The following is a 57,671-nucleotide window of genomic DNA, read 5'->3' on the forward strand; positions in this document are numbered from 1 at the left end:
TGCCAGCCGGGTCACGGCTGGCAAAAGCAAGGCGAACATCCGGGCCGGTACTGACACTGGCGTTCAACGCCGGGATAGCGCCAGTCTTGCCGCAAAGCCGATAAATACCAGCCCGGTCAGGCGATCCATAATTTTCATTACTGCCGGCCGGCGCAGGTGTCCGGCAAAAAACTGCGTCGAAGCAATTAATACCGCCGCCCAGCTCAGGCCAATAACGTCATGCGTCGCCGCCATGGCAATACTCCAGAGCGCCACGGAAGCATCCGCCGGAATAAACTGCGGCAGGAAAGAGACGTAAAATACGCCAACCTTCGGGTTGAGCAAATTGCCGAGGAACCCTTTCATAAAGAAAGCGCCGTAGCCTTGGCTGTTGCTCTTATCTGTTTCCGGCGTCACCAGCGAACTGCGCGGATGCCGTAGCAGGCCGAGTCCCAGCCAGAGCAAATATATCGCACCGGCAATTTTGAGCAGATTATACGCCAGCTCCGAAGCCAGCAGCAGCGCGCCAAGTCCAAAGCCAACCGCAGCGCCCCATACCAGGCAACCGAGATTAATTCCCAGCGCGGTCATAGCAGCTTTACGCCAGCCATTGGCAGCTGAAGTTCGCAGTATTAACGCGGTATCAAAACCAGGAGTGAGAGTAAGAATGGTGATGGCAATCAGGAAAGAGATCAGAGAAGCGGTCACGGACACCTCCGGAAAGCACAGAATCATGCCAGATTCTTATTCAGTTGTTAAGCAATAATAGGCAAAAGAGCAGAATTAACCGCACGCTCATTCAATGACATGGTGAATCGCTTTATTATTAAATACAGTGATCGCCTGAACGATCACGCATATAATAGGCTTTTCTTAGATAACGCTCTTTAACCTGGCCTCAGCGCCCCTGGTTCAGGTATTGGCCTTCATTATTACTCTCCCTCATCGATTGACATCAGACCTGAGTTTGAATGACCAGGCATTTGTACTATATTACCGCCGACCTCCTCCATCGTAATATCTAAATCAATGACTTTGGTCCCCCGGGATGTAAAGCGTTTTTTTTCTTCTAAGCGTGTAATTCTGAATCGCGTCCCCCTCTCGAAAAGCACCTCATTTTCTGCGAGGATGCCAAGTTCTCGCTTGATTTCGAATACCCGATTTTCGTCATCAATGCCCGTGAGCTCCTTAAGCCTGGCTGGATTGTCAGTCTTAATAATCTCACTCAAATTATTTCTGATATTTTCAACATTCCATATCTCCCCAATGATCTCACTAACGTCCGTTAGCTGATAAGGAATGTGGTGAGCGCGATTTATGGCATGTATTTCATAACGGACAACCGACTGTGGGTGATCTTTAACATTTAAAGCCCAACCTGGAATATAATCTAAAATTGAAGTTGATAAATAACCTTGAAAAGTCACTTCCGAACCGATAACAAACTTCATATTTTTTTTATCATAAACTACATTATTTTTTAAAAATTGAACCTCATGATAATACCCTATCCTGTGAACATGTCCTTTATAAGGCGGAATGTTTCTCAGCGCACCATCTATATCCCTCACTAATTTATTTAAATAAATGCTATTGAGGTTTTTTTTCAGCCTGAGGTAACTATTAACCTTACCAGACTCATAATGAGTATACTTATGAAGCGCAGCTTGTTCATTTGCCGAGAGGGTTATACATTCCAGCTGGCGTTTTGTTCTACTTGCTGTCAATGGACAGAAACTCAGCGCTTTGAATTTTTCCTCCATGTGAGTACCTTCTGACCTCTCACTACCTATGCCATCATCTTTTTTCATCACAGTTTTATTTCCCACATCAGGGCTTTCTAATAATCTCACTGGGTTGCTACCAATTTCCTCCATCTTGACATAGTAATCTGAAAATGCCCGCCCGTTTACGATGCGTTGCTTTTCTTCTATTTTGTTAATTACAAACGTCGTCCCCCGTTCGAATAGCGCTTCACTTTCATCTCCGAATTTTTTTTCAACGAATTCATCCGGTAGAGGGTGAGCACGATTTTTACCCCGTATTTCGTACAGCACCATAGATTGCGCTTGATCTTTTATGTACTCATAAAAATCCAGGTTATTACCATCCTGTTTTATAAATGAATTAATTGAGGTTGACAAATAACTCTGGAAAGTCACTTCTGCACCTGCAACAAATTTTCGACCATCCTGTGGATGTATCGAATTATCTTTCAAAAATTCGACCTCAATTCGATTGTTAAACCTGTAAAATGGCCCTTTTGCCGCCGGAATTTGTTTCAACGCAGAATCTATATTCTGTATTGTTTTTGTTAGATCCGCAGAGTATAGCCTTACTTTTTTCCTAAGATATCCATTGATGTTTTTATAACCATTTACTGCCCGTGTGTATTGTAACAATGCTTCAGATTCATCAAAGGATAGTGGGATACAGGGTGAGCGAGCAACCCTCTTAGCCAAAGGACAGACGACAGATGCAACCGGCCTTGCACGAATATTATCAGGCTTCTTATTGATTTTACCTGTATTTTTTCGCTTCCATCTCTTCTTTAAGCTACTAAGACCGGCGGTTGCTGGATCATAAAGCGGAATGATAAAGCTGGCGGCTTCTTTTCCAGTTGTTTTCGCTGCCACCATCAGATATGGCTTAGCCGCCTGATATATCTGTTGTCTGATCATACTCTTCTTAAGCCCTTGCTTGATGCCTTCTTTATATACAAGCTGTGAAGCGCGAATACCAGCCGTGCCTAATTTTGCAACGGGTATCCCAATAGAAAGCAACGTTATAGTTAAATCTAAAACGTCAAAAAACCAATCTTCCATTGAAGTGATATAGCGGGAGTCATCAATTGAACGCTTAATAACGTCATAGAACGGAATTAAACTTGCCAGACATTCAGCAACCGTTTTATCTTTCTTTTCTTGTTTTAGAACCTCGATAGTTTCCTTAAGTGACGTCCGATTCAAAACATACAATAAATGTTCAACATTGATTTTGTTATTGATGTATGTTTTTGCGGACCCTTTAATTCTCCCTGCATTTTCCTTTGTTATTTTAGAAACTGAAGGCAATATCGGCGAATTAACCGGAGAAACAACATAATAACTGCCATCCTGAGTTTCAATAACAAGATAATCTGCAGTTTCCATATCACTTTTCATCGCATCAGATAGTGATTTTATCGAGTTACCTAATAACTCAAAAACCAAAACGGCTTCTCTTGTTATTGGATATTTTTTTAATACACGACTGGTTGTTTTAGCAAGACACCTGTCTTTTTTTTGAATGGCATCGGTAATAATATCAATAATTGAGTCGCGGCTGCTGCTTAGCATCGCATCGCGCCATGCCTCAAAAGTTTTCACTAATAATCTATCAGTATCTACAGGCGTGATGGCTTTAATTTTTTTTAATCCAACGCTCAGGTTAATACCTTTGGATAATTCATCAGACTGCTTTAATGAATTCAACACTACCAGATTTTTCGCATCTTTTATTAAGCTATTTTTTAAATAACCTTCATTGAAAGAATCATAGAACTCTTTATCACTGCTGAATGAATTGCTCGATTTAAAATTCTGACTATTTAGCGCTATCTCAATGTCATCGTTATTTTCCTTATAAATTCGCCTTAGATAAGGTAATGACACTGGATTATGATCCTGACAGAGAATAGAAAAGATAAAATCTTCTGTTAAACCATGTGACTGCCATGGAAATAACGATGCACCATGAAAATGAATATAGTCACTCCCTGAAGGGACATCCTTTTTAAATTTTAAAATATAAAAGTACATGACCTCCAGCTCTCTTAATCTGAATATTAACAGAGGATAGCTTTTTTTGAATGCAGGATTTTTTTTCAATACTTCTTCTGATATCCGGTATAGATCATCATCTGCAAAAGCATAGTCAGATACCTGTGACGCACGGAAAATATGGCGCATTGCTGCAACTCTGGATGCGACAACATAACTAACAATACTCTCTTTATCAATAACAGGCACTTTGGCTTGCTTTAAATCTGTATATAACGCATTAAACTCATTCTTTCTTTGTAATATGACACTCTTTTGTATATTCAGATCACTTTTAACACTAGTTTGCTGTTCATTTTCAATATTTTTTATTATACTTTTAAAACCATTCATAACGTCAGCATAAGACTTCACATTTCTTTTACCAAAGTATTCACACTCTTTCTTTCTGGATTTCTCAATCACTTTTTCAATAAATAGTGCATTTTCACGTTTATTTCCAGGACATGAGTAGATATTATAATAAGCCAACTGAAAACTTTTCTTTAAGCCAATTTTCGGCAATGTCTTTGGCGTATTTTTTTCTATTTTTGAAAATGCTTCCTTACTTTTATCAACAATTTCAACACCTAATTCTTTTTTTAATTTATCATCATCAGATACTAAAGGCGCGAGAGTGCTCCCCGTTATGTTTCCAATCGCACTTAACGTGGTTTTTTCGCTGTGATTAAACATATAACTGGCAACGCGGAAATTCTCTAACTTTTCAATGCATCGCCTTGTCTTATAAGAGTGCCACTCTGCGGGATAAATGATTGTAATAGTAGGTTCCAGCGTAAAAATAGCTCGTTCTAATGTACAGGATTGCGGTACATCTTTACCCGACTCATAGTACTCAACCAACGTAGTTGACTTTATTCTCAACACTGATTCAATCTGATCTTTAATAAATCCATTTAAATTTCCTTTGTATTTTCTATATTCCTCAATTTCGCTTTGCTTTATTTTTTCAAAAAGAGATATCGATGAGGAAATGGTTGCTTTTGTGCGCCTCTGAAACTGTTTGAAATCATCTAATATGAATTTATCATCTAATAGTTTAGTAGAAATTAACAAATGTAAAGAGATGGCCTTATACTTAAACTCAGAAGATGTATCATTGAGAAAGTCTTCAATACTAACCTCGTATGACTCCTTATTCATAGGTTGATCATAGTGCATTGTTATTCTTTTATAAAGGATAAGCGGTTTGTCTTTGTTGATTTTAACTTGATGTTTGACTTCTAAATAGTGGATGAAGTTATTAATGGATAGATGGACTGGTAACTTGTTTCTTCTTAAATACGCTATTTCTCTTAGGGTAAATAAAGATGCCGGTTTTTCATTTTTCTTTACCGAACGTCCAGTGCGCATTGATCTGTATTCTGCGGCATCCAAATATTCTGACGGCACCAAATCCAGTTTGGCTTTTAATTCCAGCGACTCCTGCGCGTTTAATTGAACTTCAGAAACACCTTTACTTTCTGATAATGACCGATTATACCACCAGCTAAATATTGCAGCTAAAATAGTAACACCCTCTATTGCAAGTGGAACTTTATACTTATTTAAAATAGCTAATTTATTATTTTTTCCTACCAAAGAATGGCGTGTTGTTGAATCTTCATTTTGACTTTTCATAACCTTCAGTGCAGAAACTATTGACCGACTATCTTGCAATCTTTCAGGTGAAGCAGCTTCAGTTACTGTCGTCGATGGCATAAGCATACGGTCAGTTGCCAGACTGCCATTATCATCGCTAAGTGTATTTAAACAGACCCCATTATCGTCTGTAATTTTTAACAATTTTTGCGCATCACGCCGCCACTCAGAAATATTTTTCATTTCAATATCAGTTGAACTTAAAGCGGGAGACTGATTTTTTTTCAGATAGTAATACAAAGCAGCGCCTGCTGCTAACGTACTGCCAATCCCTATGATACAGACTGGATTTTTATACCATGATACATCTTCTTCTTTAACATTATCGTCGAGAACATCCAGAATAAACTCATCCTGATTCATTCCATTTTCGTCGAACTCTGACTCCTCATCAAATATTGAGTCGTCATTTATCTCATAGTCCGTCTCCCTCTCGTCTTCATCATCGGTTTCGATATCTTCAGGAGTGTCGCTCTCGCGTGTAGCCACAATTGTTTTTAAAGGTTGATTAACGGGTTTTAACACGCTGTAAATAGCGCTTTGTGGAATAACAATCCGGCGGGCGAGTGGGTTTGGCTGCGGTGCGGCATCTGCACATGGCAGGATACCGAGGTTAACCGTAGGCAAAGCGCGCCAGGTGTCACTCACTAGCTTTCCTATTTTGTCAGTGATACCACTACTCCATCCCGCATTTTCCTGGGTAGAAACAGGAGCTTTTTCCGGAACCGGATTCACTAAATCAAACGATGAAGTGAGCGACAGGATTGCCTGCACGCCCCATGTTTCGACTTTCTCTGAAAGTTCATTTCGGAGTCTTTGCACCTGGGGATGTTGATTGGTCGCCAGGTCATTTAGCAGGTGCTGGCCGAGGTCAAACCATGAGTCTCCCCGATTAAAATGCGCGCTCAATTCACTGCCCTGATGAATAAAAACGCGCAAGTCCGGCAGCATAGGAATAAGATCGATAAAATTTATCAGATAATACCAATTTGCTATCCCGACTAATTTTTTCAGCTCGATGCACAGGGTACGCAATTGCGCTTTCTGAACCATAACATCCGGTTCATTAAAGATCTGATAAAGTCTCAGCCCCAGACTGCCATTCAAACATTTTTTCAAAAAATATAGCGTGCTTTCGTTACAAACACGCCCATGAGCCAGAATTGCCGCAATGCTATCCTCAAAACTATCAGATTGGTCAAGGGTAGCGGCTAATTTTTTAGCTACGATCAGCGTTTGGCTATACAATTCATCTTTAGTAAGCGAAGCGGTAAATTCAGCAAAAAGTATTGAGCCAAATTTTGAGCTTAGCGTTGACCAACTATCGTTAACTGAACGATGCTGACAGGTGTTAATAATTGTTGATGTCAGGATCCCAGCAGCCGGCCCAAGGTAATGGCTTGCAACAGCTTGAGCTGCCGGCCCGGAGAAATGATGGGATGCATTTCTGAACAACACTTTTGAAATAGCAAATGCATTATCATAAACAGCTCCTCCGAGAGTTTTCCCCTGGATATAATCACCAAACAATATTTTTAATAAGTCGAGAGTTTGTTCTTCAAAATAAAATCGCTCACGAATATATTGGCCATTATTCTGCATCCACCCATTAATTCCGCATATTTTCATCGCTACGGAAAGCAAATGAGAAATTTGGTTTATAAATGTTCCTGCAACCGGAAATTTTATAGCAACCTGCAATATACTTTCCCAATCGTCTCCCACTTTTTCTCTGATATAGCCACGCACTTCAGGTATTGATATCACGTTACTTAGCCACAAGGATTGCGCAGCGAGGGTACTGTTTTCAGGATAAGGCGGTAATCCGGTGACAGCTCTGGCGATGTCTTTACAAAATGCCAGCAGAGGGTCAATTGATGTCCCCTGAAAAAGTGATGAGCCCAGCAAGGTACTCAGAATAGCATCCGCAGCATGCGTTTCATTAGCAGCGACAATTAACTGTTTCGTCAGAGCACACCCCTGGCTCAGGGTAGCAAGGAAATCACGAAGTTTAGCAAGATTTGCTGCCGCTTCTCCTCCATTGAGATTTAAATCACCAAGTAATGGCGTAATCTGCTTCAGTAAATTTGTCGACTCATCAAGTACGGCTTCCATGCCGTACTCACCGCTCAACGTTTCCCATTGTTCAGCCACATAACTGAACAGCGACAACAGATTATCGATATAACATTGGGTATCAGGTAAAAGATAATTCGAGCCGCATTGAGATAGATAACGCAGCAAAGCCGCCAGTTCTCGAACCTTTTCAATCGGCCGCAGGCCTTCACATTCATATAATTGCTTTATTTCATGATAAGTCTCATGCAATAACCTGTGGTATTGCGATAATTTGTCGATGCCGGAACGATTTTTCCCCGTGAATTCGGTTAATAATACCGGCATTACCCGATCTTCTATTAAACGCAAACTAATATTTATTATCAGCGTTCGAATTATAGCGAGAAGTTGAACATTGCGATGTTGGGTCTGGTTTAATTCTGAGAAAAGTCGTTGTTGTGAGTGTGAACGATACTGGTCAGTAAAAATATTCGGTTGGGAATGCGTTGTTATCTTAATTCTAAGGCGTTCAGCTTTCTCTAATACGCCGGGTCTTATATCACCTGCATCAAATGCGAGAATTTCACCGGTTCTGTCTATAGACGAATTTTCTGTCAATAGACTGTAAAAATAGTCATTACCCTGTTTATCATTAAGTCGTGGAAGATAGACTAAACATCCGTTATCAGTAAAAATACTTTCAAGATAAGCTGATTTATCAATATCTTTTTCATCTTCTTTTTTCGCCAGAGCAAGGATCCACACTCCCATTTCATTCGCAATTTCACTTAATATCCGGGCATGAGATGCGTCAGTATCAATGGCCAGACATAACCCATATTGACCATATTTTTCTATTGCATGTGATAATTCATTCCGTACATAGCTTTTAAATAAATAGGTTACATCGCTGTACCCGGAAGGCTCGCTAAAAGTCATGATGTGCTTGTTTTTAGTGAGGGAATTAATTTCATCAGTGATAAGATCTTTACGGTGTATTGCGTTTTTTTCCAGAGGTGATGAAAAATGGCAGGAATTAATTAATGGCATATATTTACTCATAAAATTCAACATTGTTTTCAAACAATAAAGTCATCTATCGCCACTATATTTATCATTCAATTAATTTACTTTATAATAAAAAAACCTTTAGTTTATTTTATGGGTTAAAAATAATTAAGATACTGCGAATAGGATAAAGAATACCTGCTCAATTTTACTCGGCGGTAATTGCGGTTGTCGTTTAAGAGGACCGGACCGACGGTCCTATTCAGCAGGCAGCCTTTAAAGCACCGTTGCAGCCCTCTCGTTTACATCATCAAAGGCTGGCTTAGCGACTGTTCAGGATGATACAGGCCCGGGCATTTTTACGCCTTTCTGTATCAGAGTATCAGGGCCTCAACAATACAAGACGCCATGCCTGAATAGAATCTCAGGGCTTTCATAACAGTTGGCGTCCTGCCCTTAACAGCGGACTTATGGCATCCCCTCAGCCGGTTTTTTAGCTTTATCCCAGTACTCAAAACGATAGGCTGCCGTAATATCGCGGTTAATTTTGCCATTCGCGAACACTTCCGTTTCATGACTATAGCTGAGCGTGCAGTTACCGGTTTCATCCCACAGCTGGCAGCTATCGGTTGAGCTGGAGGAGCTAATATCGTTGGTGGTTGCCGCCGTCAGACGCTGCTCACGCCCCTGCGTATCATAAAAGAACGACATTTTGCTGCTGTCGCTGTTAATGGCCAGCAGCTGGTTGCCAGCGTTCCACTTATAGTGGGTGGTACCATTGCTGTTGGCATCAGTGCCACTGGCGACGCTTTTTATCAGTCTGCGACGACGATCGTAGCTGTAGCGGGTTTCCGTGGATCCCGGCTTGTTCAACAGTAAAAATTTGTCCGTGGCGCTAATGATATTACCGTCTTTGCCAAGCATGTAGCTGACGGTGCCCTGCTTATGGTTAATTTCGGTCTGTTTACCATCGCGTTCAACCACTACCGACAGTTCATACATTTCTTCCCAGCCGCTTTTCACCCTGAGGATGCTTTGCCCCATATTGATGGTGACCCCGCCTTCCTGCCTGACGTAGTTAAGGTCGGCCCGGCTCAGCGCGCCGCAGCTATCAAACTCACCCAGCAGACGACGCTGATGATTGACATTTTTACCGAACTCACCCATCGAAAACTGCTTTATTGCCCCTTTAGCGGTGCCGCCGAGCATAATCAGGCTGTTGTTATCGTTAATTTTCTGACGCTGCGGCGCGCAGGCAGCGCTGGCCACCGCCGGCGCGATAAGACCGCTGGCTATCAGCAGAGCAAGGAGAGAGATAGCGGGTCGGGACATGGCGACACCTCGGTAAACGGTCAATTTTTTCAATATATCCCTGCATGGTTATCGACGGCATAAAAGTATAAATGGAAAGGCCGACTGGCAAAGATGAATGTAGCAACGCTTATCAAAGTATAATACAGCTATATCAAACAGATAAGAATATTATCCGTCTGTAATTATTTAAGCTGTTGGTCCATAAAAACACCCATGGGATCGCCGCCATACGACCCGAAGAGCAGGCAGATTTGATACTGGCACTTCAGACAAAGGCGAATAGCTGACTATTGATAGGAAAAATAGCCGCTTTCTCTCTGTCAAACTCACCGGCCATCGGCCTGTCATCATGGTTGAGATGCCGCAAGGATAAGTATGTTAAGATGACGAAAACATCAAATTTATCAATCCGATATAAGGATAAATAATGGTAAGCTTTCAGCCTATGTCGGGCAGCGACTTCTCTGGCTATTTAAGCTATTTCCTCGCTGATTATGCTGAAGAAATTGCCGCTAACTACGGACTGGCCCCGGAGGCCGCTCTGGCGCAGGCAAAGCATGAAATTACGGTCAGCCTGCCACAGGGAGAGAATACCCCAGGCCAGCAGCTGATGAGCATAATATGGCAGGATAAAGAGGCACAGCAGCAGGTTGGCTACCTGTGGTACTCGCCTGATTTTTCGGCAAAAAGCGCCTTTATTTACGACTTTTATCTGTTTACCGCCCACCGCAACAAGGGACTGGGGCGCAAAGCCTTGCAGCAGCTGGAGCAACTGCTCGCGGCTCAGGGCTACAGCCAGATAAAACTGCGCGTGGCGGCCGGTAACGATCGCGCCAAACGCGTCTATGAAGCCAACGGCTTTAAAGTGACAGGATTTAATATGAACAAGCTGCTATGACCGGCGGCATGCTGTGACTTGTCGCTGCGCTCAGCGGCATCACCGGCGCAGCAGAATATCACCGACCCCGCTGCGCCGGTGATATCCCGCGTTTTCAGGTAATAATCACTGAATTGCTACGCTTGAACTGGTTGTAATCTGCCACGCTGGCATCGGCAAGCAGATTGGTAACCAGGGTTATATCGCCGGAGTCAGGCTTAGTGAATAAAAATATCCATCCCAGCGAGACGAAGAACCAAACGGTCATCGCATTCATCAGCCAGGAGAGCTTAAACGCGCCGGAGTCTCCCCAGCCGAAACTGGAAGCGATTAACATCATCAGGCCAATCAGTAAGGCTATAATTACCGATTTAATCTGCCACTGATTAAACTGCTGCTGGTTGAAATAAAAACGCTCAGCGTCGCTGGCGATAAAGGCAATGCACTTATAGATCGCCGAATCTATCGAATCTCCCCGCTCTGCTGACAGGTGCATCAGATAATAGCAAAGGGTCCGATGACGCTCTTTGACGCCGTTGGTAATCAGCGACAGCGCGGCCCCGCGCAGTCGGTTGTTGATAACCTCCATATCTTTGGAGTCGGCGTGGCCGGAGAGCTCCAGCAGGCTTTTCGCCTCTCTGAGCTGCATAGACTTATTCAGCTTAATCCTGAAATACACCTCGACCACATCTTTAAATTTAAAGATCAGAAAGAGAAATCCGACGAACAGAATAAAGTCGGGCTTAACGGAAGACAGCTTGTCCCAGAGTTTAAAAAAGTCATCGGCATTCATATTTATCCGCATTCTCCCGGCGTTAAGAGGTTCAACTTAAGCCAAATATACGCCGTTACCCAAAAAAAACAGAGCGCAGCGGAAAGCGGTCAGGCAGACTGCATAAAAAAAGCCCCAACAAGACGTTGGGGCTTGGTACTGGCAAACATCACGTCAGATTCGGCGTGCTGTGCGGCTAAAAGGGCTAGGTTGCTACTGCCAGGGTACGCGACGCCATGACGTTTTTCATCGCTTCGATCATGTCCCCGTCAACGCACTGCCGACTGAATTCATCGGTTTCGCTGTTGGAGCACATGGTAACGCCCGCTTTACGATAACGCATCGACGAAGCCACCTGCTGGCTTGCGGAACTGTGCAGCTCGAATATTCCCGCATCAAGAAACTTACTAATGTTACTCAACCGGACGCCTGCACCCGCCATAATGATAGGACCACGGCTAAGCGCAGTTAGTTCCTTAAGCAAGCCAAGTCCACTTTCTGCGTTCTGCTGTTGCCCGGATGTCAGAATACGCGCAACGCCCAGATCGGTCAGCTGCTGCAGCGCCAGACGTGGGTTATGACAAAGATCGAACGCCCGGTGAAAAGTGACCGCCATGCCTTCACACAGCTTCATCACGCTGCGCATTCGGGCCATATCAATGTGACCATCAGGATCAAGGATGCCGACAACCAGTCCGCTGAAACCCTGCTCCTTAACTAATGCAATATCGTCGCAGATTACCGCAAACTCCTCGGCAGAATAACAAAAATCCCCGCCGCGCGGGCGGATAATAGGATGAACCGGCAAGGTCAGTCGCTGACGAGCCTGACGCAACATACCGGCCGATGGCGTTAGCCCCCCTTCTGACGGCGCAGCGCAAAGCTCCACCCGGTCAGCCCCTGCTTTCTCTGCCTGCAACGCGCAATCCACGCCGTAGCAGCAAACCTCCAGTTTCGCCATGCCACCTCCATATTCAGGTCAATGTCAGTTGTCTATTCTTGCTATCAAGATTAGGCTTCTGGTTACAGATTTTAGCGGGATTATCAATCATGGCATTCAATTTCGATCAGCGTATAGACCGACGTCACAGCGATAGTCTGAAGTGGGCAAAATATGGCGAGCGGGACATTCTACCGCTGTGGGTTGCTGACACCGATTTTCGTTCCCCCGAATGCATTGTTACTGCGCTGCAGCAGCGCATTGCCCACGGCGTTTTTGGCTATGGTAAGGAGCCGACTGCGCTGACGGAAACGGTTGTCGAGCGCATGGCCAGCCGCTATCAGTGGCAGATACAGCCGGAATGGGTGGTAATTTTACCCGGCATTGTCAGCGCCCTGAACCTGAGCGTACGCGCCTGGACCGGGCCCGATGAAAGCACCATCGCACCCACCCCTATCTATCCGCCATTTCGCAGCGCCGCCTCGTTAGCCTCGCGCGGGCAAATTAATGCGCAGATGCGACCGGACAAGGACGGGCGCTGGCTCATGGATCTGGAGGCACTGGAGCCGCAGCTGAGTGGCAATGAAAAACTGCTAATGCTGTGCAATCCACATAACCCCGGCGGCACTGTCTATCGGCGCGAGGAGCTGGAGGCGCAGCTGGCTTTTGCCCAACGTCATAATCTGCTGGTCTGCTCGGACGAAATCCACTGCGATCTGATACTGGAACCCGGCGCGCGTCATATTCCCTTCGCCAGCCTCAGTGATGATGCCGCCGCGCGCAGTATTACCCTGATCTCGCCATCGAAGACCTTTAATATTGCCGGGCTGGGCGCCTCGGTGGCAATCGTGCCAGACCCGGCGCTACGCCAGCGCTTTATCAAAACCCGGAGCGGCATCGTGCCCCAGGTGGATGTACTGGCCATCGTCGCCGCAACGGCAGCCTGGCGCGACGGCCAAAGCTGGCTGGACGCACAGCTTGACTATCTGTGCACCAGCCGCGATCGGCTGGTCAGCGAGGTGAATCACATGCCGGGGCTGCAAATGAACGCGCCGGAGGGCACCTATCTGGGCTGGATTGACTGTCATGGTTTACAGGTCGCCAGCCCGGCGCTGTTTTTTGAAAAGCACGGACTGGGATTTTCCCCCGGACGGGATTTTGGCGACGACGGCTTCGTGCGCTTTAACTTTGGCTGCCCTCATGACCTGCTGGCCGAGGCCATACGCCGGATGCAAGCCGCCATCGCCAGCCTGTAAGCCGGGGTTTTACGCTTCGCTGGCGATGATTTCCTTCAGCGACCAGGGGTGAAACTTAATTGTCACTTCGCCATCGGTGACCGCCAGCGTCGGGTTCGGCAATCGCTCCCCCTCGCCTTTTGGCGCGCTGGTTTTAAAAGAGATGCCGGGCTGTATTAATCCGCGATCGGAAAACAGCGCCATGGCGCGCTGGCCGAGGTTGTCCGGCTCGCCGCGCAGCACGTATTCCACGTGCTCCCAACCATCATGCCGGTAACGCTTTTCTCCCGGCCAGGGCAGCTCGACGATAAAGAAATCCTGCCCCAGGATAGTCAACGGCTGCGCCAGTTCAAACAGCGCGATTGGCCGACCGTTGATTATCTTCTCCGACAGCAGGCTCGCGCACTGTAAAAATCCGCTTTTCCAGCGTTCTGCGGTACTGTCCTGCTGACAGCGTAAGGCAATGTGATCGGCCTCAAGCACGTCAGGCTCCAGTGACAGGCGCCCGGCGAGGCCTGCCAGCGCGCCGTTAAAATGCGGGAGATCGTCAACCAGATCCTGCAACTGTTCAATTTCCTGCCACTTTTTCACCATATCCCCGCTGAATTCTCTGCTTTTATTGTGAGCGTTTTCCGCAATAAAATTGTTGCCTGTATTTTCGTTACGTAAAAAAGTAACAAGCCAGGGCGACAATGTTACCCTTTTTGAAAGATTATCAGTACCGCCATTCAAAGGGCCGCTATAAGTTGATATTGTTATATATTGCTGGCGCTGAGCCCCAGCTGCTGTTCTGAGAGCGGCAGCCTGTTCAGACTGGCATCTACGGATATGCTGATAATTACGTTACCCGCCAGCGCGGATAACAGGTCCAGCGCAGGCAGTGTTTTTCCATTTTACACTGCGTTATTTAGCCGCACAGACCGCGAGTGAATAACGACACTCAACGGAAAAATCAGTATACTCCGGTATTATTTTTTACCGCTGTCAGTTGCTTATAACGGCGGCGGATTAATGTAGCGATTTGCGATTTAACGCAGATCTGATGTGAAATGTTAAGGTAACCCGGTGAATATTCAGGCTCTTCTTGCAGAAAAAGTCAGTCAGGCGATGGTAGCGGCGGGCGCGCCCGCCGATTGCGAACCTCAGGTGCGTCAGTCGGCTAAGCCGCAGTTTGGTGATTATCAGGCCAACGGCGTCATGGCCGTTGCCAAAAAACTGGGTATGACGCCGCGACAACTGGCCGAACAGCTGTTGGAAAAGCTCGACCTGAGCGGCATTGCGGAGAAAGTCGAAATTGCCGGTCCCGGCTTTATTAATATTTTCCTCGCGCGCGACTGGCTGCAAACGCAAATTGATAGCGCGCTGGCCTCTTCGCGCCTCGGCATCCCGCAGCAAGAATCACAAACCATCGTCATTGATTACTCTGCGCCAAACGTGGCGAAAGAGATGCACGTCGGACACGTTCGTTCTACGATTATCGGCGACGCGGCCGCCCGCACGCTAACCTTTCTCGGCCACCATGTTATCCGGGCTAATCACGTTGGCGACTGGGGTACCCAGTTCGGCATGCTGATTGCTTTTCTGGAAAGGAAACAGAACGAGAACCATGAAGAGATCGCCCTGGCCGATCTTGAAAACTTCTACCGCGAAGCTAAACGCACCTACGACGAAGATCCTGAATTTGCCGAGCGCGCGCGTCGCTACGTGGTTAAATTACAGGGCGGCGACGAATACTGCCGCAAAATGTGGAAACGCCTGGTCGACATAACCATGTCGCAAAACCAGAAGGTCTACGACCGTCTGAACGTCACCCTTCAGCGCGAAGACGTTATGGGCGAAAGCTTATATAACGATATGCTGCCCGGCATAGTGGCGGATCTGAAAGCCAAAGGGCTGGCGGTGGAAGACGATGGCGCCACCGTGGTTTACCTTGATGAGTTTAAAAATAAAGAAGGTGAACCGATGGGCGTTATCATCCAGAAAAAGGATGGCGGCTACCTGTACACCACTACCGATATCGCCTGCGCTAAGTACCGTTATGAAACCCTGCATGCCGACCGCGTGCTGTACTATATTGATTCACGCCAGCATCAGCATCTGCTGCAGGCATGGACCATCGTGCGTAAAGCGGGCTATGTGCCTGACGCCGTGCCGCTTGAGCATCATGCATTTGGCATGATGCTGGGTAAAGACGGCAAGCCGTTTAAAACCCGCGCCGGCGGCACTATCCGCCTTTCCGATCTGCTGGATGAAGCGGTCAGCCGCGCCCGTACCCTGATTGCCGGTAAAAACCCCGATATGCCCGACAGCGAGCTGTCACAGCTGGCGGAAGTGGTCGGCATCGGCGCCGTCAAATACGCCGACCTCTCTAAGAGCCGCACCACGGATTACATCTTCGATTGGGACCTGATGCTGGCCTTTGAGGGCAACACCGCGCCCTATATGCAGTATGCCTACAGCCGGGTGATTTCCATTTTCCGTAAAGCGGGAATCGATGAAAACGCCGTCCAGGGTCAGGTCATTATCGGCGAGCCGCGCGAGGCAGCGCTGGCGGCCCGTTTGCTGCAGTTTGAAGAAACGCTGCTGCAGGTGGTACGCGACGGCACGCCGCACGTTATGTGTAGCTACCTTTACGATTTGGCCGGCCTGTTCTCCGGCTTCTATGAGCACTGCCCGGTACTTGCCGCGCCCGATGAGAACACGCGCAACAGCCGCCTGAAGCTGGCGCTGTTGACCGCCCGTACACTGAAGCAGGGCCTGGATACGCTGGGTATTCAGACCGTCGAACGCATGTAGTGTTGAGTGCCATCCTGCGCAAAGGGCTCATCCGTGGATGAGCCCTTTGTTTTCAGCATTACGTCCTGACTTGCCGCTGGTGACCCGATTGCGGCCTTAATGCGACAGAACCGCAATCGATTTCGAGCCCATTTGCTGTTATTCAGAATCAGAGCGATCGGTATAATTGTTACTTGCTGGAAATATTTTCACGTTCTTATTCTGCCTGCGGCAGAAGTGACATATCAATCTTTCTGGCATCCAATCTAAGGTATCCTTTAACCCCTGTATTAAGTCGGTAAAATGGCCCCCCCGGGCCTCTCTATTAAGCAGTACAAAATCAAATCGCTGCCCCCCTTCTTCCGGATTCATTTTTCCAATGAAATTGGCAACTTGCTCAGGTTGGGTATGAATGTTTCCGTTGAGTGAATAGTTTGTAGCCTCCCGATGCGGAGATGCATATATCTGACTATCTTCTTTAAATAGCACTTCATTTTTTTTGTATTTTTCAGCAAAGAGCATCGTGTTTGATTGCAACAAGTGATTACTCGGAGCAACGAAATTAAACTCGATGCCATCAGGCTTAGTGAAGGTTCCAACATTATCCCCCCCTGCGTGAGCGGATAAAAATAAGGTATTACTGTATTGATGCTGGTTACTGAATATATAAGCGATTTCCTTTCCGTTTAACTTCACGGGGGTAATGGCTATTTGATGTTTATTTGCCAGCTTTTTTCTGGCAATCGAGGATAAATTGGTGCTGGTAGCCATGATATGAGCATCACTTCCCAAATTTGGTTGTATATTTTGGTTGGCGAAAATCCTATCGATGGCGCGAAGATTATCTGACCGCATGTAACTTTGTCCGGGAATGAAACAACCAAAGTATCCTTTTTTTGAGGCACCAGGCCAGATTGCCGGACGATCAAAGTCAAGTTTTGGACGCTTTTCAAGTATACTGACTTGCCCGCCCCAGCGCGCATTGAGTTGGCGAGACGTGTATAGATTGAATCCTCCTTCTTCTCTTTTCTGAGATGCAACATTTAACTGGTTAATCATTGTATTTGCACTATTCTGAGATAATTCACCTTTTCGATTAAAGCTAATATTCACTTCATCAAAAGGCACAGGGTTTTGCTGCGAGCTTTCTGTATCAATAGCGTTAATCCTTTGCGACAATTTTATGTATTTACTCTTTGTCATCTGATAATTTGCATCGCCAGAATTATTCTTAATGTTAATCTCATTGAACCCCTGTCTTACAGAGAGTAATTTTTTTGCAAATGCAATGTGTTTTTCTGATTTTGTTCTTTCAGCTAATTTAACTGCTGATGAAGAGCTATTTAAAAAATGGGCCTTCAGATATAACGATAAACCGGGGAAAATATTAATTTTATTCATGGCGTTTTTATCTCCTTTTTATAGTTACGTATAATTTATGTCGAGGGTATGATCGTTTTCTGGCAGAGTCTTTCAAAAAGCGATGTTTTCTCTTATGCAAAAATAATGGACGCGCGACTCGGTGAGTAAACTCGCTGACAGAGGCCGATCGCATGACAACATCAGCATTGAGCGGTAAAAATCCCGTAAACGGTGTTGTCACGTTAATCAGTCCAGCTGCCGGCGAAATGGCACATTCTTCCTGTTTTTAGTCGATACAGGCTGCAATGCTCCATACCTCAAGAGCGTCGGGACGAGGGTAGCGAAGAGGTAATACTGAGCGATGGCGAGAGAAAACGGAAAAGGCGCTGTCGTATTAACGACAGCGCCGGTTTTTCGGGGAATTAGCCTTAATGCGACAGAACCGGGCGCTCTACTGGCTGTAATTGACCATTATTTGATTGCTCTTCACCCGCAGCGCCGGCCACAGGCGGCCCGCCCCCTCCACCTGATAAATAAAACGCAGCGTTTCCCCTGCCGGCACGTTGGTCAGCCCGCGCGTTTCGCCGCTCTGGCCTTCCAGCACTGCGCAGCGGGTACTGCTACACAAATGCACCACCAGCCCCACCGGCGCCGGTGCGGTCAGCTCGTAGCGCCACCAGATGGTCGTCATGGTTCCGCTCATCGTATGCGGCGGCGACAGCGGTCGCGAGGAAGCCGCCACGCCGCGATTGTCCAGCGAAGGACCAATATCCGATGACTGCCAGGCGCCGCCGCTGGCGGCCAATGCCAGGCCTGGCGCCAGCAGTATACTGAGTAACATTGCAGACAGGTTTTTTATCATCCCAGACCTCCGATAGTGGCGGTCATGCGGATCTGGCGGTTATCGCTCAGCTCCAGGTTTGACAGCACCGCCAGCTGCGGCAGATTGCGCCGCAGGAAGCGGGAGAGCAAAGCGCGCAGCGGATGATTAACCAGTAGCACCGGCGGCGCGCCCAGAGATTCCTGACGCTGCAACGCCTGTGATGTTTGATCCAGCAGGCGATCGGCCAGGCCCGGCTCCAGTCCGCCACCGCCCTGCATCGCCTGCAACAGCAGACGTTCAAGCGTGGTATCCAGCCCCACCACCTGCACTTCACCGTTACCGGGGAACCACTGCTGGGTAATCGCGCGACCCAGCGCAACACGCACCACGCTGGTCAGTTCCTGAGCGTCGCTCTGCACCGGGGCATGCTCCGCCAGGGTTTCAATAATCGTACGCATATCGCGGATAGCTACCCGCTCAGACAGCAGGTTCTGCAATACTTTATGCAGCGTGGTCAGAGTGACGACGCCGGGTACCAGATCTTCGGTCAGCTTCGGTACTTCGCTGGAGACGCGATCCAGCAGCTGCTGTGCTTCCTGACGGCCAAACAGCTCGCTGGCGTACTGACCAATCAGATGATTAAGGTGCGTTGCCACCACGGTGCTGGCTTCAACCACCGTATAGCCCTGAATTTGCGCCTGTTCTTTCAGCGCGCTATCAATCCATACCGCCGCCAGACCAAAGGCCGGATCCACCGTCGGCTCGCCGGGCAGTGAACCTGCTGCCGTGCCGGGGTTGATTGCCATCCAGCGGCCCGGATAGGCATCACCGCTGCCAATCTCTACCCCTTTCATCAGAATACGATAGCGGGCAGGCGGTAAATCCATATTGTCGCGGATATGCACCACCGGCGGCAGGAATCCCATCTCCTGGGCAAACTTCTTACGAATGCTGCGGATGCGGCCCAGCAGCTCGCCATTTTGCTGATGATCAACCATCGGGATCAGGCGATAGCCCACTTCCATCCCCAGCGAATCTTCCAGCTGGACGTCGGTCCATGAGGCTTCTACTGCCCCGGAAGCGGCCTCAGATGTCGGTTTTACTGCCTGCGGCGCGGCCTGCGGCTTCATCTGCTTACCGCGCATGTACCAGGCAAGGCCGAGCAGCGCGGCAGTAAACAGCAAAAATACCAGGTTCGGCATTCCGGGAACCAGACCCAGCAGCCCAAGAACCCCGGCGGAAAGCAGCATCACGCGCGGATTATTGAACAGCTGGGTAACCATCTGCTCGCCAACATCCTGCTCGGTGCTGACGCGAGTTACGATAACGCCGGCGGCGGTCGAAATAACCAGCGCCGGGATCTGCGCCACCAGCCCGTCACCGATGGTGAGCAGCGTATAACTCTCCGCCGCATCGCCAAACGGCATTCCGTGCTGCACGACGCCGACCAGCAGACCGCCGACCACGTTAATCGCCATGATCATAATGCCGGCGATGGCATCGCCGCGCACAAACTTACTGGCACCGTCCATTGAACCGTAGAAGTCCGCTTCCTGAGTCACATCTGAACGACGCTTTTTCGCCTCGTCTTCGCCAATCAGACCGGCGTTAAGGTCCGCGTCGATAGCCATCTGCTTACCAGGCATACCATCGAGTACGAAGCGCGCGCCAACTTCAGCGATACGTCCGGCACCCTTGGTAATAACCATGAAGTTGATGATCACCAGGATAATAAATACCACGATACCAATGGCGAAGTTACCACCGACCAGGAAGTGGCCGAACGCTTCAACCACCCGCCCCGCTGCAGCCCCGCCGGTATGGCCTTCCAGCAAAATAATGCGGGTTGAGGCCACGTTGAGCGACAAGCGCAGCAGCGTGGAGAACAGCAGAATGGTCGGAAAGGCAGCAAATTCAAGCGTGCGCTGGGTGAACATCGCCACCAGCAGCACCATAATGGAAAGCGCAATATTAAAGGTAAACAGCAAATCAAGGATAAAGGGCGGCAGCGGCAGCACCATCATCGACAGAATTAACAGGATAAGCACCGGTCCGGCCAGCACCTGCCACTGCGTCTGTTTGAAGTTGTTGGGTAACCGTAATAAAGCGGCCAGATTAGCCATCAGTTTTCATCTCGCTTGCAAAGTCCAGTGCTTCAGGCACCGGTAAATTATCAGGTTTCTTCGGTATCAGGCCGCCTTCCCGCTTCCAGCGGCGCAGCTGCCAGACCCAGGCCAGCACTTCCGCCACCGCCGCGTACAGCGTGCCGGGGATTTGCTGACCAATCTCACTATGGCGATAAAGCGCGCGCGCCAGCGGCGGCGCTTCCAGAATCGGAATGCGGTTTTCTTTACCCAGTTCGCGAATACGCAGGGCAATATCCCCTGCGCCCTTCGCCAGCACCTTCGGGGCGCTCATTTTGTTTTCAACGTATTGCAGCGCGACCGCATAGTGCGTCGGGTTAGTAACAATCACATCCGCTTTCGGCACGTCCGCCATCATGCGGCGACGGGCGGCGGCGCGCATCGCCTGACGTATACGCCCTTTGATATGCGGGTCGCCTTCCTGACTTTTAAATTCTTCACGGATTTCCTGGCGCGTCATGCGCAGGTTTTTGTAGTAGCTGTAGAGCTGCCAGAAGACGTCGAATGCCACCATCGGCAGCAGGCCGAGCACCACCAGCATGCTGCACATCGCCAGCATATTCAGCGCGCCAGATAACGCGCTGACCGGCGATTCATTAATCAAATGCAGCATCACCGGCCATCGGGTCCAGACATACCAGCCGGCAACCGCGCCAACCAGCACCGCTTTCAGAATCGATTTCAGCAGTTCAGCAAACGTCTGGGCGGAAATAATGCGCCCGAGACCAGACAGCGGATTGAGCTTAGTCAGGTCGAACTTGATGGCTTTGCCGCTGATGACAATGCCACCAAGCAGCATCGGCGCAGCGATCGCCATCAACACCAATCCCAACATCATCGGCACGACCGCGCCGACCGCACGCATTGCCAGCTGTGCCAGCTGAATTAACATGCGATTATCGTCTTTTAGCAGCGCCTGGTTGAAGCTGAGCCCATCGGAAAGCATCGCGCCCAGCTCGTGCGCCATGTGTTCGCCGCCAACCCACAGGATACCCAGGCCGGCAATCAGCATCAGAAAGGAAGTCAGCTCACGCGAACGCGGAATCTTCCCTTCTTCACGGGCTTTTTCCAATCGGTGGGGTGTTGCGGATTCTGTTTTTTCCTCGTCGCTATCTTCAGCCACAGCAGGTTACCTTCGCCGCCAGTCAGTCATGGGGCTATTTTGCCAGGTTGCGCGCAGGAATAATGCCGCGAGAAAGCGCGTAAATAAGGGGTATTTCCGCTAATGAGATTGCCAGCGGCGGAAAGCGACGGCAGTCAGTGGGGGCACAGAGTCCCCACCGCTGGTCGGAGAGAGGTTAAATGGATCAGAAGCCCAGGCTGTCGAGTAAGTCGTCCACCTGCGCCTGGTTTGCGACGACGCCTTCAGCATCAGCGTGAATCTGCGGGCCGTTGAGCAGGCTGGCGTTATCTTTAACTTTACTGGTGACTTCCTCAGGCATGTTATCGAGCAGCACCATCAGAAGCTCGCGCTCAATCGCCTGAACCACATCATTCATGCGTTTGATGACCTGCCCGGTCAAATCCTGGAAATCCTGGGCCATCATGATTTCCATCAGTTGAGCATTGGTAAACGCGGTGTGCTCCGGCACTTCTGACAGAAATGAACGGGTATCCGTTACCAGCGAACGCGCATCAGCCAGCTCGACCGGATTTTCAAACCATTCGTCCCAGCGCGCTGAAAGCGTTTTGGCGCCCTTTTCCATCTGATTCTGCCGCGGCTGGGTATCATCAACCGCGTTCAGCACCCGCTCAGCCGCCTGGCTGGTCATTTTGACCACGTAATCCAGACGGTCGCGCGCATCGGGAATCGCTTCCGCAGCCTCAGCAATCGCGCGCTCCAGTCCCAGCTCGCGCAGGCTTTCGCGCAGCATGCGGGTCAGGGAACCAATGCGAGCAATAATATCGTGTGCTGTCGCAGAGTCGTCGTTCTGTTTAGCAAGTTCGCTCATGACAGCTCCTTACATACCCAGTTTTTCGAATATCTTGCCTAATTTCTCTTCCAGTGTTGCCGCCGTAAAGGGTTTCACCACGTAGCCGCTGGCCCCGGCCTGAGCGGCCGCAATAATGTTCTCTTTCTTGGCCTCCGCCGTTACCATCAGCACCGGCAGCTTAGAAAGCGTGCCGTCGGCACGGATGGTCTGCAGCAGTTGCAGCCCGTCCATATTCGGCATGTTCCAGTCGGATATAACAAAGTCAAAGGAGGAAGCGCGTAGCTTATTCAGCGCATCGGCACCGTCTTCCGCCTCTTCCACATTGTTAAAACCCAGTTCCTTTAGCAGGTTGCGGACGATGCGACGCATGGTGTTGAAGTCGTCCACTACCAGAAATCTCAGGTTTTTGTCGGTCATACTTACTCCTGTTTTGTCCAGCCCCGCGGGACGGGCGCTTTTTAGATACGTAATGCCTGTCCGGCGCTAATTTTTGCCAGCATATGCTGGCTGATTTGATGGAGGTCAACCACCTCACTGGCAGCCCCGAGCGCGATTGCCTCGCGGGGCATACCAAATACCACACAGCTCGCTTCATCCTGGGCAATAGTCCAGGCGCCAGCCTGCTTCATTTGTAACAGCCCGGCCGCGCCGTCGTTTCCCATCCCGGTGAGGATCACCCCCACCGCGTTGCGACCGGCGAACTGCGCTACCGAGTTAAACAAAACGTCGACCGACGGTTTATGCCGGTTAACCGGCGGACCTTCATTAAGCTTCACCTGATAGTTCGCGCCGCTGCGCGTCAACTCCAGATGCATCGCCCCCGGCGCGATGTAGGCATGGCCGGGTAAAACCCGCTCGCCGTCTTCCGCTTCTTTCACCGTAATCTGGCACAGCTTATTAAGACGCTCGGCAAAAGAGCGGGTAAAACCCGGCGGCATATGCTGCGTAATCAGCAGCGCCGGGCTGGTGGCCGGCAGCGGCTGCAATACATGGCGAATCGCCTCGGTACCACCGGTTGACGCACCGATGGCTATCAATTTTTCGCTACTCAGCAGCGGGACGCTTTTCAGTATCGCCGGTGCCGGTATCGAGGTCCGGGTGCCCAGCCGCGCCCGCGAGGCGGCGCGCAGCTTGTCACCGATCATCTGGCGATAGGCCAGCATTCCTTCTCGGATACCGAGACTCGGCTTGGTGACAAAATCCACCGCGCCCAGTTCCAGCGCCCGCAGCGTTACCTCAGACCCCCGCCCGGTCAGCGAGGAAACCATCACGACCGGCATCGGACGCAAACGCATCAGTTTTTCCAGAAAATCGAGGCCATCCATGCGCGGCATCTCGACGTCCAGCGTCAGTACGTCCGGGTTAAACTGCTTGATTAACTCGCGGGCAACCAGTGGATCAGGCGCACTTGCCACCATTTCCATATCAGGATGACTGTTGACGATTTCAGTCATCAGCTGCCGCATTAGCGCCGAATCGTCGACGCACAGCACCTTAATCATTTTCATTTTCTTTCCCTGCTCAGCCCATACACCGTCTGTCCGCGCAGATAAAAATCCTTGCTGAGCTGACTGAAGTTTTCTGAGTGGCCTGCAAACAGCAAGCCGCCGGGTTTCAGCAGTGGAACAAAGCGGCGCAGAATTTTTTCCTGCGTTTCTTTGTCGAAGTAAATCATTACGTTGCGACAAAATATTGCGTCAAAGGGTCCCGGCAGCGCCCACTCGTTAGCCAGGAGGTTAAGCTGGGCAAAATGGATGGCGCTCCCCAGCTCGCTGCGCACCCGCACCATGCCGGCATGGGGCCCGGTGCCGCGCATAAAAAAGCGCTGTAACTGCTGTGGCGAAAGCGTTCTCAGTTCTTCCTGACGATAGATGCCGCCCAGCGCCTTTTCCAATACCTGCGTATCAATATCGGTGGCATGAACCTGAAATTTACCTGGACCTGAACCTAACGTTTCCGCCAGAGTTATGGCGATCGAGTAAGGCTCTTCGCCGGTAGAGGCCGCCGCACACCAGACGTTAAAACTGCCGGTACGACGTTTCGCCTGCTCAGCCAGCACCGGAAAATGGTGGGCTTCGCGAAAAAAAGCCGTCAGGTTAGTGGTCAGAGCGTTAATAAATGCCTGCCACTCAGCGCTGCCAGGGTTGTTTTCAAGCTGCGCCAGATAGCGGCCAAAATCGTCCAGGTTCAGCGTCCGCAGCCGTCGCACCAGGCGGTTGTAAACCATCTCGCGCTTATGGTCAGCGAGAACGATCCCTGCCCGTTGATAAATCAGCTCGCTGATACGCTTAAAATGCGTATCAGATAATGGCAGGCGCTGAAATGCCTGCATTAACGGCGTGGCGTTGTTCTGAACATCCAGCAACGTCGATTTTTTCATGCAAACCACCTGGCAACATGCCGATTATCAGGTTAAAGACCGCTGTATTCCCTGTATTCCGGCGACTACCCGCTCAGAAGGTTTCCCAGTTATCATTGGTGCGCGCCGCGATCGGCAAAGCTTTTTGCACTGCCTCGGGCTGAGTCAGCCGCGGCAGTGGCAGTGCCATATTGTTATTAACGGCGGCTGGCGGATTTTCTTTACTAATTTGAAACAAAGAGACAGCCTGTGAAAGCGCGCTGGCCTGACGCTCCAGTGCGCTCGCCGAACTGGCAGATGCCTGCACCAGCGCCACGTTCTGCTGCGTGACGCGATCCATCTCATTGACCGCAGTGTTCACCTGATCGATACCCCGACTCTGCTCATCAGAGGCTGAGGCGATCTCGCCCATAATGTCGGTAACACGGGTAACCGAGCTGACGATTTCACTCATGGTCTCGCCTGCGCTTTCCACCAACACTGCGCCGGCATCAACGCGCGACACGCTCTCTTCAATTAACGTTTTGATTTCTCTGGCCGCGCTGGCGCTACGCTGCGCCAGGTTGCGCACCTCGCCGGCTACCACCGCAAAGCCGCGCCCCTGCTCGCCGGCGCGCGCAGCTTCCACCGCCGCGTTCAGCGCCAGAATATTGGTTTGAAAGGCGATACCGTCAATGACGCTGGTAATATCGGCAATTTTCTTTGAGCTGCCGGCGATTTCGTTCATCGTCTGTACCACGCCGTCAACCACCTTGCCGCCGCGCTGGGCGGTTTCCGAAGCGCTGAGAGCCAGCTTCGACGCCTGGCGGGCGTTATCGGCATTCTGTCGTACCGTGGAGGTCAGCTGTTCCATGCTGGCGGCGGTTTCTTCCAGCGAAGCCGCCTGCTGTTCGGTACGCGTCGACAGATCGCTGCTGCCCGCAGAGATCGCCACCGCGCCGCTGTTAATGGCGTTCGAACCGTCGCGTACCGTGCTGACGGTGCGAATGAGCGACTGCTGCATATCGCGCAGGCTGGCCGCCAGCTGGGCCATTTCGTTTTTACCGTCAACGGCTATCGGCTGCGTCAGGTCACCGCCGGCAATATGACGAATATCACCAATCGACTGCGTCAGCGGGCGCAGCAGGATGCGATACATACCGGTCCAGACCAGGGTGATAACCAGCAGCGTTAGCAGCGCAACCATCAGCAAAATGATCTGCGTGTGCTGCCAGGCGCTATTGTTATTCACCAGTCCCTGGCTTATCAGCGCATTGTTGATAGCCAGCCAGTCGTTATAGGTTTTTTCGAACTGGTCCTGATAGCGCTGCGTCGGCTGGTCAAGGTAATCCTGAAAGCGATTGCTTTTCAGCATTGATACCAGCTCGACCAGCGCATCATGATAGATTTTGTAATTGGACTGTAGCGCCTGCACTGCCGACGCGGCGCGCGCCTCATCCGTCAGGGCGCTATTAAAGCGCGTCAGCGCCTGATCGGCTTCATCCAGCTTACCGCCAGCTTGCGTCAGTAATGCCTGGATACCGCTATCGCTGGCAGCCTGAGCGGGATTCAGCGCATAGCGCGTTCCTGCCCGCGCCAGGGTTACCCGCGCCTGCACTAGCGCAACCCAGGCGTTCCCCATGTCACGCTGTAGCTTATTAAGGTGCTGATTAATAGCAAAATTCTGCCGATCAACCGCCACCGTACGAAAGAACATGCTGCCGGTCGCCAGTTCCAGCAGCGTAAACACCGCCAGAACCGTCACCAGAGCGGTGACGACTTTGATACGTTTGAACATAATTAACCTCGGGATCGCGCTGAATGGCTCTGTTATCGGCAGGGTTTAACTGAACTTTATAACGCTCAGGGTGCAATCCCCCGGCAGGGTGCAGACGGCAAAAAAAGTGCCGGGGCCTGACACTCCGGCCCCGGAATAACGCGCCTGCCGGTACCAGCGGCGCGCAGTCAACGACAGCTATAGCATGGTGGCGTTGTCGCCCCGTCAACGGGGCGATGAGGCTTTATCAAAAGGTTTCCCAGTTTCCTTCATGGGCGGCGGCAACGGCCGGTTTGTTACTTACCGTCGGCGCCGGCAGCCGCACGCTGGCAGCACTGGCAGCGGTAGCCAGCGGGCTGCGCGCGAGGCGAAATACCGCGACGGCTTTATTCAGACGGCTGGCCTGCTCTTCCAGCGCGGCGGCTGACGCGGCCGACTCCTGCACCAAAGAGGCGTTTTGTTGGGTAACGCGGTCCATTTCCGTTACCGCGATGCCCACCTGATCGATACCGCGACTTTGCTCATCGGAGGCGGAGGCGATTTCCCCCATAATATCGGTCACCCGCGCCACCGCGCTGACGATTTCATTCATGGTAACCCCCGCATCGCCGACCAGCGTCGAGCCTTCATCAACGCGCGCCACCGAGTCCTGAATAAGGGTTTTGATCTCTTTCGCGGCGTTGGCGCTACGCTGGGCAAGGTTACGGACTTCGCCGGCAACGACGGCAAAGCCGCGTCCCTGCTCACCGGCGCGTGCCGCTTCCACCGCCGCGTTCAGCGCCAGGATGTTGGTCTGGAAGGCGATACCGTCAATCACGCTGATAATGTCGGCAATTTTGCGCGAACTGCCGGCGATATCACTCATGGTTTGCACCACGCCATCGACCACTTTCCCGCCTTTCTGCGCGGTTTCAGAAGCGCTGAGCGCCAGCTGCGAGGCCTGACGGGCGTTCTCTGCGTTCTGTTTCACGGTGGCGGTAAGCTGCTCCATACTGGCAGCGGTTTCCTCCAGCGAAGCGGCCTGCTGCTCGGTGCGCGAAGAAAGATCGCGGTTACCGCTGGAAATTTCACCGGCTCCCTGGAAGATGGCGTCAGAGCCATCACGCACGGTGGCAACGGTATTGATCAGCGCCTGCTGCATCTCCAACAGGCTGCGCGCCAGCTGGGTCATTTCATTACGCCCTTCAACGCGGATGACGCCGGTCAGATCGCCTTTGGCTATCGCGCCGATGCTCACGATATTTTCCTGCAACGGCTTAATCAGCACTTTGCGCAATACAACCCAGCTCAGCGCGATCAAACCAATCACCATCAGCACGATGGCGCCAAGCAGCCAGAGCATTTTCTGGTAGGCATGGTTATTTTCCTGGGTGCCTTTTTGTGACAGCTGCTGCTGCATCGCGCGCCATTTCAGATAGCTGCTTTGCAACTTACTCTGGCTGGCAGCCAGCGGGATTTTTCCCGCAGCATCAAGATCGTTATGCTGCAAAACCTGCTGCATCTGCCCCAGATCGGCGGCATAGCGCGTATAGTCCTCGCTCATCTCATCAGTGAGCACCTTGTCCTGTCCTGGAGTATCGGGAATCTCGTTGTAGCGCTTAAAATGCGCCGCCGCCGAGGTCTGCAACATATCGCTGGTTTTAAACATGTCCTCCAGGCCGCTTTCGCTGCCGGCCAGCTTCGCATTGGCAATGTGCAGCTGAACGCGCGTCAGCGCGGTGCGCGCCTGATCCAGCGCCATAAAAGCATCAATAAATTCATTGACGTTCTGACCGGAGATCTGGGCAACGGTAAAATTTTCTTTGTCTTTGTTCAGTGCGTTGAAAAAAAGTGCGCCGGATACCAGCTGCAGCGCGCCGAAGATCACCAGCACCAGCAGGAGACTGGTCACTACACGTATTTTTGTCAGCATGTTAAACCCTGGTTAAAAAAAGGAGACCGCAATGAATTTATCGGCGGCGCAGGCAGGAGATTTAGCCTCAGAAATGAAATCTTACAGAGTAAAAAACGGCGCGATTATCAGCACGAGATTCCGCCGACGATCATCAGCAATGCGCATCGGACAAAAGCTAACGGGCGATGGCGCAAAAGAAATCAGACCGCAATCTCGCGAGTGCGGTCTGACTGACAATCTCAGATTTTGCCGCCGGATATCCACCGGGCTATTTTGCCGGTGAACAAACGGCGGTCGCGGCCATCGCGCCTAATCAGGAAGCGCGCAGCGTATCGACCAGCGCCATCTCTTCGCTGTTAAGCAGCTTTTCGATATCAACCAGAATCAGCATACGCTCGTCCAGCGCGCCAAGGCCGGTCAGATACTCCGTTGACATGGTAACAGCGAATTCCGGCGCCGGGCGGATCTGCTCCTGGGTCAGCGAGAGCACGTCGGAAACGCCATCCACTACGATACCGACCACGCGCTGCACCAGATTCAGCACGATGACCACGGTATTCTCGTTGTAGTCAACATCAGGCTGCGAGAATTTAAGCCGCAGGTCGACGATCGGTACGATAACGCCGCGCAGGTTGGTCACCCCTTTAATAAACGCCGGGGTATTGGCGATGCGCGTTACCTGATCGTAACCGCGGATCTCCTGCACTTTAAGAATATCGATGCCGTACTCTTCATCGCCCAGTGTAAATACCAGAAACTCCTGACCGACGGTTTCGCCAGCAAGTTTGGTGACAGTTGCCATTTCAGTCATTTTTTTACCCTTATGCTGTTAATTCAGGCTGCGGCTCCGGCCACACGCTTTTCACGATTAAGAGATTGCAGCGCCGAGACGTCGACAATCAGCGCCACGCTGCCATCGCCAAGAATGGTGGCGGCAGAAATTCCCGGCACTTTGCGATAGTTGCTTTCAAGGTTTTTTACTACAACCTGATGCTGACCAATCAGCTGATCAACCAGCAGTGCATAGCGCTTTCCGGCACTTTGCAAAATGACGACGATGCCCTGCGTCGCTTCTTCTTTAGCGCCGCTAACGTCGAAGACATTCCACAGTTCGACCAGCGGCAAATATTCACCGCGTACTTCAAGTACTCGTTCGCCGCCCGCCAGCGCCTTCAGTTCTTCGGTACGCGGCTGCAGAGATTCCATCACGGCGTTCAGCGGCAGAATAAAGACTTCGTCGGCGACCCGTACCGACATACCGTCGAGGATGGCCAGCGTCAGCGGCAGCAGGATGCGAATGGTGGTACCTTTGCCCTGCTTCGAGGCGATCTCTACGTGGCCGCCCATTTCGAGGATATTTCGTTTCACTACGTCCATGCCGACGCCGCGCCCGGAAACATCGGTAACCTGCTCCGCCGTGGAGAAGCCCGGCGCGAAAATCAGCATGTTAACTTCGTCGTCGCTCATGCCGTCATGAACGGGCAGGCCGGAAGAGAGGGCTTTCGCCAGAATGCGTTCACGGTTCAGTCCCGCGCCATCATCCACCACTTCGATGCAGATGTTCCCTCCCTGATGTTCAGCAGATAACGTCAGGTTACCGCTCGCGCTTTTGCCCTCGGCACTGCGTTTTTCCGGCAGTTCAATACCGTGGTCAAGGCTATTGCGCACCAGGTGCGTTAACGGATCGATGATGCGTTCAATCAGACTCTTATCCAGCTCGGTGGAACTTCCCAGCAGGGTAAGCTCTACTTCTTTGCCCAGCTTGCTGGCGAGATCGCGCACCAGACGCGGGAAGCGGCTAAAGACGTATTCCATTGGCATCATGCGGATCGACATTACCGATTCCTGCAGGTCGCGGGCGTTACGCTCCAGCTGTCCCATGCTATTCAGCAGATCGCCGTGCTGAACCGGATCGAGCAAATCGGAGCGCTGTGCCAGCATCGACTGGGTAATAACCAGTTCGCCGACCAGGTTAATCAGCTGGTCAACTTTTTCTACCGCCACGCGAATACTGTTAGATTCGCCGCCGCGGGCCGGCGCCGCTTTTTTAGCCGGTTCCGGTTTGGCTGGCGCAGCGGCAAGCGCGGCCGGCGCCTGGACGGCGGCAACCACTTCAACCGGCGCCGCTTCGACTACGTCATCGACCATGGCTTCAGCCATGGTGGTGGCACTGCCGCCGAAGGCGATTTGCTTTTCGTCGATGACAAAGCACAGCACCGCGACGATGTCATCTTTGCTGACGGTCGATGTTAATGACGCTTGCAGGCTATTTTCGCTGCGCTGGATATCGCTGACGGTACCGAGATTACCCAGCTCTTCTATCAGCAGATCGATTTCGCTGGCTTTCAGATCGGAAAGCATAATGCGCAGAGCGCCGCTGTCGGCCGCCGCTGTCGGCGCGGCAACGTCAGGCGCGGCTGACGGTGTCAGGGCTATGGTCTTCGGCGCGGCGATCACTTCACCTTTGGCTTCCAGAGCCAGCTGACGCAGCGCCTGACAGATATATTCAAAGGCGGCAGCATCCGGCTCCTGAGCAGACTTATAAGCATCTAACTGTTCCTGCATAATGTCCTTCGTTTCCAAAAACAGGTTGATGATATCGGTACTCAGCTGCATTTCGCCGCGACGCGCACCATCGAGTATATTTTCCAGGATATGGGTGGTTTCCTGCAGTACGCTGAATCCAAAAGTGCCTGCCCCCCCTTTGATGGAATGGGCAGCACGGAAGATAGCGTTAAGCTGCTCGGAATCCGGGGCCTCCGGGTCAAGCCCCAACAGATGTTGTTCCATATCGGCCAGCAATTCGTCGGCTTCATCGAAAAACGTCTGATAAAAATCGCTGATATCCATGCTCACGGTATCACCTCTGCTGTGAGTCGCGATCGGTTTGCGCTGCCGGTTGCTGCTCAGCCTGGGCATTATTTCCCGGTGCTGCTGGCGATACGGCGGGCGCTGCCGCTGAAGGTTGAAGTTCTGGTGTTTTACTGGCGTCCGCAGGTACTGCCGGCGCCGCTATTTGCTTCAGATTCTGCAGGTTGCCATCATCGGGCAGCGAAACCGCATCACTTTCCGCGTTCTCTTTTTCAATTGCCTGTTCAGTATCGTGATTGAGTACCAGCAGGCTAATGCGTCGGTTTACTGCCTCATCCCCGCCGCGATTCTTAAGTCTCATGGTGTCGGCCATTCCCACCACCCGCAGCATTTTTCCGCCGTCCAGCCCGCCCTGCACCAGCTCGCGGCGCGAGGCGTTCGCGCGGTCCGCCGACAGCTCCCAGTTGCTGTAACCCCGATCGCCGCTGGCATACTGAAAATCATCGGTATGACCGGCAATGCTGAGCTTATTCGGCAGCTCGTTCAGAATCGGCGCGATGGCCCGCAGGATATCGCGCATATAGGGTTCCACTTCGGCCTTGCCGCGTTTAAACATCGGTCGGTCCTGGCTGTCGATAATCTGAATGCGCAACCCTTCCTCAACCAGATTAATAATCAGGTGCGGGCGCAGCGCTTTCAGGCGCGGATCGGATTCAATCAGCTGATCCAACCGCTCGCGCAGCCGGTTAAGGCGTATTTCATCCAGCTTGCGCTTTTGCTCGTCAAGCAGGCGTTTTTTATCATCGCCTTCAACCGTTTTATGTACCTCGCCATTTTGCCGGGTAGGGTCATCGCCGCCGCCGGGAATAGGGCTTTCGCTATCGCTGCTACGCTGACCGCCGTTTAACGCGACTTTCAGCGGCGTTTTAAAATATTCGGCAATCTGCACCAGCTGCTGCGGGTTAGAAATCGAAATCAGCCACATCACCAGAAAGAACGCCATCATCGCCGTCATAAAGTCGGCATAAGCGATTTTCCATGAGCCGTGCCCGCCCTCATGCTTTTTATGCTTACGCTTTTTAACCAGTACGATGGGATGATTATTGTGCTTCATGCATCTTGGTCCGACGTCTGTTTCGCGGGTGATTTCGCGTTACGAACGTGCTCTTCCAGCTCGGTAAACGACGGCCGGTCGGTGGAGTACAGCGTTTTACGGCCAAACTCTACCGCGATCTGCGGCGCGTATCCGTTAAGGCTGGAGAGCAGCGTCACCTTAATGCACTGCATCATTTTGGTCGTCTCTGCACATTTCTGGCGCAGCACGCCGGCAAGCGGAGAGATAAAACCGTAAGCCAGCAGAATGCCGAGAAAGGTTCCGACCATGGCGTGGGCGATTAGCGCGCCCAGTTCCGCCGCCGGACGATCCGCTGAAGCCAGAGCATGAACCACCCCCATTACCGCCGCGACGATACCAAACGCCGGTAGCGAATCGCCGACAGTTTGCAACGCCAGTGCCGGAACGTCGCATTCATGTTCGTAGGTTTCGATTTCTTCATCCATCAGGGCTTCAATCTCAAAGGCGTTCATATTGCCGCTCACCATCAGACGCAAATAGTCCACAATAAAGTCTACTAATCGTTTATCGGCAATAATGCGCGGGTATTGAGAGAAGATTTCACTTTCCTGAGGATTATCGATATCACGTTCAAGCGACAGCATGCCCTGCTGGCGTGATTTAGCCATCAAACGGTAAAGCAACGCCATCAGATCCATATAAACGGCTTTATTGTATTTTGAGCCGCGCATCAGCAGCGGCAACGCTTTGCCGGTGGCCTTAATCGCCTTGCCGTTGTTACCGACGATAAAGGCGCCAATGCCTGCCCCGCCGATAATCAGCAGCTCAGAAGGTTGATAAAGCGCGCCCAGATGGCCGCCTACCATCATGTACCCGCCCAACACGGACCCGATAACGAGGATATAACCCAATATAACCAGCACAATAAATCCTTACGTTGATAACGTGTGGGGTGAAGGAAGAATCCGCAATGTTCAGCAAGGCGCCGGAGTGAGAGTAAAAAAAAAGCAGCGGTATTAACCGCTGCTGGATGCATCTCACAATCAGGCGAACTTGTTAAACGGCTTGCTTAACCTGTTCATCCAGCAGTTGTGAAATGTTATCGGCAGATTCCGCAGGAAGTTTACGTCTTTTTACTGCGCGCGACGGAGGTTGGCACAGGCTACAGACGAAGCTCCCCACCGGTTGATGCGCATGGTTAATAAAACGCCCTTTGCAGCATTTGCAGCTGGAGAGCTCCAGCATGCCGCTTTCAACAAAACGCACCAGTGTCCAGGCGCGAGTCAGCGCCAGCAACGGGCCATCATCGCTCTGCGGGCACTGTTCGAGATAAAGCCGGTAGGCTTTAATAATCGCGTCAATACCCGAGGTCAGACCGCTTTTCAGTAAAAACGTCCAGGCATTACAGAACATGGTAGCGTGAATGTTTTGCTCCCATGTCATAAACCAGTCGGTGGAAAACGGCAACATGCCTTTAGGTGGTGGGCAACCACGCAATTCTTTATATAGCTTAATTAAACGCCCACGGCTTAGTTGCGTTTCGCTCTCAAGCATTTGCAGGCGAGCGCCCAGAGTAATTAGCTCGATAGCCAGATGAATATCACGCGCTTCCTGAACGATACTCTTGTCGCTCATTAACCTGCCCTCTTCTTAGGCATTTCATCTTCTTTAGTGACATCGCGCAGCAGGCGGCTTGATAACAAAATACCGGTATGAACTTGCTGCAGATCATCTACCCGCGAGTCCTGAGTTAACCGATTGATTATGCTGTGATCGTTAAAGCGGAACTGGCAAACCAGCTGATTAGTTTCCGCCAGTTTTACCATTTCAGGCAGCGTCAGCTGAGCCAGCGCGGTGGCCATTGATTCATCGATACCCAGACGAAACATCGCTGAAGCTTTTTCCTGATTAATTAAACGCTGTGCAAGCAACAGGTATGACAGGTTGATGTCATAAATATGTTTAAGTAATTCTGAAGTACCCATGTACCCACCCTGACTGACACTATTTTAATGTTTGCGGTTAAATCTGACCGCACCTTTTGGTTGCTGGTTGGTAAATCTAAAGATTGCAAAAAATTTATAGTGGCAAAGCCAAAGTGCTAAAAAATCTATTTTATGAATCCGGAAGAATTCAGCCGGAAATCGCTTAACTCAGCTGTTTTTTACATCCTGAGTTTTAATCGCCTTCCTTGTGTCTTCTTCTGAGAATCGAGCATTTAATTAGCGTACTAATCACTACCAGGTCGGAATCGTCTGAATCTTTATTAGGACTATTCCGAAAACAAGGCAACTTTATCCCCTCTATTTGCTACATACAACGAGCGAAGCGTGAAATTTTAGATAAAGTGTGAGCCACGTCACACTTTTAAGGCAAATTTTTTTCTGAAACCTATCAGCAACACTGTTGATTAGTTTACTAAGTAATCAATTCGTGGATTTTTTGTTAAATTTATGCCCCTTAAAGAGCCAGGTAATAATTACCAGGATAATTTTCAAGCATTTCAGATTTAATCATGTCATTACGGCAAGCTTAACAGTCAATAAATCCAGTAAATTACTTTAAATTGGTTTTTTATACTAAAAAAATCCATTAATAACCCAATCGCCTGGTTTAAATTTGGCTTAAGAGATCTCACATGAATTCAAGCAACTGCAGCTTCAGGTGCAGATTACGCTAATGAATGCAGCCTTCCGTAAAGAGTTACGCGCCGGGGTTCAGGAATCGTAATAAGCTGTAACTTCTGGTTACATAAGCAATATGAATATATTAGCCTGCATGCAGCCCCCTCTCTGTTAACCACAGCAGGAAATAAGCTATCGCCGTTGTTAAGCCGAATTTTTGCTTACGACTGGCTTTATGACGGGTAACGGCAGGGGATGTGCGGCGGCTTGGCACAGCGCATAAAGGATCTGTTGCAGGGCAAAGAATGTCTTATCTAAACGCAAGCGTGGAGGGAAAAGCAGACGAAGATGGGGTGAATCCCTTCTCCCCTGATGCGCTAACGCGCAGGTTGAACATGATGTCAGGCGGCTACGCCAGTTCAGGCCGGTCCTTTACCGGATCGTTTCCCTCGTTCCCGTGAGGAGAAGATAACGCCTGTAAATCTTTCAGGAAGGTTTTACGCCAGTTTGCTATATCGTTGCGCCGTAGCACCGCCATCATATCGTTGTAGCGTGCAACGCGCTCTTCACGCGGCATGGTCAACGCTTTATCCAGCGCGGCGGCCACATCATCCCGATCGTAAGGATTAACGATCAGCGCCGAGGTGAGTTCATTAGCCGCGCCGGCAAAGCGCGACAGCACCAGCACGCCCGGGTCGTCAGGATTTTGCGCCGCAACATACTCTTTGGCGACCAGGTTCATGCCGTCGCGCAGCGGCGTTATCAGAGCAACATCGGTCAGGCGAAAGATTTTCATCAATAAACGCCGATCAAAATGTTGATTGAGGTAATACAGCGGCGTCCAGCCCAGCGTGCCGTATTTGCCGTTAATACGCCCGGCCTCCGTTTCCAGCTGATGACGAATATCCTGATAAGCCTGCACATCGCCGCGTGAGGTTGGTGCGATTTGGGTATAGCGGATGTTGCTGCGGTGCTGCGGATAATTCTCCAGCAGCGACTCATAGGCGAGAAAGCGCTCCGGCAGGCCCTTCGAGTAATCCAGCCGCTCGCAGGCAATGATATTTTTAATATCCCCCAGGTCACGCTTCATCGCCGCCATTTTCGGCGGCAGCGGGCCTGAGGCCATTTCTTTAATGCTGTCCGGCTCAATGCCGATGGGATACACCTCGGTGGCAAAGTCATTATCAAAAGCGCGGTGCTGTTTGGCTGCGCGGCTCTCTATTTGGGTGACCTGAGAGACGCTGTCGAGAAACGCCAGCCTGTCGTTTTCAGTCTGAAAGCCCAGCAAATCATATTGGCAGAGCATTGTTAGCAGCGCGTCATGGGGCGGCAGCGCGTTGAAAATTTCCGGAGTCGGAAAAGGAATATGTAAAAAAAAGCCGATGGGATTATTTACCCCGAGCTTACGCAGCTCTGCGGCAAACGGCAGCAGGTGGTAATCGTGTATCCATAAAATATCATCCGGCTTTAACATCGGCTGCAAACGTTCAGCCAGCAGACGATTAACGCTGCAATAGCCTTCCCATGCTTCACGCTGATACTGAACCAGGTCGAGACGGTAGTGAAAAGCGGGCCAGATGACCGCGTTTGAAAACTGTAAATAATAGAGATCATAGTCATTCTGGTTGAGACCGAATGACGCGTAGGTAATACCGTCATGCTCCTGGGTGTTGACCAGCTCTTCCTCTTCACCGATCTCACTGATTTCACCATCCCAGCCGAACCATACGCCACCGGTTGATTTCAGCGCATCCAGAATCCCTACTGCCAGCCCTCCGGCGCTGGCTTTCCCTTCTTCGGGCAGAGCGATACGGTTAGATACGACAACTAAACGACTCATAACCTTAACTCCTTACCGACAAAGTTGTGTCTTGATGTAATTGTAATGTGAGTTGCTCCAGCCAGGCGTAAACCGCGTCAACGTTTGCCAGGCGATGCGTCGCTTGCGTCTTGCCATCGCCAACTTTAATCGCATAGCCGCCCAGCGCCGTTACAACCTCAAAGCCCGCCTCGTCAGTCAAATCATCACCGACAAAAACCGGTATCCGCCCGGCAAATGGCGCTTCCTGCATGAACTGACGCAGCGCAGCGCCTTTATTAACGCCCTCAGGCTTTATTTCAACAACGCACTTTCCCGGCTGCAGAACCAGCTGTGGAAACTGCGTTACCATTTCTTCCGCCAGCGCCTGTATCGCCCCGGCATACTCCGGCGCGTTACGAAAATGCAGCGCAAACGCCATCCCCTTGGTTTCCAGCAGCGTGCCCGGCATCGCTGCCAGCGCCTGGCGCAGACGCTGCGCCAGCGGCGTGGTCACCTCTTCAGGCAAGCTGACGCGATGCAGCGAACCTGCTGCGTCGCGACGTTCGGCGCCATGCACTCCGGCCAGCGGCAGTTTTAAAGGTGCGGCAAGCGCATCCAACTCAGATAGTGGGCGACCAGAAACCAGCGCCAGTGCATTATCACTGGCAGCGGAAAGCTTACGCAGGCAGGTAATCACCGATGAAGGAATAAAAACCTCGTCAGGCCGCGACTGAATGGCAGCCAGCGTGCCATCGACGTCAAAAAAAAAGGCATGGTTAGCCAGTGAGACGACTGGCGCGACATCGGCGGGTTGATTCACTCTCTTCCTCCTGATTAATTGGTTGAAAGTCCATAGCAAACGCAGGCTTTATCCGTCGCTAAAACTCAGCGATGCGAATCAGGTGAGTTACCCGAAATCACCAGCGACTGAGGAAACATGATATTGAACGCGGTATGGGACAGGAGGGTTTGCCTGCCAGCCCTTCTTACTGAAAACGGATAGCAAGCGGGGGGAGAAGACATGAACAACTTACTGGTCAAAAACTCCTTATCAGCAGGTTGAATAACAGCACATATATATGCATCTGCGACTCATCTCGTTGTCCCTTAAACCGGCCAACATCGCCATTCAGTATAGGCGCTGACCTGAAAATTACCAGACTGATTGCCTGCTTAGCCCCCTATTCGAAGCAAAATCCGTGCCGCTTTATACTAATAAATCAAAGCGAAACGGTGAAAATACGCCCCTCTTCCAGGCAGGCTAAGTCGCTGACGGTTAGCCAGCGCGTCGCCTGGTACGCCTGCCGGAGGCTGATGCACGATCAATCGCTGAGCAATGGTGATCGGCTGCCCACTGAGCGGGCGTCATGCCGGTTAGCCGCTGAAACATCGCGATAAATGCGCTGACATTATCGTAGCCGAGGGAAAGAGCGACCTGTTTCACTGACTGCCCGGCAGCCAGCCGCTGGCGGGCATTGACCACCCGCAGCTGCTGGCGCCACAGGCTGAAGCTTAATCCGGTCTCCTGCACAAGGCGCCGGGTCAGGGTGCGCGGCGACATTCCCACCAGCGTCGCCCAGCTAAGCGCGTCGCGATCGTCAGCCGGATCGGCGAGCAGCGCTTGAGCAATACGTCTCAGGCGCGGTTCACGCGGCAGCACAACGCCGGCCTCCTGTTGTTTCAGCGTTGCTACCTCGGCGATCACCACCTGCATCAGGCTGCGGCGAAAGGCCGCTTCGCGCGTGCAGCTCAGGCCGGACCAGCGCCGTACGGCCTGGTGCAGCAATGGCGTAGCCACAAAGCAGCAAGGCTGCGATGGCAGCGTGGTGCAATCTTCTTCCGCCAGCCATATGCCCCATCCGCTCAATACGCCGTGCGGTTGCATGGCATGCTCTGTCGCTGGCAGCAACCACAGGACGTGCGTTGCAGGCACCACCATATGCTGTGTCGCGAGGGTAATGGCCAGTACGCCGCTATCGGCTTTCACCAGCTGGCCGCAGCGATGGACATGCAGTTTGCTCTCACGCAGTTCGCTGGCGGAGAACAGGCTGGCATGCCCTTCCCCGGCGGCTATTTTTACCGGCAGATCCAACAGCATGCTGATACTCCTTAGCGTGATTAATTTGTCCTTTATGGCGTATTTATTGGCTTATATAAGGTACATCAGACGTATTTATGCCCGTAGCATAGCGCTATTACTGATAAGGAGAAACTGCTATGCAAACTGATTCTGCCGATCGTTCCGTCGCTGCCGTACAGCATCTGATCATGACCGCAATGGATTCGCTGCTCGACCCGCAGCGGCCGGTAAGCGAACTGGCCGCGTTTTTCAGCGCCGACTACCAGCAGTGGGTTGATGGAAAGACGCTGGATTTTGACGGCTTTTTACAGCATGCCCGCAAGCTTAAGTCCGTTCTGACAGAGGGAAAAGTGACCATCAACCGCCTGCTGGTCAGCGGTGACCAGGCAGCCACCCGTCATGATGTGGAAATCATGAAGCGCAACGGCGAAGCGGCGCGAGTGCGGGTTATCGCCCTGTTCAGCTTGCGCGGCGATCGGATTACCGCCGTGGAAGAACTGACTTATCTGCTGGAAGGCAGTCAGGAAGATCATCATTTGGGCTCGCAATGCTGATTTAACTACGCAGTATAATAATTTCATCTGGTAATAGCAGAGCAGATTCTGTTATTACCTACTGCGAAAGTAACCTTTCTTATATGAATTTATTAAATAATAATCTTCTGTCAGCTATAAAGAATAAGAAAATACCCATAGGAATAACTTATAACCGACCATTAATTGACAAAAATTTAATTTATTTAATTAACTGTACTTTTCTCACCTTTCTCCTTGCGTAGTGCCAGGCTATTATTTAATTCGTAATGACGGCTGTTTGTATTCTTATCATTTGATCTCCTTTTCCATGCACCATTTTGCTGGAGCCGCCTGTGCTAATCAAACGTAAACGCGTACGTTCCCATCTTGAAGATCGTTGGCTGGCGCTGGTACTGGCCACCAGTGCCGGTACCCTCAATGCTATGGCTCTCGGCGCCTTTGGCTTTTTTCCCTCGCATATGAGCGGTAATACCTCGCAGATATCGAGCGAAGTTTCCGGGTCTGATGTTAAAGACTTAGTATTTCTCAGTGCAATCCTAACCGCTTTTATTGCCGGCGCATTTAGCGCTCGTCTGACGGTGGCCGCAGGCTTAAAGAAAAAGCTGCGCACAATATACTGTTTGATCCTGCTGACAGAAGGTATCGCTTTAGCATTATTATCATGTTTTGAATTGCTATTTCATTCCTCAGAGAACAGCCGTGAATCTATTGTATTTCTCGCCTTTTTAATGGGTATTCATAATGCCACTTCAACCCAGCTATCAAATGGCAGGGTGCGCTCCACCCATATAACCGGCACCGTTACCGATGCCGGTATTGCGCTGGGTTCAATGGTCGCAGGCTGGCTGTCGCGTGACGCAAGCAGCGGACAGCGAGCACAGTATAAGGTTTTGTCGACCCACCTGACGACGCTGTTTTCCTTCATCGGCGGCGGGATTGTCGGGCTGTTGCTGTACCGGCTGGCAGGATTTTCCGCCATGCTGGCGGTGGGCGTCTTTTTGATGCTGATAGCATCGGGGGCGATTATGCTCGCGCTGAGCGCCACGCGCAGGCACCGGATCAGAACGCAGCAATGCATGCCGACCCGGCAAGGCGAGCAATAGATAGCAGCACGCGGTGCGTCCCCTCACCGCGTTAAGCACGCAGGGCAGCGTGCTTCGCCAATATCCGCGTAATTACGCCTGGTAGCCGCCGCTGATATCCAGCACGCCGCCGGTGATATAGCCCGCATCCGGTCCGGCCAGAAACGCGATGGATGCGGCAACCTCTTCCAGCGTGGATATGCGCGGTATTGCCAGGGTATTCACCACATCCGGCGGCAGCTTGTCAGCGGCGGCAGCGGCCATATCGGTTGGCATAACCCCCGGCTGAACAACATTAACCGTGATATGGCGCGCACCGAGATCGCGCGATGCGCCTCTGGCATAGCCAACGATCGCCGCCTTAGTCGCGGCATAATCGGTTACCTGAGGAAAAGCCACGCGTCCGCCCAACCCGGAGCCGATAAAGATAATGCGTCCGCCATCGCTGATTTTTAGCGCCGCCGCGCGCGTAAGTGCCACCACGCCCAGTACGTTAACCCGCCACTGCCGGTCCAGCTCAGCGTAGTCAGCCTGCGGGTCGTCTATCCGCTGTCCCTGCACGGCGATGGCTGCATTGTTAACCAAAATATCCAGCTTGCCGAACTCAGCAACCACGCTGTCGATAAGCGACTGCGCCGCAGAGGGATCGCCCTGATCATTTTGCACTGCCCGCGCCCTGACGCCCTTTTGCTGCACCTCTTCAACTACGGCTGCCGCTTTTTCAGCGGACGAAACATAGCTGATAACCACATCGGCGCCCAGCTCAGCCAGTTTGACAGCCGTTACCGCGCCAAGCCCGCGCGATCCCCCGGTAACCAAAGCCACTTTACCTGCTAACGTTTTGCTCATTGCGCCCTCTCCCGTTGAATATTGCCTAGCCTGCGACCGCAAAGATCGCAGAGAAAAATACACTAACGATCAGTACAGTAATGATCGTTATTAAAATTGACAAGCGATTTCTTTCATTATTAAATAACGAACGTTATCAAAAGGAGAAAGCCATGGGACGCCATCGCGAATTTAACCTTGACGACGCGCTGGATGCGGCGGTCAAGGTGTTCTGGGAGAAAGGCTATGAAGGCACCTCATACGAGGATCTCACCCAGGCAACCGGAGTTAAACGACCCGGACTGTATGCCACCTTTGGCAACAAAGAAGCGCTGTTTCGTCGCGTCGTCGAACGCTATACCGAACGCTACCTTGGTCATATGACCGCGGCGCTGGCAGAACCCAACGCGCGTAAAATGGCCGAGCATGTACTCTATGGCACGGTCATGATGACCACCAGCGACCCCGTCTATCGCGGCTGCCTGGGCGTCAATGGCGCGCTGGCTTGCTCAGATCAGGCAGAGCCGATCCGGGAAATGCTCATTCAGTTTCGCGCCCACGGTGAACAGGCGCTGCGCGTCAGGCTGGAGCAATACAAGCAGGCGGGGGATTTGCCCGCCGATACCGATTGTGACGTGCTGGCGGCGTGGCTGGTGACGGTCAACTACGGCCTGTCGGTGCAGGCAAAAGCCGGGGTTTCCGCCCGGCAGCTGAGCGCCGTAGTGGAGCGTACGCTGGCCGGCTGGCCGGCAGGTAGCACGCGCTGAATCACGGCCGCGCTGATAATGGCCGTTTTTTCGCCCGGCAGCTGAGCGCCGTGGTGGAGCGTACGCTGGCCGACTGGCCAGCGGGTAGCACGCGCTGAATCACGGCCGCGCTGATAATGGCCGTTTTTTCGCCCGGCAGCTGAGCGCCGTGGTGGAGCGTACGCTGGCCGACTGGCCAGCGGGTAGCACGCGCTGAATCACGGCCGCGCTGATAATGGCCGTTTTTTTCGCCCGGCAGCTGAGCTGCCGTAATTGAACGTACGCTGGCCGTCAGGCGCCAGCGCGATAGTGCTGGCAGAAAACATCGCCCCGCTCCGGCTGCCGTCTGTCATCACCAGGGGCGGCGGCGACAAATATTTCCTAATCGCTCCGACTGCTTTAAGCTGCTGGTTACCCTCACGCCTTGCAGACAGGAGCAGAAATGAACCCTATTGCCCAAAAGCGCGCGGCTTTTCGCCAGCTTCACCAGTCTGGCTGCTTTGTGCTGCCTAATCCGTGGGACGTCGGCAGCGCCCAGGCGCTGGCGCAGCTTGGCTTCAAGGCGCTGGCAACCACCAGCTCCGGCTATGCGTGGTCCCGTGGCCGTGCCGACGGACAGCTATCGTGTGAGGAAACCCTTGAGCATATGCGCCAAATGGTCGCGGCAACGACGCTGCCGGTTAACGCCGACTTTGAAAGCGGCTTTGCCGATACGCCGGATGGCGTCGCCCATAGCGTGCGCCTCGCGGTGGAAACCGGCGTGGCCGGCCTCTCGATTGAAGATTCAACCGGCAACGACCGTGCGCCTTTGCGTCCGCTTTGCGAAGCGGTAGATCGACTGGCGGCGGCACGCACGGCGATCGATGAAAACGGCGGCGACACGCTGTTAATTGCCCGGGCAGAGAACTTTTTTGTCGGCAAACCCCATCTCGACGACGTCATTGTCCGCCTTCAGGCCTATGCCGATGCGGGCGCCGACTGCCTGTATGCGCCGGGTATCAAAACGCGCCAGCAGATCGAGGCGGTGGTGGCAGCGGTGGCCCCCAGGCCGGTCAACGTGCTGATCGGCTGGCCGGATGATTTAACCGTACAGCAGCTGGCCGACCTTGGCGTCAGACGCATCAGCCTCGGCGGCGCGCTGGCGCGCAGCGCCTGGGGGGGCTTTCTGGATGCCGCGCGCCAGCTGGCCGAAAGCGGCAGCTTCGGCGGCCTGCGCGCTGAGCCATCGGGCGCAGAGCTGAACAAGCTGTTTGCCAGGACGGCAATCAGCGCAAAAAAAGGCGAACAGAATGAATAACTATCCCACTCTTACAGGCGCGCGGGTCCGACTACGCCCGATGGAATACGCCGATGCCGGGCTGCTGGTGAACGCCGCCAGCGACGGCGAACTGTGGAAGCTGCCGTTTACCCTGATCCCCAGCGCCGATACCGTTGACGACTACATCCGTATCGCCCTGACGGGCCGGGAACAGGGGACGATGTTACCCTTCATCATCGAGGATATTGCCAGCGCCGCGGCGATAGGCACTACCCGCCTGTGGAAAATTGACCGCAACAATCGCAAGCTGGAGATCGGCGGCAGCTGGCTGTCGGCCAGCTGGCAGCGCACCTGGGTCAATAGCGAAGCCAAGTTTCTGCTGTTGCAGTATGCCTTTGAGACCCTGAACTGCGTGCGGGTGCAGTTCACCACCGACGTGACCAATGAAAAGTCGCGCAATGCCATTCTGCGCCTCGGGGCTAAGCTTGAGGGTATCGTCAGAAACGAACGCATCATGGCCGACGGCAGAAAGCGCGACTCGATACGCTTTAGCGTTATTGACGATGAGTGGTCACGGGTGAAACAGGATCTGCTGCTGCGCCTTAAGGCTCAGGGGGCCGGAAGCGACGCGCAGGCAGCGGCAAATTCATCTTTCACCAGCCGCATGGGCGTCACCGGCGCGCCGTAGAAATCAACGGGCGGGCCGCTGGTCTTTCCGCCAAGCCTGCTGATGATCTTTACCGTGGTCTCGCGCGCTTCAATAATCACCTCGTCGCTATCGACCAACAACTCGCGCAGCGACGCCAGCGCCAGGCGCTGACCAACGCCAAGCCGTCGGTATTTACTGTCCACGGCAAAGCGTCCCCAGTGCCAGATGCCATCAACGCGCCAGCTGGCGGCCACGCCGAGCAAAAGCTCTCCCGAGCGCGCAATCCACCATTTACTTTCATGTTCCGGCGCTACCGGCAGCAGCCCGGGCGGAATATTCTGGCCAGTGCAAAACGTATCGAACAACAGCGCATCCACTTCGCCACGATAGCTGTCGCTCAGCGCGTCGATGCAAATACGTTCAGGCTGGCGTCCGACATTGCGTCGGAAAGCGCCGATGCGCAGCGCGCGCAGTCCGGCAACGGCCTCTTCGACATCCTGAGCGCTGAGGTGATCCTCGACAGAGGCCAGCTCGCTATCGGCTGCGCTATCGGCTGCACGCAGCATCTGCTCTCCGCCCAACGTCAGATGAAAGTTTTTCTGACGCCGGTCGCCCGGCGCGGCGCACGGCAACACATAGCGTTTCGCGGTCAGTACGCTTAGCGTACGGCTTAGCGAGGCTTTATCCATGTTCAGCTGCCGGCAGAGTTCAGCAAAGGACGTCTGTCCATTTTTTGCCAGATAGTTAAGCAGATGGGCCTGGGTAAGCGACAGACCGGAGTGAAAGCAGTTTTTATCCAGCAGCCCCAGCTCTCTGACCAGCGAGCGTAACTCTGCACGTATTTGGGCAATGGCCGACATTGATTCCTCTTTTGTTGATACTATCAATAAAAATTCAAATTAGTGCTATCGCGAGACGGCTGTCAAGCAAACAATTGATAGTATCAACAAATATTTTGTGTTAGCTAACATGCGCTTCCCGGCGCGAACACCCGTCCGTCACCCTTTCGTTTCTCTGCCAGCATGCGCAGACTCAAGTCAACTCCAGCCGATCTCTGTCATCGTAAGCGCCGTTTCTTAGCGCTCAGGACTTGCATCGGCGAACAATAGTCTATGATTGATCTTGCGCTCAGCGGCGGTCAGCAGTCTCCGCAGTCATGCTGATTGACGGCCTGCACGGGCAGATAGCCAGGCTGCGCGACCTTATTTTGTTCAAACTTTTGACCATTTTCCTGAAATCGTTAGCTGGTGCGAACCGCGAAAAAGCGCGTTCGTTTTACGAATGTCACTCAATTAAATAAGGAAAATGAATGGCTTCAGGAGCATTTACCGACAGTTGGGGCGCGGAAATTCTGCCGGGGGGCGAGGCCCGCTTTCGCCTCTGGGCGCCGGACTGCCAACGCATCGGGCTTGCGCTTAATGGCGAAGAAAAAAGCATGCATGCCGTTGGCGACGGCTGGTTTGAGCTACGCCTGCCCGACGTAGCCGCCGGCACCGAATACAGCTTTGTACTGGCTGACGGCACAACGCTGGCCGACCCCGCTTCACGTGCGCAAAAGTCCGACGTCAGCGGCCCCTCCTTACTCAGCGATCCCTGGCACTATCCCTGGCAGCATCAGCAGTGGCGCGGTCGTCCCTGGGAGGAGAGCGTTATTTATGAGCTGCACATCGGCACCTTTACCCCCGAAGGGACATTTCGCGCCGCGGCCTGCAAGCTGGCATCCCTCGCCGGGCTGGGTATCACCGTGGTTGAGGTTATGCCGCTGTCACAGTTTGGCGGCACGCGCGGCTGGGGTTACGACGGCGTGCTGCTGTATGCGCCCCATTCAGCCTACGGTACGCCGGACGATTTCCGCGCCTTTGTCGATGTCGCTCACGGCTTAGGCATGTCGGTGCTGTTGGACATTGTTCTCAATCACTTTGGCCCCGAGGGCAATATTCTGCCCCAGCTGGCCTCAGCTTTTTTTGATCAGCAGCGTATGACGCCCTGGGGCGCCGGCATTGACTACGCCGCCGACGCACCGCGTCGCTTTATTATTGAGGCGCCGCTGTACTGGCTGCAGGCTTACCGGCTGGATGGCCTGCGCTTTGACGCTATCGATCAGATTGAAGATGAGTCCGGGCGCCACATACTCGTGGAAATAGCCGAGCGTATCCGGCGGGAAATCACTGACCGCCCCATTCATCTGACCAGCGAAGACTGCCGCAACATCACGTCATTGCACCCTTACGACAGCGAGGGCAGACCGCAGCTTTTCACCGCCGAATGGAATGATGATTTTCACAATGCCGTACACGTTCTGGCAACCGGTGAAACCCACGCCTACTATGCGGACTTTGCCGGCGCGCCCGAAAAGCTGTTTGCCCGGCTGCTGGCCGAAGGATTTGCCTATCAGGGCGAGGTCGCCCCGCAATCAGGTCAGCCGCGCGGCGTCAAAAGCCATGCTCAGCCAACGGTGGCATTCGTCGATTTCTTACAGAATCACGATCAGACCGGTAACCGGGCACAGGGCGAAAGGCTGCTGGCGCTGGCCGACCCCGACTGCGTCAGAACGCTGCTGGCGACGCTGCTTCTCTCTCCCCATATTCCGTTATTGTTTATGGGCGAAGAGTACGGCGAAACCAATCCTTTCCTGTTTTTTACCGACTTTCACGGCGATCTTGCGCGCGCAGTGCGCGAGGGACGCGCCCGTGAGTTTGCCGATCACGCCGGTCATCAGGACGACAGCGTTCCTGATCCTAATGCCATTGACACCTTTGCGCGTTCGAAGCTCGACTGGCGCAAAGCGGAAAGTGCCGAAGGTAAACGCTGGCTGGCGTTGGTTAAACAGCTGCTTACGCTGCGCCATCAGCACATCGTCCCCCTACTGCGTGCGGATCGGGGAAACAGCGGACGCGTCGTACACATTGATGGAGCGCTCATGGTTGTGACCTGGCATCTGCCGGCTGGCACGCTTTCTATGGCAATCAACCTGAGCCAGCAATCCCATCCGCTGCCCATTCTGCCGGGCCAGATGCTGTTTTGCTGGCCATCTCCGGCTGACTATCTGCCGCAAAACGCCATTAGCGTTTACCTTGATCGCGGAGCAACCAAATGACGTTACCCGTGGCGACCTACCGCCTCCAGTTTCGTAACGGAATGACCTTCGACCGTGCCGCTGCGCTGGTGCCATACCTGAAAAAACTCGGTATCAGCCACCTGTATGCCTCTCCGGTTTTTACCGCCGTCGGCGGCTCCACGCACGGATACGATGTGACCGACTGCTGTCAGATAGATCCCGTGCTGGGCGGACGCGCCGGGTTTGATCGTCTGGCCGCCGCGTTGCAAGACGCCGGATTGCAGCTGATCCTTGATATCGTCCCTAACCACATGGCCGCCTCGCTGGAAAATGCCTGGTGGCGCGATCTGATTGAGCACGGCCGCGACAGTCGCTACGCCAGCTGTTTCGATATTGACTGGTCGCGCCCGCTGACCCTGCCGGTGCTGGGTGACAGCTTTGCCGCCGTGCTGGAAAAGGGAGAGCTGCGCATTGAAGCCGACCCGCAGACCGGCAACCCGACGCTAAGCTACTTTGACCAGCACTATCCGCTCACGCCTGCCAGCTGGAAAAAGCGCAAAGGCAAACTTCTGCAAACCAACGATGCGCAGGAGATAGCCCGTTTTCATGAACGGCAACCCTGGCGACTAATGAGCTGGCGCGATGCCCGCCATACGCTCTCCTACCGTCGCTTTTTTGAAATCACCGGTCTGGTCGGCATACGCGTCGAAGAGCCGGAGGTGTTTGATGCAACCCACGCGCTGATTCTCGAACTGGTCCACTCCGGCGCCGTCAGCGGCCTCAGAATCGATCACGTCGACGGCCTTTCCGACCCCAAAGGCTACCTGACACAGCTGCGCCAGGCCGTCGGCAGCCAATGCTACATTATCGTTGAAAAAATTCTCGGCGCCGGTGAACGCCTGCCAGCAGACTGGCCCGTTGCCGGCACCACCGGTTATGAGTTTATTAGCGCCCTGCCTGATGCCCTTATTGCCGCTGAGGGCGTCAGCGCGCTGCGCCAGAGCTGGGAAGCGATGCTGTCCGGGCCGCAGGAGAGAGACGCCCAGCTGCGCGCCGCAAAGTTACAGATGGTGGAAGTGAATTTTGCCGGTGAATTCGCCACCCTGCGCCAGCTGGCTCTGGACTACGCGGCGACAGAAGGGCTGGCGCGGGAGCAGCAGATTACCACCGCGCTGCGGGAGCTGCTGCTGGCTTTCCCCGTGTACCGTACTTATGGCAATCAGCACGGCCTGCCGCAGGATGATCGGGTGCTGTTGCAGCAGGTGGTTCAGGCAGTCGAAGCCCGCCTGCCGCCGCCTGACCGCCGCGCCCTCGGCCTGCTAAGCGATATGCTTACCGCCGCCGTGGCGCCAGCAGCCCGGGATACGGCCCTGCGGTTTTGCATCCGCTTTCAGCAGCTAACGGGACCGCTTATGGCTAAAGCGGTCGAGGATACGCTGTTTTACCGCCAGCATATGGCGCTGGCGCTCAATGAAGTCGGCGCCGATCCGCTGATGACGGAATTTTCGCTTACCCGCTTTTACGCGCTGATGCAGGCGCGGCTTGAACAGCAGCCGGGCGGCCTGTGCGCGACCTCAACCCATGATACCAAGCGCGGCGAAGACGCCCGGGCCAGATTGTATACCCTGACGGAAGCGCCCGCGCGCTGGAGCGCGCTTATGGCCAGCTGGCGTAAGGCGCACCGGCGCCAGATTACCCTGCTGGCTGACGGCCCGGCGCCTGAACCCGCCGTCGAATGGATGATTTGCCAGGGGCTGGCCGGCGCATGGCCGCTCAGGCTGAGCGCCGATGACGAGGCGGGACTGCACGCGCTGGAGGCCCGCTTTATTCCTTATGTCGAAAAAGCGCTGCGCGAAGCCAAACTGCGTACTAACTGGGGGGATAACAACAGCGACTATGAAAACGCCGTGCTGGCGTATGCCCGCTACATTTTTTCGCCTGCGGCCCGCAAATGGCGTGCGGAATTTATCGACGCGCTGCAGCCATTTATTCGCGCCGGTCTGGTTAATAGCCTGACGCAAACCCTGATAAAGCTGACGGCGCCGGGCATTGCAGATATTTATCAGGGCAGCGAGGGATGGGATTTTAGCCTGGTCGACCCGGATAACCGCCGCGAACCCGATTTTACCGCGCTGGCCCAACGCGCTGAGCAGATGCGTACCGCGCAGCTGGCGACAGATCAGTGCTGGCTGGACGGCAGCATTAAACAGTATGTTATCAGCACGCTGCTTAATTTTCGCCAGCAGCACCCAGGACTGTTCAGCCACGGTGAGTTTCTGCCGCTCACCGTCACCGGCCAGCATCCGCAGCAGGTCATCGCCTTTGCCCGCCAGCACGGCCCGCAGACGCTGATTGTGATTTTACCGCGGCTGACTCTTGACGCGCTGCACGGCCCCTACAGCCTACTGGCTGCCGCGTGCTGGTCCGGTACCAGCATCATGCTGCCGGAGCCGCTGGCCGGGCGCCGTTATCTGAATCTTCTGCGCGACGAAGAGGTCACACTCTCCCAGCGCGTTGACATCGCCAGTATCGCCGGCCCGCTTCCCTTTCTGATTCTGAGCGGCTGAAAAACCACGATGAACAATAACCTTACCCGTTGGCAATATTCCGTTTATTTGACTGGAGAGATGTATGTCGGACCGCAAGACGCATAGCATTCTGGCTGGGAGCAGCTATCCGCTGGGAGCAAATTACGATGGTGAAGGCGTCAACTTTGCCATTTTTTCCGCCTACGCTGAACGCGTTGAACTCTGTCTGTACGCGCCGGACGGAAAAACGGAAATTGCCAGGCTGACGTTACCGGAATATACCCACGAAGTCTGGCATGGCTATGTACCAGGGCTGCAGCCCGGTGCGCTATATGGCTTCCGGGTGCATGGCCCGTTCGAACCGGAGGCTGGCCACCGCTTTAACCCGCACAAGCTGCTGATCGATCCCTACGCCCGCGAGCTGGCGGGAAACATCGACTGGAACGAAGCCCATTTCGCCTATGAGTTACACCACGATGACCGCGACCTGACCTTTGACAGCCGTGACAGCGCGCCTTTTACCGCGAAATGCCGGGTTATCGATCCCCAGGGATTTAACCTCCACTCTCCCGGCCGCCCGGTCATTCCCTGGCCCCAAACCGTTATTTACGAAACGCACGTTAAAGGTTTTACCCAGCTAAATCCGGCGCTGCCCGCAGAGCTGCGCGGCACCTACGAGGGGATGGGCCACAACGCCTCAGTTGAGTATATAAAAAGCCTCGGCATTACCTCGGTGGAGCTGCTTCCCGTTCACTGGTTCCCCGACGACCAGCACCTGCTTGATAAAGGGCTGGTCAACTACTGGGGATATAATACGCTGGGCTTTTTCGCGCCCGCCTCGCGCTATTATGGTCCAAACGGACTGCACGGTTTTCGCGATATGGTACGTGCTTTTCATGATGCCGGCATCGAGGTCATTCTTGACGTGGTTTATAACCACACGGCGGAAGGCAACGAGCTTGGTCCTACCCTCTCTTTCAGAGGTATCGATAACTTCTCGTATTACCGTACGCTACCCGAGCAGCCGCGCTATTACATTAATGACACGGGCACCGGCAATACCGTTAATACCTCGCACCCGCGCGTGCTACAGCTGGTGACCGACTCGCTGCGCTACTGGGCTGATACCATGGAGATCGACGGTTTTCGTTTCGACCTCGGCACCATTCTCGGCCGCGAGCCGGAAGGCTTCGATCAGCGCGGCGGCTTTTTTGACGCCATCACTCAGGACCCGACCCTTGGTCAGCTTAAGCTGATTGGCGAGCCCTGGGATATCGGTCCGGGAGGCTATCAGGTCGGGGGTTTTCCTCCCGGCTGGGCGGAGTGGAACGATAAATATCGTGATACGGTCAGAGAATACTGGAAAGGCGATAACGTCTCGCGTGATTTCGCCGCCCGGCTGCTCGGCTCAGGCGACCTCTACGACCTGCGCGGCCGACGGCCGTGGGCCAGCGTCAACTTTATTACCGCCCATGACGGCTTCACCCTCAACGATCTGGTGTCTTATGACCAGAAGCATAACGAGGATAATGGCGAAGATAATAATGACGGTCATAATGACAATCGCTCTGCCAACTACGGCTGGGAAGGCCCGACGGACGATGCCGATATTAACGCGGCGCGCGAACGGCAAAAGCGCAATTTCCTCGCCACGCTGCTGTTCTCTCACGGTACGCCGATGCTGCTGGCAGGCGATGAAACCGGGCGCACCCAGCGGGGGAATAATAATGGTTACTGCCAGGATAGCGATATCTCGTGGGTGCAGTGGGAAGATCTGTCGCCTGCCGCCACAGCGCTACGCGAGTTTACCCGGCAGATAATCAGCCTGCGCGCGCTGCAACCTCTGCTGCGCCGCGAGAACTGGCGCGACGGCATGGATATCAAATGGTTTAACGCCGGTGGCGGCTTTCAGCTGCCCGAACACTGGGAAGAGGGAACTACGCTTGGCGTTTACATTGGATATGCTGATAGCGTCGTCGAGGAAGGCATCTGGCAGGATGCACTGATTTTAATGAACCCTTATCAGGAAAGCGTTCAGTTCCGCATACCCCAGTTTGGTGAAGCCGGCTGGGTGCTGGAGCTTTCTACCGCCGACCCGGCGCAGCATGGCCGCATCATCACTCGCGAAAAAGATTATGAGCTGGCGAGCCGCAGTTTTACCCTGTTCCGTCGCCCCTGAGGTGTGATAATGGCTGTTGCCCTGCCAGGACTCAGGGCGACAGCAAAACCGCGTTAATCAGCCATGTGTGATGATTACATGTCGTTGACTTAATGACGTTTTTTCCGAATGCAGTACGCGCAGAGTCAGTTAAACATCATTTATTGGTGAGGATTACCCGTTTAACAGCGTTTACTGTTTCGCTGCGGTCCCAACCCCGGCCCGTTGGTGCCGGGGTTGGCGGTCGCTACCAGTTAAAGTGGTTTGAATCTTCCCACTCTTTAAGCTCTTTCTCCGCCTGATCTTTGCCATAACCATAGCGTTCCTGGATACGGCCAACCAGCTGGTCGCGTTTGCCCTCCACCACGTCCAGATCGTCGTCGGTGAGCTGACCCCATTTTTCCTTCACTTTTCCTTTGAACTGTTTCCAGTTTCCGCTGAGGCGATCTTCGTTCATAAGTGCTCTCCTTTTGTGTCAGCGTTATCGTCTGACAGCCTGATGCGCAGTTAATTTGGCTGCGTAATCCTAACTGTAGTTCAGTTATCTGGAGATAGCCTTTCAGCCAGCACACTTACGGATAATTCCTGACTCTCGCGATATCATTTATTATCAGGCCAGGCGACCGGCGGGATACCATTTAGCACCGGCTCGGCAAACAGAAAGCCCTGGAAGGTAGAAATACCGGCAGCCTCCAGCCACATCCACTCCTCTGGCTTCTCCACGCCGGAGGCGGTAAGACCAATTTCCAGTGAGGTGCAGCAGCGGATAATGGCATGGACGATCGCCTGCCTGGGGCCGCTGCGATGAACGTCGCTAATAATACTGCGATTGATTTTTATCCTGTCCGGCTGGAAACGCGTCAGCAGTTGCAAACCAGCAAAACCGGCGCCGAAATCATCAATCCCCAGGCTAATTCCCGCGGCTTTCATCTGACGTATCGCCGCGCCAAACTCGTCGAGGCGGGAAATAACCTGCTTTTCGGTAAACTCGACGATAATTTGCTCCGGCACCAGGCCACCGTCCTGAATTCCCTGCAGCAGCCGCTCTACGGCGTTCGGAACCATAACCAGCGACATCGGCAGCAGATTAACCGTCAGCGTTTGTTCGCCAATATCAAGCCGTTTTGCCATAGCAAATGCCTGGGCCTTACTACTCAGATCAACCTCATAAAGGCGCTCCGGTGGCAGATTGGCCAGATAGTGCTCTGACAGGCCGCCCTCCGGGCTACGGATCAGCGCTTCCAGCGCAACGATTTCACGGGCAAAAGGGTCCACCACCGGCTGAAAAGCAAAACGGCAGTCGGCAGACTCATCCGGTACTTCAGCGGTTTTTACCGCCGCGTCGTCATCGCGGGCAAATACCCAGTGGCCCGGCAGTGGGATCTCGTAGTAGGTTTCCTTTTCCGTGGCTTCGACAAAGGTGCGTAAAAAGCCCAGCGCGCGATCGTCATAGGTTAGCTGATAAGTTGAGGTTCCCTTGCTCAATACCGCTCTCAACACGCTATCCCTGTCGTGTTCACGCAGATCGAACAGCTCCATGCCCAGGTTGCCGAAGCGTCGCTCTGGCGCATAATCGCGCATCAGCTCAACAATATTGTGGTGACGCGAATCCTCATAGATGCGGTCATAAATGTTGCTAACAGCTTTCTCAGGTCCCTCAAGCAGCTGGAAAAAATGCGTACCGTTAAACAGCAAAATACCCGTTACATCGAACAGCTCATTTTTTTTGTTTGCCGACGCCACCATTTCTTCAATTTCTTTCAACGGCACGTCATCACAAATATGGCTGCGATAAATCAGAGTGGAGAGCATGGGAAGATCCTGATAGCAGGTAGAGACCAGGGGCACAAGGTAACAGAATACGTCTGTCGGTTATACCCTTCTTTTATAACAAAATAGCCACAAATGCAGCGCTGATTTTTTAACAGGACAGCGCCTGCTATTTAGCAATCGGTAGGTCAGAGTATCTTGTTGTCCAGGCGGGGGAAAGCATTTCCCGCTTCATGGCCCAGGCCTTCTCTATTCCCTGCCCGGCAAACCAGACTTTTCCTTTACCGGAGGTATTTATCGAATCAATGGCCTTCATCAAGGCGGCGCTGTCGGCCCTTGGCGCGTTCTCATCAAACAGATTGAGCTGTGCCACGCCGTTACTGAAAAAATCAGCCAGCATGACGCCCGCTTTCATATAACGATGTCCATCACGCCATATGCGATCGAGCGAATCCGTCGCGGCACCGATAATATCCCGCGTATCATTTGTTGGCGTCATTAGCGTCGTCGCGGCCTGATTGCCATAATAACTCTCACCCTCCGCATGAGGGCTGGTACGCAAAAACACGCTGATAAAACGACAGAACTGCCGCTCGCGCCGTAATTTTTCCGCCGCGCGCTCGGCGTAGGCGCATACGGCCTGATGCATATCGGTATAGTGCGTAATGCGGTGACCGAAAGAGCGGCTACAAACGATCTGCTGTTTGATCGGCGCAAACTCTTCCATCTCAAGGCAGGGCTCGCCGCGAAGCTCGCGCGCGGTGCGCTCCAGCACCACGTTAAAATGCTTTTTGATCACCCACGGTGAACTGTCGGCCAGGTCGCGAGCAGAATTGATGCCCATCAGATTCAGCCGGCCGGCAAGACGCTTGCCGACGCCCCACACATCTCCGACCGGCACGCGCACCAGTAATCTCTGGCGAAGGTTATTATCCGACAAATCGACAACCCCGTTGCGAGCGGGCCATCTTTTCGCGGCATAGTTCGCCAGCTTAGCCAGCGTTTTGGTTTGCGCGATACCCACGCCAACCGCAAGCCCGGTATTTATGCGTACCTGGCTGCGCATCTGCTGGCCGAACGCAGCCAGCGGCATGCAGTTAATAACGCCGCTAAGGTTAATAAAAGCTTCATCAATGGAATAGATTTCTACCGCAGGTGACATCTCCATCAGCGTCTGCATAACGCGATCGCTGAGGTCGGCATAAAGGGCATAGTTAGAGCTAAAGACATGAACCCTGGCGCTGTAAGTATTATTTTTTATTTTAAAATAAGGCTCGCCCATTTTTATCCCGAGTAATTTAGCTTCCGCCGAACGTGAAATCACGCAGCCATCGTTGTTAGAAACCACGACAACCGCCTGCCCGCGCAGGTCAGGGCGGAAAACCGTTTCGCATGACGTATAAAAACTGTTTACATCAACCAGCGCGTACATGGTTACTTGTGCGTTTTCAGAGAAAAGGTGACGACGCCAAATACCTCTAATTCTTCTTCGCGCTGAAATACAATCGGCGAGTAATTATTATTATGCGGCATCAGCTGGATATACGGGCGGGTGCGCAATTCTTTTACCGTAAACTCACCGCCCACCGCCGCAACAACGATATCACCATGCCGGGGTGGCAGAGAGCGGTCGACCACCAGCAGATCGCCGTCGTTGATACCCGCCCCGCGCATCGAATCACCGCTGACCCGGATAAAGTAGGTGGCGTTTGGGTGCTTTATCAGCAGCTTGCTAACATCCAGCCGGTCTTCAACATAATCCTGGGCCGGACTCGGAAAGCCGCAGGGTACGCGCTCAATAAAAAGTGGAAGGCTGGCCGTTGCGTGACGCACGCTGGGTTTGATGAGCTGCATAATATTGACCCCCGAATTACTGTATTTATATACAGTATTACCAAAAGCCGCGATCGATCAAGCGCCCCGTGAGTCGTTTCCGGAAAGCGTCTGAATTGACGATGAATTTAGCTAAACGTTCCGTCAGCGTCGTGGGGCGGCGCGCTCGTCCCGCAAAGCGCGTTTTTCAGCGCGGGCAACCGGCAGATGCTAACGGGCTATGCATAAATCCGGTGTCCGTAAACGGCCAGCACCAGGCCTCCTTCGGGTGTGTAATAGCGCTGAACCCACTTTTGGAGGCTTTATGAATTACACCGTTCTCGGGCTGGATAGCAGCGAATTTACGCATTTATATGGGCAAAGTGATGACTATCTGGCGGCGCATCAGGCCGTCAGAGTCAAAGCGCAGAGCGAATCGGACTATCCCGACCGCATCGCGCTGCGCAACGTTCCCGTCGGTGAGAATGCCATACTGGTAAACCATGTCTATCAACCGGCAAAATCACCCTACTTTGGTCGCCATGCGATTTTTATTCATGAAGGCGCTAGCGGACAGGGGAGATATGAAAATGAGGTTCCGGAGTATTTGTTTACCCGGCAGATTTCGTTAAGGGCATTTAATGAGGCGCATATGATTATCGCAGCGCATGTTGCAGAAGGCGCCGACGTTGAAAACCTAATCTTTCAACTCTTCGCTAACGCGCAAACCTCATATATTCACGCGCACAGCGCGCGCTTTGGCTGTTATATGTGCGCCATTAAGCGTCAGTAATAGCCACAATCAGGCGCACCCGCAGGCAGGGTAAACAATACACGATTGTCTACCCTGCCACGCTTAGCCCTGCGGGATCTGCTGGGTGATGCAGTGGATGTTGCCACCGCCCAGCAAAATTTCACGGGCCGGCACGCCGGTGATGAGATAGTCGGGGAAGACCTGCTGTAGCAGGCTTCGCGCCAGCTCGTCGGTTTGCGCATCAAGCAGCGGGAAAATAATCTGCTGATTGCTTACCAGGTAGTTGACGTATGACGCCGCCAGCCGGTTGCCCTCGCGGCGTTCAATCGCGTTACCGCTGCTGACGCCCTGAGTTTCTTCAACGCTGACGTACAGGACCGGCGGCGCCGGCATTTTCCACACCTTCAGGCGTCGCCCACGGGCATCGACCGCCTGCTCCAGCACCGCCAGCGCGGAATGCGAACGCGCATATTGCGGATCGGCCGGATCATCGCACCAGTGCAAAATCACTTCGCCCGGACGGGCAAAGCAGCACATGTTATCGATGTGACCATCGGTTTCGTCGTTATACACCCCTTCAGGCAGCCAGATGAAATGCGTAACACCGAGATACTGGCTCAGCAGGCTTTCGATCTGCGACTGCGACAGATGAGGATTACGGTTAGGGTTGAGCAGACACTCAGCCGTCGTCAGCAGCGTTCCTTCGCCATCGCTGTGGATAGAACCGCCTTCCAGCACCAGTGGCGCGGCAAGGCACGGTATGTCGAGCTGCGCCAGCACCGCCGCGGCAACCTTTTCATCCTGCGACCAGTCGTCATACAGACCGCCGTTGAGGCCACCCCAGGCGTTAAACTGCCAGTCGATACCTTTGCGCTGGCCGTCAGCTGTGACCACCACCGTTGGCCCGGTATCGCGCATCCAGGCGTCATCGCTCGGCATTTCCACCAGCGTCACCCGCGCATCCATGACTGCCCGCGCCTGCGCCATCATGGTGGACGGCACCCCCATGAAAACCGGGGTGCGCTGGCTGATAGCGGCGGCGACCGCGGCAAAAGCCTGCTGCACCGGTACGGCCTTATCGCGCCAGGTATCCGGGCGATAAGGCCACAGCATCCATACCGCCTGCTGCGGCTCCCACTCACCGGGCATTCTTAATACGGCATTTCCAGCCATCTTACTTACTCCATGATTTGCCATCGGAAGTCGCGATGCGTCCGTACATTTCCGGACGACGGTCGCGGAACAGGCCCCAGGCCGCGCGCTGGGCGGCAATGGCGCGCAGATCAAATTCATGTACCAGCACGCACTCTTCGCTCTTCCCGGCCTGGGCGACCAGCGCACCGGTCTGATCGGCGATAAAAGAGGAGCCGTAAAAGGTCATTTCCAGCCCGTCGACATATTTGCTGGCT

General features: G+C 52.9%; 45 protein-coding genes (1 of these 45 cut by a window edge). 12 read left to right on the forward strand and 33 right to left on the reverse strand.

Translation table 11 applies throughout. The features are described 5' to 3' along the window. Nucleotides 1-63 precede the first annotated feature (63 nt). The 3 genes from BTJ39_RS05465 to BTJ39_RS05475 form a co-directional block, all read right to left on the reverse strand. Entirely contained in the window at nucleotides 64-687 is a 624-nt protein-coding gene (locus tag BTJ39_RS05465) for a LysE family translocator (RefSeq protein WP_176110232.1), read from the reverse strand. Nucleotides 688-911: 224 nt separating this feature from the next. Beyond that, complete coding sequence (locus BTJ39_RS05470) at nucleotides 912-8,561, reverse strand: ADP-ribosyltransferase (protein WP_176110234.1); 7,650 nt, start codon at nucleotides 8,559-8,561, stop codon at nucleotides 912-914. A gap of 414 nt (nucleotides 8,562-8,975) precedes the next feature. After that, on the reverse strand, nucleotides 8,976-9,839 hold the full coding sequence (locus BTJ39_RS05475) for a hypothetical protein (RefSeq protein WP_078001666.1): 864 nt from the start codon (nucleotides 9,837-9,839) through the stop codon (nucleotides 8,976-8,978). Between the two features lie 409 nt (nucleotides 9,840-10,248). Here BTJ39_RS05475 and BTJ39_RS05480 point away from each other — a divergent pair, with 409 nt between their 5' ends. Further along, nucleotides 10,249-10,719, forward strand: a complete 471-nt coding sequence (locus BTJ39_RS05480; protein WP_176110236.1) for a GNAT family N-acetyltransferase — start codon at nucleotides 10,249-10,251, stop codon at nucleotides 10,717-10,719. 94 nt (nucleotides 10,720-10,813) lie between these two features. On the opposite strand, the gene BTJ39_RS05485 is transcribed toward BTJ39_RS05480, so the two are convergent. Together BTJ39_RS05485 and cutC are read right to left on the reverse strand one after the other, a co-directional pair. After that, nucleotides 10,814-11,491: a hypothetical protein gene (locus BTJ39_RS05485; RefSeq protein WP_078001667.1), complete on the reverse strand. Its 678-nt coding sequence runs from the start codon at nucleotides 11,489-11,491 to the stop codon at nucleotides 10,814-10,816. A 184-nt stretch (nucleotides 11,492-11,675) separates the two neighbouring features. After that, nucleotides 11,676-12,431 (reverse strand): copper homeostasis protein CutC, encoded by a 756-nt coding sequence (cutC, locus tag BTJ39_RS05490; RefSeq protein ID WP_078001668.1) that lies wholly within the window; start codon nucleotides 12,429-12,431, stop codon nucleotides 11,676-11,678. Nucleotides 12,432-12,520: 89 nt separating this feature from the next. Here cutC and BTJ39_RS05495 point away from each other — a divergent pair, with 89 nt between their 5' ends. Next, a complete protein-coding gene (locus tag BTJ39_RS05495; protein WP_078001669.1) occupies nucleotides 12,521-13,666 on the forward strand; it encodes a MalY/PatB family protein in 1,146 nt (381 codons plus the stop codon). 9 nt (nucleotides 13,667-13,675) lie between these two features. On the opposite strand, the gene BTJ39_RS05500 is transcribed toward BTJ39_RS05495, so the two are convergent. After that, nucleotides 13,676-14,236: a VOC family protein gene (locus BTJ39_RS05500; protein WP_096777689.1), complete on the reverse strand. Its 561-nt coding sequence runs from the start codon at nucleotides 14,234-14,236 to the stop codon at nucleotides 13,676-13,678. A 474-nt stretch (nucleotides 14,237-14,710) separates the two neighbouring features. On the opposite strand from BTJ39_RS05500, the gene argS reads away from it, so the two are divergent. Then, a complete protein-coding gene (gene argS, locus BTJ39_RS05505) occupies nucleotides 14,711-16,441 on the forward strand; it encodes an arginine--tRNA ligase (protein WP_078001670.1) in 1,731 nt (576 codons plus the stop codon). A 138-nt stretch (nucleotides 16,442-16,579) separates the two neighbouring features. On the opposite strand, the gene BTJ39_RS05510 is transcribed toward argS, so the two are convergent. The 19 genes from BTJ39_RS05510 to BTJ39_RS05600 form a co-directional block, all read right to left on the reverse strand. Then, a complete protein-coding gene (locus BTJ39_RS05510) occupies nucleotides 16,580-17,821 on the reverse strand; it encodes a hypothetical protein (RefSeq protein WP_078001671.1) in 1,242 nt (413 codons plus the stop codon). A gap of 412 nt (nucleotides 17,822-18,233) precedes the next feature. Next, nucleotides 18,234-18,632 (reverse strand): flagellar protein FlhE, encoded by a 399-nt coding sequence (gene flhE / locus BTJ39_RS05515; RefSeq protein ID WP_078001756.1) that lies wholly within the window; start codon nucleotides 18,630-18,632, stop codon nucleotides 18,234-18,236. Nucleotides 18,633-18,640: 8 nt separating this feature from the next. Then, the gene (gene flhA / locus BTJ39_RS05520) at nucleotides 18,641-20,728 is read right to left on the reverse strand and encodes a flagellar biosynthesis protein FlhA (protein ID WP_078001672.1); all 2,088 of its coding nucleotides are present in this window, start codon (nucleotides 20,726-20,728) and stop codon (nucleotides 18,641-18,643) included. Continuing rightward, on the reverse strand, nucleotides 20,721-21,872 hold the full coding sequence (gene flhB, locus BTJ39_RS05525) for a flagellar biosynthesis protein FlhB (protein ID WP_078001673.1): 1,152 nt from the start codon (nucleotides 21,870-21,872) through the stop codon (nucleotides 20,721-20,723). Before flhB ends, flhA begins: the two co-directional genes overlap by 8 nt. 184 nt (nucleotides 21,873-22,056) lie before the next feature. Further along, nucleotides 22,057-22,701 (reverse strand): protein phosphatase CheZ, encoded by a 645-nt coding sequence (gene cheZ / locus BTJ39_RS05530; RefSeq protein ID WP_078001674.1) that lies wholly within the window; start codon nucleotides 22,699-22,701, stop codon nucleotides 22,057-22,059. A 9-nt stretch (nucleotides 22,702-22,710) separates the two neighbouring features. Continuing rightward, nucleotides 22,711-23,100, reverse strand: coding sequence for a chemotaxis response regulator CheY (cheY, locus tag BTJ39_RS05535; RefSeq protein ID WP_078001675.1), 390 nt, complete (start codon nucleotides 23,098-23,100; stop codon nucleotides 22,711-22,713). Nucleotides 23,101-23,141: 41 nt separating this feature from the next. Further along, nucleotides 23,142-24,191 carry a protein-glutamate methylesterase/protein-glutamine glutaminase gene (locus BTJ39_RS05540; RefSeq protein WP_078001676.1) on the reverse strand — a complete coding sequence of 350 codons (1,050 nt, stop codon included), beginning with the start codon at nucleotides 24,189-24,191 and terminating at the stop codon, nucleotides 23,142-23,144. Next, nucleotides 24,188-25,063: a protein-glutamate O-methyltransferase CheR gene (gene cheR, locus BTJ39_RS05545; protein ID WP_078001677.1), complete on the reverse strand. Its 876-nt coding sequence runs from the start codon at nucleotides 25,061-25,063 to the stop codon at nucleotides 24,188-24,190. The genes BTJ39_RS05540 and cheR overlap by 4 nt, the downstream gene beginning before the upstream one ends. Nucleotides 25,064-25,136: 73 nt before the next feature. Continuing rightward, nucleotides 25,137-26,819, reverse strand: coding sequence for a methyl-accepting chemotaxis protein (locus BTJ39_RS05550; RefSeq protein ID WP_078001678.1), 1,683 nt, complete (start codon nucleotides 26,817-26,819; stop codon nucleotides 25,137-25,139). A 226-nt stretch (nucleotides 26,820-27,045) separates the two neighbouring features. Beyond that, nucleotides 27,046-28,710, reverse strand: coding sequence for a methyl-accepting chemotaxis protein (locus tag BTJ39_RS05555; RefSeq protein ID WP_078001679.1), 1,665 nt, complete (start codon nucleotides 28,708-28,710; stop codon nucleotides 27,046-27,048). Between the two features lie 295 nt (nucleotides 28,711-29,005). Then, entirely contained in the window at nucleotides 29,006-29,503 is a 498-nt protein-coding gene (cheW, locus tag BTJ39_RS05560) for a chemotaxis protein CheW (RefSeq protein ID WP_078001680.1), read from the reverse strand. 23 nt (nucleotides 29,504-29,526) lie between these two features. Continuing rightward, nucleotides 29,527-31,542, reverse strand: a complete 2,016-nt coding sequence (gene cheA, locus BTJ39_RS05565) for a chemotaxis protein CheA (protein ID WP_176110240.1) — start codon at nucleotides 31,540-31,542, stop codon at nucleotides 29,527-29,529. A 10-nt stretch (nucleotides 31,543-31,552) separates the two neighbouring features. Beyond that, complete coding sequence (gene motB / locus BTJ39_RS05570; RefSeq protein ID WP_078001681.1) at nucleotides 31,553-32,617, reverse strand: flagellar motor protein MotB; 1,065 nt, start codon at nucleotides 32,615-32,617, stop codon at nucleotides 31,553-31,555. Then, nucleotides 32,614-33,501, reverse strand: coding sequence for a flagellar motor stator protein MotA (motA, locus tag BTJ39_RS05575; RefSeq protein WP_078001682.1), 888 nt, complete (start codon nucleotides 33,499-33,501; stop codon nucleotides 32,614-32,616). The genes motB and motA overlap by 4 nt, the downstream gene beginning before the upstream one ends. 133 nt (nucleotides 33,502-33,634) lie before the next feature. Next, complete coding sequence (flhC, locus tag BTJ39_RS05580; RefSeq protein WP_078001683.1) at nucleotides 33,635-34,213, reverse strand: flagellar transcriptional regulator FlhC; 579 nt, start codon at nucleotides 34,211-34,213, stop codon at nucleotides 33,635-33,637. Next, nucleotides 34,213-34,563, reverse strand: a complete 351-nt coding sequence (flhD, locus tag BTJ39_RS05585) for a flagellar transcriptional regulator FlhD (protein ID WP_078001684.1) — start codon at nucleotides 34,561-34,563, stop codon at nucleotides 34,213-34,215. The genes flhC and flhD overlap by 1 nt, the downstream gene beginning before the upstream one ends. A 1,048-nt stretch (nucleotides 34,564-35,611) precedes the next feature. After that, nucleotides 35,612-37,042, reverse strand: a complete 1,431-nt coding sequence (otsA, locus tag BTJ39_RS05590; protein ID WP_078001685.1) for an alpha,alpha-trehalose-phosphate synthase — start codon at nucleotides 37,040-37,042, stop codon at nucleotides 35,612-35,614. A gap of 4 nt (nucleotides 37,043-37,046) precedes the next feature. Continuing rightward, nucleotides 37,047-37,823 (reverse strand): trehalose-phosphatase, encoded by a 777-nt coding sequence (otsB, locus tag BTJ39_RS05595; RefSeq protein ID WP_139356317.1) that lies wholly within the window; start codon nucleotides 37,821-37,823, stop codon nucleotides 37,047-37,049. A gap of 456 nt (nucleotides 37,824-38,279) precedes the next feature. After that, a complete protein-coding gene (locus BTJ39_RS05600; protein WP_078001686.1) occupies nucleotides 38,280-39,101 on the reverse strand; it encodes an AraC family transcriptional regulator in 822 nt (273 codons plus the stop codon). Between the two features lie 119 nt (nucleotides 39,102-39,220). On the opposite strand from BTJ39_RS05600, the gene BTJ39_RS05605 reads away from it, so the two are divergent. Beyond that, complete coding sequence (locus BTJ39_RS05605) at nucleotides 39,221-39,637, forward strand: nuclear transport factor 2 family protein (RefSeq protein ID WP_078001687.1); 417 nt, start codon at nucleotides 39,221-39,223, stop codon at nucleotides 39,635-39,637. 314 nt (nucleotides 39,638-39,951) lie between these two features. Next, nucleotides 39,952-40,722 (forward strand): YoaK family protein, encoded by a 771-nt coding sequence (locus tag BTJ39_RS05610; RefSeq protein ID WP_096777685.1) that lies wholly within the window; start codon nucleotides 39,952-39,954, stop codon nucleotides 40,720-40,722. A 72-nt stretch (nucleotides 40,723-40,794) separates the two neighbouring features. On the opposite strand, the gene BTJ39_RS05615 is transcribed toward BTJ39_RS05610, so the two are convergent. Next, the gene (locus tag BTJ39_RS05615; RefSeq protein WP_078001689.1) at nucleotides 40,795-41,550 is read right to left on the reverse strand and encodes an SDR family NAD(P)-dependent oxidoreductase; all 756 of its coding nucleotides are present in this window, start codon (nucleotides 41,548-41,550) and stop codon (nucleotides 40,795-40,797) included. A 152-nt stretch (nucleotides 41,551-41,702) separates the two neighbouring features. Between BTJ39_RS05615 and BTJ39_RS05620 the strand changes: the two genes are divergently transcribed. The 3 genes from BTJ39_RS05620 (at nucleotide 41,703) to BTJ39_RS05630 (ending at nucleotide 44,221) form a co-directional block, all read left to right on the forward strand. Next, the gene (locus BTJ39_RS05620; protein WP_078001758.1) at nucleotides 41,703-42,296 is read left to right on the forward strand and encodes a TetR/AcrR family transcriptional regulator; all 594 of its coding nucleotides are present in this window, start codon (nucleotides 41,703-41,705) and stop codon (nucleotides 42,294-42,296) included. A gap of 421 nt (nucleotides 42,297-42,717) precedes the next feature. After that, entirely contained in the window at nucleotides 42,718-43,572 is an 855-nt protein-coding gene (locus BTJ39_RS05625) for an isocitrate lyase/PEP mutase family protein (RefSeq protein ID WP_078001690.1), read from the forward strand. After that, a complete protein-coding gene (locus BTJ39_RS05630) occupies nucleotides 43,565-44,221 on the forward strand; it encodes a GNAT family N-acetyltransferase (RefSeq protein ID WP_078001691.1) in 657 nt (218 codons plus the stop codon). The genes BTJ39_RS05625 and BTJ39_RS05630 overlap by 8 nt, the downstream gene beginning before the upstream one ends. Here the strand turns inward: BTJ39_RS05630 and BTJ39_RS05635 are convergent. After that, the gene (locus BTJ39_RS05635; RefSeq protein WP_078001692.1) at nucleotides 44,143-45,042 is read right to left on the reverse strand and encodes a bifunctional helix-turn-helix transcriptional regulator/GNAT family N-acetyltransferase; all 900 of its coding nucleotides are present in this window, start codon (nucleotides 45,040-45,042) and stop codon (nucleotides 44,143-44,145) included. The genes BTJ39_RS05630 and BTJ39_RS05635 overlap by 79 nt on opposite strands. Nucleotides 45,043-45,491: 449 nt before the next feature. On the opposite strand from BTJ39_RS05635, the gene treZ reads away from it, so the two are divergent. The 3 genes from treZ to glgX all read left to right on the forward strand — a co-directional run bounded on the left by treZ (nucleotide 45,492) and on the right by glgX (nucleotide 51,947). Next, nucleotides 45,492-47,279, forward strand: coding sequence for a malto-oligosyltrehalose trehalohydrolase (treZ, locus tag BTJ39_RS05640; protein ID WP_078001693.1), 1,788 nt, complete (start codon nucleotides 45,492-45,494; stop codon nucleotides 47,277-47,279). Next, nucleotides 47,276-49,807, forward strand: a complete 2,532-nt coding sequence (treY, locus tag BTJ39_RS05645; protein WP_078001694.1) for a malto-oligosyltrehalose synthase — start codon at nucleotides 47,276-47,278, stop codon at nucleotides 49,805-49,807. Before treZ ends, treY begins: the two co-directional genes overlap by 4 nt. A gap of 64 nt (nucleotides 49,808-49,871) precedes the next feature. Beyond that, nucleotides 49,872-51,947 (forward strand): glycogen debranching protein GlgX, encoded by a 2,076-nt coding sequence (gene glgX / locus BTJ39_RS05650; RefSeq protein WP_078001695.1) that lies wholly within the window; start codon nucleotides 49,872-49,874, stop codon nucleotides 51,945-51,947. Between the two features lie 226 nt (nucleotides 51,948-52,173). Here glgX and BTJ39_RS05655 read toward each other — a convergent pair whose 3' ends face one another. From BTJ39_RS05655 to umuD, 4 genes are all read right to left on the reverse strand, one after another. Continuing rightward, a complete protein-coding gene (locus BTJ39_RS05655) occupies nucleotides 52,174-52,383 on the reverse strand; it encodes a CsbD family protein (RefSeq protein ID WP_078001696.1) in 210 nt (69 codons plus the stop codon). 143 nt (nucleotides 52,384-52,526) lie between these two features. After that, on the reverse strand, nucleotides 52,527-53,738 hold the full coding sequence (locus BTJ39_RS05660) for a diguanylate phosphodiesterase (protein ID WP_078001697.1): 1,212 nt from the start codon (nucleotides 53,736-53,738) through the stop codon (nucleotides 52,527-52,529). 127 nt (nucleotides 53,739-53,865) lie between these two features. Further along, complete coding sequence (umuC, locus tag BTJ39_RS05665; protein ID WP_078001698.1) at nucleotides 53,866-55,128, reverse strand: translesion error-prone DNA polymerase V subunit UmuC; 1,263 nt, start codon at nucleotides 55,126-55,128, stop codon at nucleotides 53,866-53,868. A gap of 2 nt (nucleotides 55,129-55,130) precedes the next feature. Continuing rightward, nucleotides 55,131-55,550, reverse strand: coding sequence for a translesion error-prone DNA polymerase V autoproteolytic subunit (gene umuD, locus BTJ39_RS05670; protein WP_078001699.1), 420 nt, complete (start codon nucleotides 55,548-55,550; stop codon nucleotides 55,131-55,133). Nucleotides 55,551-55,833: 283 nt separating this feature from the next. Between umuD and BTJ39_RS05675 the strand changes: the two genes are divergently transcribed. After that, nucleotides 55,834-56,301, forward strand: a complete 468-nt coding sequence (locus tag BTJ39_RS05675; protein WP_078001700.1) for a DUF1203 domain-containing protein — start codon at nucleotides 55,834-55,836, stop codon at nucleotides 56,299-56,301. Nucleotides 56,302-56,364: 63 nt separating this feature from the next. Here BTJ39_RS05675 and aguA read toward each other — a convergent pair whose 3' ends face one another. Together aguA and aguB are read right to left on the reverse strand one after the other, a co-directional pair. Further along, the gene (gene aguA / locus BTJ39_RS05680; protein WP_078001759.1) at nucleotides 56,365-57,411 is read right to left on the reverse strand and encodes an agmatine deiminase; all 1,047 of its coding nucleotides are present in this window, start codon (nucleotides 57,409-57,411) and stop codon (nucleotides 56,365-56,367) included. A gap of 25 nt (nucleotides 57,412-57,436) precedes the next feature. Further along, a protein-coding gene (aguB, locus tag BTJ39_RS05685; RefSeq protein ID WP_078001701.1) for an N-carbamoylputrescine amidase crosses the window boundary here: on the reverse strand, nucleotides 57,437-57,671 show its 3' end. The gene runs 653 nt beyond the window's last position; only the last 235 of its 888 coding nucleotides appear in the window; its start codon lies off the right edge, out of view — the gene reads right to left on this strand; the stop codon is at nucleotides 57,437-57,439.

It is taken from the genome of Izhakiella australiensis (assembly GCF_002006995.1).
GTDB lineage: Bacteria > Pseudomonadota > Gammaproteobacteria > Enterobacterales > Enterobacteriaceae > Izhakiella > Izhakiella australiensis.

Excerpts from the sequence above, each read along its gene's own strand:
- BTJ39_RS05635 (WP_078001692.1), bottom strand. The coding sequence starts at position 45,042 with ATGTCGGCCATTGCCCAAATACGTGCAGAGTTACGCTCGCTGGTCAGA.
- BTJ39_RS05605 (WP_078001687.1), top strand. The coding sequence starts at position 39,221 with ATGCAAACTGATTCTGCCGATCGTTCCGTCGCTGCCGTACAGCATCTG.
- BTJ39_RS05550 (WP_078001678.1), bottom strand. The coding sequence starts at position 26,819 with ATGTTCAAACGTATCAAAGTCGTCACCGCTCTGGTGACGGTTCTGGCG.
- BTJ39_RS05675 (WP_078001700.1), top strand. The coding sequence starts at position 55,834 with ATGAATTACACCGTTCTCGGGCTGGATAGCAGCGAATTTACGCATTTA.
- BTJ39_RS05660 (WP_078001697.1), bottom strand. The coding sequence starts at position 53,738 with ATGCTCTCCACTCTGATTTATCGCAGCCATATTTGTGATGACGTGCCG.
- glgX (WP_078001695.1), top strand. The coding sequence starts at position 49,872 with ATGTCGGACCGCAAGACGCATAGCATTCTGGCTGGGAGCAGCTATCCG.
- BTJ39_RS05470 (WP_176110234.1), bottom strand. The coding sequence starts at position 8,561 with ATGAGTAAATATATGCCATTAATTAATTCCTGCCATTTTTCATCACCT.
- flhA (WP_078001672.1), bottom strand. The coding sequence starts at position 20,728 with ATGGCTAATCTGGCCGCTTTATTACGGTTACCCAACAACTTCAAACAG.
- BTJ39_RS05600 (WP_078001686.1), bottom strand. The coding sequence starts at position 39,101 with ATGCTGTTGGATCTGCCGGTAAAAATAGCCGCCGGGGAAGGGCATGCC.
- BTJ39_RS05655 (WP_078001696.1), bottom strand. The coding sequence starts at position 52,383 with ATGAACGAAGATCGCCTCAGCGGAAACTGGAAACAGTTCAAAGGAAAA.
- cheR (WP_078001677.1), bottom strand. The coding sequence starts at position 25,063 with ATGAAAAAATCGACGTTGCTGGATGTTCAGAACAACGCCACGCCGTTA.
- BTJ39_RS05615 (WP_078001689.1), bottom strand. The coding sequence starts at position 41,550 with ATGAGCAAAACGTTAGCAGGTAAAGTGGCTTTGGTTACCGGGGGATCG.
- BTJ39_RS05480 (WP_176110236.1), top strand. The coding sequence starts at position 10,249 with ATGGTAAGCTTTCAGCCTATGTCGGGCAGCGACTTCTCTGGCTATTTA.
- cheY (WP_078001675.1), bottom strand. The coding sequence starts at position 23,100 with ATGACCGACAAAAACCTGAGATTTCTGGTAGTGGACGACTTCAACACC.
- BTJ39_RS05630 (WP_078001691.1), top strand. The coding sequence starts at position 43,565 with ATGAATAACTATCCCACTCTTACAGGCGCGCGGGTCCGACTACGCCCG.
- BTJ39_RS05540 (WP_078001676.1), bottom strand. The coding sequence starts at position 24,191 with ATGAAAATGATTAAGGTGCTGTGCGTCGACGATTCGGCGCTAATGCGG.
- umuD (WP_078001699.1), bottom strand. The coding sequence starts at position 55,550 with ATGCAGCTCATCAAACCCAGCGTGCGTCACGCAACGGCCAGCCTTCCA.
- treZ (WP_078001693.1), top strand. The coding sequence starts at position 45,492 with ATGGCTTCAGGAGCATTTACCGACAGTTGGGGCGCGGAAATTCTGCCG.
- BTJ39_RS05555 (WP_078001679.1), bottom strand. The coding sequence starts at position 28,710 with ATGCTGACAAAAATACGTGTAGTGACCAGTCTCCTGCTGGTGCTGGTG.
- cheZ (WP_078001674.1), bottom strand. The coding sequence starts at position 22,701 with ATGAGCGAACTTGCTAAACAGAACGACGACTCTGCGACAGCACACGAT.
- umuC (WP_078001698.1), bottom strand. The coding sequence starts at position 55,128 with ATGTACGCGCTGGTTGATGTAAACAGTTTTTATACGTCATGCGAAACG.
- cutC (WP_078001668.1), bottom strand. The coding sequence starts at position 12,431 with ATGGCGAAACTGGAGGTTTGCTGCTACGGCGTGGATTGCGCGTTGCAG.
- BTJ39_RS05625 (WP_078001690.1), top strand. The coding sequence starts at position 42,718 with ATGAACCCTATTGCCCAAAAGCGCGCGGCTTTTCGCCAGCTTCACCAG.
- treY (WP_078001694.1), top strand. The coding sequence starts at position 47,276 with ATGACGTTACCCGTGGCGACCTACCGCCTCCAGTTTCGTAACGGAATG.
- cheA (WP_176110240.1), bottom strand. The coding sequence starts at position 31,542 with ATGGATATCAGCGATTTTTATCAGACGTTTTTCGATGAAGCCGACGAA.
- otsA (WP_078001685.1), bottom strand. The coding sequence starts at position 37,042 with ATGAGTCGTTTAGTTGTCGTATCTAACCGTATCGCTCTGCCCGAAGAA.
- BTJ39_RS05485 (WP_078001667.1), bottom strand. The coding sequence starts at position 11,491 with ATGAATGCCGATGACTTTTTTAAACTCTGGGACAAGCTGTCTTCCGTT.
- flhD (WP_078001684.1), bottom strand. The coding sequence starts at position 34,563 with ATGGGTACTTCAGAATTACTTAAACATATTTATGACATCAACCTGTCA.
- BTJ39_RS05495 (WP_078001669.1), top strand. The coding sequence starts at position 12,521 with ATGGCATTCAATTTCGATCAGCGTATAGACCGACGTCACAGCGATAGT.
- cheW (WP_078001680.1), bottom strand. The coding sequence starts at position 29,503 with ATGACTGAAATGGCAACTGTCACCAAACTTGCTGGCGAAACCGTCGGT.
- BTJ39_RS05620 (WP_078001758.1), top strand. The coding sequence starts at position 41,703 with ATGGGACGCCATCGCGAATTTAACCTTGACGACGCGCTGGATGCGGCG.
- flhC (WP_078001683.1), bottom strand. The coding sequence starts at position 34,213 with ATGAGCGACAAGAGTATCGTTCAGGAAGCGCGTGATATTCATCTGGCT.
- motB (WP_078001681.1), bottom strand. The coding sequence starts at position 32,617 with ATGAAGCACAATAATCATCCCATCGTACTGGTTAAAAAGCGTAAGCAT.
- BTJ39_RS05475 (WP_078001666.1), bottom strand. The coding sequence starts at position 9,839 with ATGTCCCGACCCGCTATCTCTCTCCTTGCTCTGCTGATAGCCAGCGGT.
- BTJ39_RS05510 (WP_078001671.1), bottom strand. The coding sequence starts at position 17,821 with ATGAATAAAATTAATATTTTCCCCGGTTTATCGTTATATCTGAAGGCC.
- aguA (WP_078001759.1), bottom strand. The coding sequence starts at position 57,411 with ATGCCCGGTGAGTGGGAGCCGCAGCAGGCGGTATGGATGCTGTGGCCT.